Genomic DNA, 57,312 nt, shown 5'->3' with positions numbered 1-57,312 from the left:
GAGAAGGTCGACAACCCCGAGTCCGACGCTGTCGAGTCGCCCGAAGCATCCTTCGAGGTCCCCGCTGAGGTCCTGATGGGCGGCGCTGAACCCGTCCCCACCGTCCAGATCAGCTAGACAGTCCAGACCTTAGGAACATGCACACCCGGGCCTGACCTAGGGCAAGGAGCAAAGCCGCTTTGGTGCCCGGCAGGTCCGGAAGATGTGCTCCCTCAATCGCGGCCGCAGCGAACGGAGACTCGATCCTCGATGGTCGTCGCCTTGTCCGAGCCGGATCTACATGACGCCCTACCTAGCGGCGCCGGCACCGCGAACCTTCACAGCTATCTGAGAGAACGTTTCGCAAACAGCACAGCAGCTCTGGTGACAAGCGCTGGAGCGGGTCTGGGAACCGACCTTGGGCCACTGGTCGAGCAATGCTCTCAGCTCGACCGGTCACGCCCCTTCTCCCCAGCCGTGTTCGTCGCTCACTATGCGCTCTTGGACGCGATCAGCCGTAGCGACGTCGAGGAGGTACGTGCCGCTGTCGCCTCCCTGGAAGCTTTAGACGCCCACGGCTGGTATGCCCAGGGGCGTACCGTCGATACGGTTGGCGCCACCAGTTGGGAAGAGCCCGTGCTGGCCAGACTGCGGGCACACCCCGTCCCAGACCGGTTCGGCCGGATGACCGTCATCGAACCGTTGCCAGAGGAGGAGTTGGCCAGCTACCAAGCCGAGGTCGAGCAGGCTCTCGCGCTCATCGAGGAAGCTGATCCGCAGATGCGGGCCGAAGTCGAAGAGCTCGTCCGTCATGTGTGTATCTCGCGTGGCTCGGGTGTGACAGGCGCGACCAGCCTTCAGTTCTTCGGCGCTGTGTTCCTGCGCGAGCCCTATCCGGAGTACCACCGGGTGATGTACTTCTTCGAACACCTGGTCCACGAGACGTCGCACCTGAAGCTCAACGTCATTCACACAGCGGATCCGCTCGTGTTGAACCCTGCCGACGAACTGCACCAGTCACCGTTGCGCCGCGACCCAAGGCCGGTGATGGGCATCTTTCACGCCCAGTTCGTGCTCTCCCGGCTCGTGCACATGTACCGCCGAGCCCTCCCGCTGGTCGAGGCCCCGATTTTCGCCGAGCACGCCAAAACCATCGAAGACAAATACCGGCGGGGGATCGGCACGCTCAACGAGGTTGGACGCTTCACCGAAACGGGCCGCGCCCTGTTGGACAGCATGACCAGCATGGCGGAATGACCAATGGGCCGTATCGTCTCTGACACCTCCCGGGTTACCAGCCCCAGCGCGTTTCGCGAGCACTTCACCACTAACGGCTTCAGTGTCGTCGAACAGCTCTTTGACGAGGAACTGTTCTCGGCCATGCGCGCCAGACTCGATGACATCCTCGCTCGACGCACGGACTTCCCCGAAGAAGCGTTCAACACCGAACGCCACCTGAGCAGCGACAGCACCGAGCCTGTGGTGCGCAAGCTCAAGGACGTGGCCCACAACGACGCTCTCTTCGCCGAAGCGGCCCGCCACGAGCGGATACTCGATCTGGTGCAGGAGATCACCGGACCGGACATCAAGCTGCACGCCTCCATCGGATGGATGAAACCCCCGCACATCGGCTCCCCGAAATCACCTCACCAGGACGCTGCTTACTGGACCCACATCGAACCACCCGAATTCGTGGTCTGCTGGATCGCGATCGATCCCGCCACACCCGACAACGGCTGTCTCAACTTCGTCCCGGGAAGCCACCAGCGAGGGATCTTCCCCCACGCGATGCTCGAAGAGTGGCGCGTGCCTGAGGAGGAGGTCCCCTACGACCAAGCCGTTACGGTGCCCGTACCTGCCGGCGGAGCCTCGTTCCACTCCGGGAAGACGGTCCACTGGTCCGGCCCCAACCACTCGCCGTACCCACGACGCGCGCTCTCGTTCGCCTACATGAGTGCTCAATGCGTCCTCACCGAGCAGTGGCAGGGCAAGATGAGATTCGACCTGGTGCGGGGACGCTCCTATGAGGGATGCGTATGAGCGCCGGCACGGCACCACTCCAACACTTCTTCTGGCTTCTGCAACGCTTGGAGCCGGAGTCGGTTCTGGACATCGGGTGCGGCGGTGGAGATCTCTTGGCCCTCTGTCGAGACGCCGGTATCCACGCTCATGGCATCGACCGAGGCCCACACAACGTCCGCCGGGCCTCAGCCAGAGGATTGCACGCCTACGAAGGCTATGCCGAGAAGCCGGACTTCGCCGACAAAGCCGTCGAATGGGCAGTACTACGCCACGTTCTGCACCACACACCCAACACCGAGACCGTCTTGAGCGAAGCTCTGCGCATCGCCAAGCGCGGCGTCGTCATCGCTGAACCGTGGGCTGACCTCAGCGTGCCCTCGCAACGCCTCGCCCACGAAATCGACCGTTGGTCCAAAAGCGTCCACCAAGCCCTTGGCTACTACCACCGTCCAGGACTGGACCTCCCCGAGATACTGGCCACGTTTCCCGGATATCCGCCTATCCAAACCACGGTCGACTACTTCACGAATCTGGCCCCCGTCTCACCCAAGACCATGTTCGACCGGATGGCCGACTTCATTTCCCGTCTGCCTCGGAACCATCCTTTGAAAGACCAAGGCGAAAACCTGAGACAACGTGCAGCGGAGAGAGACGTCAGTGCAATGGGTTCGATGCTGCTAACAGTAACCATCAAAGGCCCTTCGCTGGCAGAATCGGTTGTCCCCGGCCGCTGATTTCCGTCAAGGACACCCCCCGAAAAAGCATCGTGGCGTGTACCTGTATCTACGAGAAAGCCGGGGTTCGGTTGCAGGAGAAGGGAAAAGGGAGGGTGTACAGCATTCCAGTCTGGTCTCACCAAGCACCAAGACCTACAACATGGTCCACGACCCCAAGAACCGCGATACCGACATCGTCGAGCTGCGGGAGATCCACCGGGCGATCGATGAGGCGGTGGTGCGGGCCTACGGTTGGGATGACCTGCTGGCTCAAGGGCTTGGCCACGACTTCCACGAGACACGGCAGGGCACCCGCTACACGATCGGTCCAGCGGTACGTATTGAGATCCTGGACCGGCTGCTGGAGTTGAACCACGAGCGCTACGACGCCGAGGTCGAGCAAGGGTTACACGAAAAGTCCAACAAGAAGGGCACTGCCCCGGATGCGCTCTTCTAAGCTTTTCCGGGGCATTCCCGCTGCACCTAAAAACGCTCGATCTCCACGAGAAAAGCGCGCCACTCCTGAGGGGGAACCGAAAGATGGCCTAGTTGGCGATTTTGAGTGTCGCGAACCTGTACGAGACTTCCATCGGTTCTGCACTCGACACAGTTAACATTCTCCGCGGTGGTGTAGCTTGACTTGTGCCAGTTATTGTCCATTGATTTCGTTTCCTATTTCGCTAAGAAGTTCGATGGTTTGGCTGGTCGGTAGAGCCTCTGCTTGCAGAGAGCCAAAAATAGAAGACATACGGTTGGCTTCCGGGCCGGTCACAACATGCATCCCTGAGCGATGCTCCTCGTGCCCGATCATTCTACCGTCCTGAAGGGATATCACTCGAAACGGGCCGGTGGGGTTTGGGTGAGAGGGAGTGTACAGTGGAATGATGCCCAGCCTTATCTTCTGTTTCTCGACCAGGGTGTGAAGATGGCTGAGCTGATCCCGGTGGATCGCACGAGAACCGACAACCCTGCGGATGGCCTGCTCATCGAGTACGAAGGATAAATCTGCGCCCTCGACAGAGGGAAGTCGAGAAACTCGGGAGTTGACAAGCTTTTTCAGTTCCGCGTCTTCCCATTTTCCAAACTTGGTGTTTCTTAGGATCGACTCGGCATAGCCAGGGGTCTGCAAGAGCCCCGGGATCACCGCGTTATGAAACTCCTTGATCTCGGTAGCATCCTGCTCCACGGCTTCAAATTTTCGCCACCGCTCGGGGATGTCCCGCCGGTTGGTTATCTCTGACCAAAGTTGGAGCAGCTCTCCACCAGCATTGAGGATCTTATCCATATCCTCAGCGTGCTTATGGCGCGGTGAACGTGTGCCGTTCTCGAAGCTGCTGATCGTTGCGGGCGAAAGAAAGGTCTCGGAAGCGAGTTTCCGCTGGGTGAGTGCTGCGGCCTCACGGTGTCGTCGCAGCTCGTGTCCCCAGCGCTGCCAAGCTGAGCCATTCATGTTCACATTGTTCACGAGAGCTCGACGTATGTCTACAGGAAGCTGTGAACACGACAAGACGCTGAACCTTATAGCTATTAAGCAGGGTGTGTTGGAGTGTGTACTCCGGAAGCACGAGAGCCCCCGCGGCCGATGGCGGCCCGGGGGCGTGGTCCCAACCTGAAAGAGGCAGGTGGAACATGTTCAAGCTTATCCGGAACCACTACCGAGCGCAGCGGGTGCGTTGCCTGCTGTGGATGGGGCGGTGATGGCCGTGACCGCGACCGAGGACGTGCCGCCCCGATCGCTGCCGGAGACCCGGCTGTCGGACCTGCCCGTCAAGCTGCGGCCGACCGCGCGCCGGTACGGCTACCTGTGGCAGATCCGCCACCATCCCGAGCGCCGCATGGCGCCCTACAGCGCCCGCCCCCGCTGCGGCGAGGGACGGACCATCCACACCGACACCGTCAGCATGCTGGAGCGTGTCCTGGCCATGGTCGAGCGCCGGCTCGACGAGATGGACGCCGACGACTGCGACTGCCCCGACGAGTGCGCGTGCCCCGAGGCCCCGGAAGACTCAGAACCCCCGGAAGCGACCGACTCCACCGGGGAGAGCCCCGAGCGTCCCGACTCTCCGCCCGCGGCACCCGCCGAGCCGGCCGAAACGCCCCAGCCGACCCCCTAGAGCCCGCCCACCCACCCGGCCCACCCCCCACTCCCCTCCTCCGGGGTGGGCCGGGAGGCTACCGCTCATTGATGCCTGGAGCGAGGGTGGCGTGAGGGTTCTTCCGTCGCTCGTGCTTCGATCGCTGCGCGATCTCAGCAGCCTGGGTGGGCTGTGGTTGGGGTGGCGTGGGAGGGTTTTTCCGTCGCTCGTGCTTCGATCGCTGCGCGATCTCAGCAGCCTGGGTGGGCTGTTCTCCTGGAGTCTGCCTGTGCGCCCGGTCCATTCCACTGGCACCCGCCCGTGCGCCCGGCCCGCCCTGCTGGGATTTGTCCCTTTCCCGGCCCATCCCCTTAGCATCTGTCCCTCCACCCGGCCCACCCCCACCAACTCTCCAGGGTGGGCTGTGGCTGGGGCAGGTGCTGTGGCCCCACGCCCTCTGGGGCGCCCATAGATCGGCTGCGCCTTGGAGGGGCGCCGCCCACCGCTGTATCCGCTGTATCCCGCGTTACAGTGACGCACCGCGCTCGAGCACCCTTCCGGGGTAGAGCGAGCTTCTAAGTCAGAGCAAGGTCCCGTGCTACAGCGGCGTTCCGTTGCCCCGGTGGCCGCCCGTGTCGTTTCCGGCAGCCTCAGCCACGGCGCCTCCTCAGGCTGCTGAGATCGCGCAGCGATCGAGGCACGAGTGAACGCCAAACTTCCGAGCATGGCCTGCGCTGGGGGCAATGAGCGGCAGCCTTCTGGCCTACCTTAGCCATGGCGCCTCCTCAGGCTGCTGAGATCGCGCAGCGATCGAGGCACGAGCGAACGCCGGGTCCCCAAGCACGGCCCACCCCAACCCCTCCGGGGAGCAGCTCTCTGCGGCGAGCCACGAGCCCGCGGCGGATCTATTCCGCGTTTTCAGTCGAAACGCGGGCTGTTCTCCACGATCGGCGATGATAGAAGGCTTGCGAAGTCGGACCTACGTGTCACCGGTTCGGGGGCGGACAGCGGTGTCCTCGGCGCGGAGAGCGGCTGAGATGCGTAGCAGCAACTTTTTGAACTCGTGGCCGGTGAGGGCTGCGTCTTTGAGTTGCTGGAAGTAGTTCGCGTAGGCGTTGATCTCGTCTGCCGCGTCGAGTCGTTGTTGGGCGGTGAGGGACTCGATGAGTACGTGGTCGTCGTAGAGGATGAAGTTGGTTAGCGGGAAGACCGGCATCGCTGCCGTGAAAGGGATGACCCCGATCTCGACATGGGCATAGTCGGTGAGGGCGAGCAGCCGGTCCAATTGGCCAATGAGTGTTTCGGTCGTTCCGAAGCGGGTGTGCAGTGCCGCTTCGCCCATGATGATCTGAATGTTCTGATGTGGCTGATAGAGGGCCTGCTGGCGTTCCATGCGTTTGCCGACGAGGGCGTCGATCTCGTCGGGGGTGACTCCGGCCGATGCGGGGCCGCATGGGCGGGTGAGCACGTCGCGGGCGTAGGCGGCGGTTTGCAGCAGCCCGGGAACCAACGCGGGTTGGAACTCCGCGATCCGGGTGGATGCCGCGTCTTCGCGCGTGGTGGTTTCCTGCTCGGCGACGGCTCCGCCGTGCCTGCGGTACCGCTGCCCGAAGGTGGCGTATTCGATGCGGGCCGCACTGGCGAGTTCGCGCAGTTCCTCCAGTTGTTCCTGGGATGCGCCGACAGCCTCGGCCCACTGGTCAAGGTCGTCGTCGGTGGGGCGTTGGTTGCCCTGTTCCAGTTTGGAGACGCGGGTCTGGTGCCAGCCCAGGTGGCGCGCCAGAGCGCTGCCGGAGGGGAACGCAGCAGCGCGTAGCTCGCGAAGCCGACGGGCGAGCATCGCTCGTTGCGGCGTGATCGGGGCCGGCACTCTGCTGCGTCCTCCTGGTTCTGCCTTAACGCGGGTGGTAGTCCCGCCATGGTCGTGACTGCGCCAGCGCGGCGTCGCGGATGGCGCAGGCGTCGACGATGCGCTGCACATCGGTAACTGGTTCGGCTTCGAGCCATGCGCCGTCCGGCGCATACCGCATCGACCATAGCTGCCGTGCGTCGATGAGCCAGAAGTCGCTCCCGGAGGGTACGTCAGCGGGCCATTCTCCGTTAGGGGGTACGGGAATGACTCGCACCTCCTCTCCGGCCTCGACATTGGGGGCATAGGAGGCGAGCTCGAAGCGCATGTAATCGGTCAGCGGCTCGGTCACGACGTGCACCCGCTGGGCGCGGCAACCGTCCCTGACCCGCCGTTGGATGTGTGCGCACCACTGGCGTAGCTCTTCGGTCGGCGTGACCGTGCCGCTGCGCCGCCATTCGGCCAGGGCCTCGTCTTCGCTGCTGCCGGAGTAGCGTTGCAGCGTTTCCAGGCGAAACAGCGAGTAGCGGAAACCGGATAGGGCTTTTACCAGCTCGTCGATACCGGGCCGGGAGTCCTGCCGCGTCGTCATTGTGAGCCTGCCTGGTAGAGCCGGGCCGCCTCCAGGATGATCTCGGGCTTGATCAGCACTCCGTTCTCGCCGGGCAGCACGTTCTCCATGTTGGCGAAGGTATCGGTGTCCATCGCCAGTCCTTGCACGGCCAGCATGCCGTTCTCGGCGAGGTAGACGCTCTGGCAGCCAGTGGGGTTCGACTCCGGGTCTTTGCAGAGCTTCTGAAGGTGCACGACAGCCTCCCGAGCTGGTCGAAACAGTAACCCCACTATATTCGCTTATTTCTCGGTTGACTGCCTACTGGCCTTGATATCAATCTCCATTTAACCTTGAATCAACCTTGATTACTGCTAGCGTGTGACTGATCCGCACGGCTCTCCCTGCTGCGCACCGTCAAGGCAGACGCTCTAGATCCTGTTTTTGAACGGTCGGGGCACGGGACTATGGGGGTGTTCGTCGTCCGCTCGTGCCTCGACCACTGCGCGACCTCGCCAGCCTGCGGGGCGACAGCGCAGGTAGCTTCCCCGCTTGCGCCCACCCGTCGGCCCTTCCGAGGGCGGGTACCGGGACGGTGCCGCTCATCGACGCCTGAAGCGGGGTTTCGCGTAGGTGTTGCTCTCGTCGGTCGAGTCGAGTCGTCGCCGGTACGCCGTGTGCGACCCCACCCACCACACGCACGGCCACCTCGCCTTCCCCGCATGAGTTCTCAAAAATCAGCAACTTAGAGCAACTCTGTAGTTTGAATTCCTCGGCGAGGTTAGCTTGGGACCTGATGTCCCCTTGTAGTGATTTTGGGGACGCATTTCCAGGGCCTGTCCAAGGAGGTAGAAATGAATGGTGACGGCGGCAACTAGGTAGCGTATGCGAAGGGCCGGGAGCGCATTTCACTCCTGGCCCTTCGCTTGATCTAGTCCGGCTGAATCTTGCTCAGCCTCAGCGGTGCAGTGATCTGATGTGTTCGGCGGTTTTGGTGAGTTGCTGGTCGTCGGCGCGCCGGTGGTCGTGGGAGGAGATGTAGCCCTGGTAGCGGTCGAAGTAGACATCCACGGATGACTTGACTGGTTGCCAGGCGTCGCCTTGGTTGCCGGCCGTTCCGTGCATGGGGAAGAGTTTGGCGTGGGCGTGGTCCACTCCGTAGCCCTCGTACATGATCGCGGTGCGCGCCACGTCCGGATAGGCCGTGTCCAGGAGTCGGGCGACCTCGCCGGCGGCCAGGTGCAGACTGACGAAATCGTCCTGGGCCATGTCGATCACGTAGCTCGGCCGGTGCGCTTTCGGCGCCACGACTGAGAAACCCTCGGTGTTGGGAAAGATCGACAGGAAAGCCAGGTGCCGGTCATCCTCCCAGATCCGGTGACATGGCGCCTCTCCTGCGACGATCCGGCAGAAGACGCAGTCGGCCGTACGTTGGTCACTACTCAACGGACTCTCCTCGGCTTGCATATTCTGATCGTGAAGTTTGCCCGGAGTAGGCTCCACAGGTATTGCACGCGGGGTTGAGTTCCGCTTCCTGCCAGTCCAAGAGAAGTTCGTGGGTCCATACTCCGACCCGCCTGTTCAGCGACCGGGCAGTGCCGAAACGCCCCAGGTGTCTGAGGGCGTCGAGACTCGCCAGGCTGGAGGCGAGCATGTTGACCGGCCCATTGGACGGCGCCTGATACCGATGGTTGATTCGTGAGATCACGGCGGAGAGTTGCGGATCATCAGCGGGCTCACGTGCGATGATCCGCCGGCAGTCCCAGCAGCCACTCACGCCGGGAACCACGAGGGGACCCCAAACCGCTATGTCGTTCACGTAACAGACGTTCATCCAGGTCTGCCCGGCTCGCACACAGTGGGTGTTGACGAGGTCGGTAAGGCCGGGGGTATCAGCCGAAACCACCACGAGATCCACGGCAGGCAGCGATTCCAGGTCGTCCAGGGAAGCGATTGCCTTCTCGAGGTGTGTCACCTCTACTGTGCTGTTCCTGCGTGCGAGCTCCCGAGCCAGCACAGTGCTTTTGAGTTCGCCGACATCGGACTCGGTGAACATGTACTGCCGTGTCAGGTTGCTCAGTTCGATCCGGTCGTCGTCGACGAGGGTCAGGTGCCCGATCCCGCTCGTCACCAGGGTGATCGCCATGAGATTGCCGATTCCACCGCATCCAAGGAAGAGGACATGGCTGCGGGACAGCCGATCCTGGACCTCGCGAGCGCGGGTACCGGAGAGTTCGTAGAGCAGAGCGGGGCGACTGTAGCGTTCGTCGTAACCGAGAGTGTCGTATGGGATCAGGTAATTGCCCTGAGATAGTATCCGCATCGCTTCAGTGGCTCGTGTTTCCGGAAGACCGCACACCTGCCTGAGGAACACCCTCGCTTCGTTCACGGTCCGGGGAACGGAATAGTAGTCGGCGAGGCGGGCTAGTGGCTCCCACAGTTCCTTGTCGGTGATGACCTGCTGAATCGAGCCGAAGCCAAGGTACATTCGCTCATTTTGAACACCAATCCGGACGTATGGAGCAAGAGTATGGCGTGGATCACTCTTCTTGACCATGGCCTCACCCATAGGAGTCCCTTTTCCGGTGAAGGTGGAGAGATATCTTTAGTCGCAGCCTAAGCATCCGGTGGGCTGAGAGAAGAGGATTGCTCAGAATTGCTCATGCAATGGCTGCTGCACTCTGGCGAACCGTGTCGAGCATCGAGAGACTAGAACCATCCCAAGAAGAGGAGGAACATGAGGCTGCACAATATCGGGACGACATCGCAGAATGGTGGATGCCCTACGCTGTACGAGACGGACAACGGTGACATCGTGGTCCAGGGATACCGGTTGACCGACGCCGAGGCTGTGGCACAACTGTCCAATGTCCTGCCTGGCGAGGAGTTCGTCGTGGTCCCCCGTGAGTTGCTCACCCGCTTTGCCCCCAAGGAATGACATGTCTGATCTCGTCAGTGGTGAGGAGTTCGAGGACCTGTTCCGCGCGTATCGCTATACCGCTTGGCGGCTGGAGGTGCGGACCCACTACGGCAAACTCGACGAGGATCAGCCGTTCCAGGAGTGGCTGGCCGGTAAAGATCCGGGGATCGAGTGGTTCAAGCCCTGGCTGCGTATGGTGCGCGAGGAGTTAGCCACCGGCAAGCGGATGGAGCGGGTACGCATCATCGACGACCCGCCGTCGGAGTACCTGCGGTGGGAGTTGTGGGGAACCCCATACAACCTGGGCGTGGGCGAGGACATCAGGTATCTGCCTCGGGAACACCCGGTTGTGGCGCACCTGCCGGACTACGACTTCTGGGTGTTCGACAGTCGTACGGTGGCCCGGCTGCGTTTTGACGGGGACCGTTTCCTCGGAGCCACGCTGACGGAAGAGCCGCATACCGTACTGGCGGCATTGCAGGCGCGCGACGCGGCGTGGCATCATGCGCTCACCTACCAGGAGTATCTGGCGACAAGGGTGGAATGACCGATTACCAGACAGCTCGCGTGTCGCTGGGCGTGCGGTTGCGTGAGCTTCGAGCCGACACAGGGCTGTCTGGGCGCACCCTTGCGCAGCGCTTGGGATGGCATCCGTCGAAGATCTCCAAACTGGAAAACGGTAAGCAGACCGCCACCGTGGATGATCTGCGCGCCTGGAGTGAGGCGTGTGGACAGCCCGGCGCAGTCGATGGGCTCCTCGCCCAGCGGCGTTCGCTGGAGACCCACTATGCGAGTTGGCGCCGTCAGCTCGCCGGCGGTACCGGGGCACGTCAGGCCGCGTTCGGTGACCTAGAACGCGGTGCCCGGCGAATCCGCGTTTTCGAGGCGGCGTGTGTGCCTGGATTACTCCAAACGGCCGAGTACGCGCGGTATATAATCCGTCACGGCATCCGGCTGCATAGCACGCCTGATGACCTCGACAATGCCGTCCGGGCGCGAATGCGGCGCCAGAGTATTCTCAACGAGCCGCACCCCATATGCCACATTCTCATCTGGGAGCCGGTACTGCGGATGCGTCTGTGCCCCGCGGATGTGATGGTCGAGCAGGTGGACCGCATCGCGGAGTCGATCAAACGGTCGCGGCTCGATATCGGAATCCTGCCCACAGATGCCGAGTTGGACGTCGTCCCTTCACACGGTTTCTGGATCTTCGACGAGGACCGGGTACTGGTCGAGACGGTCAGCGCCGAGTTGTGCCTTACCGACCGCGACGCGATCGCTCCCTACCGTCAGGTATTCACAAAGCTGTCTCGGGTGGCTCTTCGGGGCGTGGCCGCCCAGCGACTCGTGGTGCGTGCACGCCATGCCCTGACCAACGATCCGGAAGACGGATAGAGCCGCCCGGAGAGAAGCGGTGACCGTTGGTCGTAAGCCGAACTTCCCGTGAGCGCTGTCCCCGCCGACGGTTCCCCGTCCCTTCACAATGCCGGGGCCACCGGCCACGGCTGACAGCGCGCGACGGGCGCGAAGAGGAAAAATCTCGGATCTGCCGCAGTACGGCCGAATACGCGCGGTACGTAATCGTCACGAGTCGGGCGCGGCCTCCCGTATCGGTTCGCTGGACCAGACGGTGTCGAGAGGAAAAACGAACAGCCGTTCGTCGTACTGGTAGCGGTAGCGCCCCATGTTGATGACCGCGCCGCCGATGAAGTCCTCGCCGAGGCGGTCACGCAGCATCCGCAGCCCCCGGAAGTCGGCGTCGGAGACCTTCTCCGCGGCCTTGACCTCGATTCCCGCGACCAGACCCTCGTCGGTCTCGATGACGAGGTCCACCTCATGCTGGTCGCGGGTACGCAAGTGGGAGAACCGCACGCTCTCCTGCGCCCAGCCGCCCTGCTTGAGGATCTCGTCGACGACGAAGGTCTTCACGGCGTGGCCGAACTCGGTCAGGGTGGCGGGGCGGCGGCGGGCGAGCTTGCGTTCGGTGATGCCCATCAGGTGGCAGGCGAGCCCGCTGTCCACCAGATGCACCTTGGGAGAGCGGCCGACCCGAGTCGACAGCGTCCGGCTGAACGCCTCCAGCCGGTGGACCAGGAACACCGACTCCAGGAGGGTGATGAAGTCGCCAACCGTTCTCGCCTCCATCCCCAAGTCCGAGGCTATGGCGCTGGCGTTGAGCACGCCTCCGGTACGCGAGGCCAAAGCGCGAAGTACCGTGGGCAGCGCACCACGTTGCCGGACCCGGCGGATCTCCATGACGTCGCGTTCGATGACCCGCTCGACGAAGTCGCTGAACCATCGACGTCGGTCGGCGGGTGCCGACCGGTTGACCGCGATGGGGAACCCGCCGGCGAGGATCACCTGTTCGTAGTCGGCGCGGGTGAACGTCGACCTCGTCGGCCCGAGAAGGTTCTCGGGGGCGGTGAGAAGCTGGTCGAGGAAGGTTTCCCGTTCGCCGCGCAGTTCACCTTGGGACAGCGGCCACAGGGTCATGACGTGGACCCGTCCCGTCAGAGACTGGCTGGCTCGGGGAAGCATGTCGTAACGGGTGGAGCCGGTGAGCAGGTAGCGCCCCGGCCTGAGGTCTCGGTTGAGTTCGGCCTTGATCGCCGACAGCAACTCCGGCGCGTGCTGGAACTCGTCGATGCACACCGGTTCGGCGTTGCCCGAGACGAAGGTCGCCGGATTGTCTGAGACCACCTGGAAGGTCTCCACATCGTCGAGATCGGTGACCTCGACGCCGTGTGTTTTGGCGTAGTTGGCGAGCAGGGTGCTCTTGCCGACCGTGCGGGCTCCGGTGACGACCACGACGGGCTCCTGTTCGAGACGTCGTGAGACGACGGATTCCAGATTCCGCTTGAGAGCTGCTCCGTGTTGGTCAGTCAACCGCGTGTCCAGGGAAATATCAGATCTGTCGGGCAAGAAATCTCGGATCTGCCGCGGTGATCATATCCAGATTGCCGCGGCGGAAATCTCAGATCTGTCGCTCGGCCGCCCTTATCGACCGCGCTCGGGCCATCGGGCAGCCCTCCAGGTGGACGCGGCGCGGCCCGCACCGTGTGACCGTTGCGGCTTTCCGTGTCACCGCGGGCCTCTAGGCTGAGGCGCTGAACGCGGGAGCCGTTGGGGGAACTGGAGGAGAGGCCGATGACCGATCGGGACACCGGCGGGGCGCACGACGGCGGGCACCCGGTGCTGGACGTGCCGCTGAACCTGCGCGAGGCGCCCTCCCGACAGGTGCGCGAGGAGCTGGAAGACCTCGTCCGCCGCGACCTGCTCGGGCCGTGGGGCGGCGAGACCGAGGAGTTCGCCCCCAAAGCCAAAGGGCCGCTGGAGCGCTACCTGGTCGGGCGCCTCGGCCCCAAACAGGAGCCCACCTCCAGCCTCGACCCGCCCGAGGAAGGGCTCGACGCCGAGATCTCGGCCGGCGGCGACGGCGAGGAAAGCGAACTCACCGACGTGCTCACCCCGCAAAACGCGGGGCGGCTGTGGGCCTCCTCGATGGGGCTGTCCTTCGCCGTGGCCGCCGGCACCGACGCGGTCCACGTCACCGCCACCTGGGGCCGCTACGACAAGACCACGACCCTCGACGAAGACGGCACCCCGCGCAGCGTGTGGTCGCGCGAGCCACTGCACCACACCCGCGAACTACGCCTGGACGGCCCGGCCACCCAGCGCCTCCCGCTCACCGTCGACACCCCCGACCAGCCCGGCGTGCACCTGCGCGCCGAGGTCCGCCCCGGCGGGCGCGGCACCGAAGACGGCGCGCGCGTGGTCGAGCTGACCTTGGTCAACACCCAGCACGAGCCCTCCACCAACCGCGACGTCGCCTGGCTGTTCCAACCCCGCCTCACCGTCACCGCCCTCGACGGCGCCGACGCCGTCTTCGTCCCCATCGACGACCCGCTGCGCGAGAGCGCCGACCCCCACCTCGACACCGAAGAGCGCCACCTGCGGCTGCTCTACCAGGATGAGCTACGCTACGCCGCCGGCCGCAACGTCGCCGTCCACGCCGACGTCGCCGCCGACCGGCGCCGCGCCCACCGGCTGCACACCACCTGGGTGCCCACCTACGAGGTGCCCGCCACCATCGCCCCCACCGTCGACGACTCCCCCTACCTAGCCGGGCTCGAACTGTCGATGGACACCCTCGCCGAGGCCGCCCCCGCCGACCTGGCGACCGGACTGGCGCCACTGGCCGACGGCTACGCCGCCTGGCTCGACGACCGCGACGCCGACCTCGCCGACCTGCCCGACCACCTGCGCCCCACCGGCGAGGCCGCCGTCTTCACCGCGCGCCAAGCCGCCGAACGCATCCGCGCCGGAGTGGCGCTGCTGGCCGACCCCGCCGCCGCCCACCACGAGGAGGCGCTGGCGGCGTTCCGCTTCGCCAACCGCGCCATGGCGTTGCAGCGGCGCCACACCCAACTCGCCCAACTGCGCGAGACCGAAGGCATCGACTACGCCGAGGCCCAGCGGCGCGTCCTCGCCCGGGGCGCCGCAGCCGCCTCGTGGCGCCCCTTCCAGCTCGCGTTCGTGCTGCTCAACCTCCCCTCGCTGACCGATCCCGCCCACCCCGACCGCGCCACCACCGTCGACCTGCTGTTCTTTCCCACCGGCGGCGGTAAGACCGAGGCGTACCTCGGCCTGGCCGCCTACACCTTCGCCATCCGGCGGCTACAGGGCGTCGTCGGCACCGGCGAGGACGCCCGCAGCGGCGAGGCGGGGGTCGCGGTCCTCATGCGCTACACGCTGCGGCTGCTGACCGCCCAACAGTTCCAGCGCGCCGCCGCACTCGTGTGCGCCGCCGAGGTGCTGCGCCGCGACGCCGTGGCCGCCGGCGACCACCGCTGGGGCGACACCCCGTTTCGGATCGGACTGTGGGTGGGCGGCAAGGTTTCACCCAACCGCTACGACGACGCCGCCCAGCAGGTCAGCGACGCCCGCGACTCCGGATCGGGCAGCCACGACACCGTGCTACAGACCCTGGCCTGCCCCTGGTGCGGCACCGCGCTGGCCGCCTGGCGCGACCTGCGCACCGACGACGACCTGCGGCGGGTGCTGCTGTACTGCCCCAACGCCGAAGGCCAGCACGCCTGCCCCTTCTCCGAGCTGCGCTCGCCCCGCGAGGGGCTGCCCATCCTCACCGTCGACGAGGAGATCTACCGGCTCGCCCCCAGCCTGCTCGTGGCCACCGTCGACAAGCTCGCCCAACTGCCCTGGCGCGGCTACGCCGGCATCCTCTTCGGCCGGGTCAGCCGGCGCTGCCCCCGCCACGGCTACCGCCACGACGACCTCGACACCAACTGCGGCTCCCGCCACAACGCCAAGGGCACGCTGCCCGCCGCGACCAGCGAGCCCGTCACCCGGCTACGCCCACCCGACCTGATCATCCAAGACGAGCTGCACCTGATCTCGGGCGCGCTGGGCACCGTGGTGGGCCAGTTCGAGGCGGCCGTGGCCGAACTGTGCCGCTGGCACGCCGGCGGCGTCGAGACCGGCCCCAAGATCGTGGCCTCCACCGCCACCACCAAACGCGCCCGCGAGCAGGTGGCGGGGATCTTCGCCCACGACCTCGCCGTGTTCCCACCGCCGGTGCTCAACGTGCGCGACACCTTCTTCTCCCGCCAGGTGCCCGTCAGCGAACACACCCCCGGGCGGCGCTACCTGGGGCTGTGCGCCCACGGCGTCCGCCTCAAACAGGCCGAGATCCGCCTCGCCGAGAGCCTGCTGTTGGCCGCCCAGACCCTGTTCGACACCTACGGCGCCGCCGCCGACCCCTACATGACCCTGGTGGGCTACTTCAACTCCACCCGCGAGCTGGCGGGCATGCGCCGCTACCTCGACGACGACGTCACCATCCGGGTGCGCCGCCACGGCACCCCCAAAGGGCTGTCGAACCGGCTCGTCTCCAGTGCCCACATGCTCAGCATCCAGGAGCTGACCTCCCGAGTGTCCTCCGGCGAGATCAGCAGTGTGCTCAACCACCTGGAGACCGGCTTCGACCCGCGCTTCGACACCTCCGTGCGGCGCAAGGCGGTCAACGACGAGATCCGCGCCGCCAGCGCCGAGAAACGCACCCCCCGCCTGCCCGACCGCCCCGGCGGCCGGCCCCCGGTGGACGTGCTGCTGGCCACCTCGATGCTGCAAGTCGGCGTGGACGTCTCCCGGTTCGGCCTGATGACGGTCACCGGACAGCCCAAAAACACCGCCGAGTACATTCAGGCATCCTCGCGCGTAGGCCGCGACCCCGCCCGCCCCGGTCTCGTGGTGACGCTGTACAACTGGTCGCGCCCGCGCGACCTCGCCCACTTCGAGGACTTCGAGCACTACCACGCCACCTTCTACCGCCAGGTCGAGGCGCTGTCGGTGACGCCCTACACCCGCCGCTCCCTCGACCGGGGCGCCGCCGCCACCTTCGTCGCCGCCGTCCGCAACGCCGAGGAGCGTTTCTCCCGCAACACCGACGCCCACGACGTGCCGCTGGACTCCGCCGAAGTCGAGGAAGTCACCCGCCGGCTGTTGGAGCGCGCCGAGGCCGTGGCCGGGCCGCGCGGGCGCGAGTACCTCGCCGAACGCATCGAAGCGGTCAAAGACACGTGGGACAAGGCCAGACAGGGCTCCAGCCGCCTGGGTTACCGGCGGGGCAGTTTCCGAAAGCAGCGGTTGCGCGGCCTGCTCACCTCCGCTGGGGGCGCCGACTGGTCGGAGTTGACCGTTCCGCAGTCGATGCGCGAGACCGAGAACGAGATCAACCTGCTGGTGCCCGGCACCGGACTGTTCACCCCCGTACGCGGCGCCCCTGAGTGGTCCTTCGCCCCACCGAGCCAGGACGGCGCCGACAGCGACGCCGCCGCCGACGACGATTCCGCGCTCACCGACGAGATGGGCGACTCGATCCTCGAAGCTGCCAAGAACACCAAGAAGAGGAAGCGCTGATGGCCTCCACCACCCAGCACCGCCGCCGTGTCGGCAGCGCGCGGCCCAGCCACCTGATGTTCACCAGCGGTATCGGCGCCCTCGTCGACCTGCCCAACTTCGCCGTGCTCGTGCGCGGCACCGACGACTGGCGCTATGACACGCTGCCCGACTGGAACCCCCTATCCGAACCGCGACTGCTGCAAGCTGTCAGCAATCGCCTGAGTTCCGAGGTGACCCAACTGCGGCCCGCGCCGTGGCTGGACGGCCTCGACCAGGACCCCCGCGGCCCAGCCGCACGGGTGGGCGTGCCCACCATCCCGTTCCCGCAGTGGCTGCGCTGCACCGCCTGCCACCAGTTGGCCCCGCTCGACTTCGGTATCTGGGGCTTCGAGAACGACCTGCCCCGCAAACCCGACAAGGCGCGGTTCTTCCACGACACCTGCCGCTACAAGAAGTCCAAGAAGCCCCTCGCCGTGGCGGCCCGGTTCGTGCTGGCCTGCACCAACGGTCACCTGGACGACTTCCCCTACCTGCCCTTCGTCCACAAGGGCGGCGCCTGCCCGGAGGTCGACCACCCCCTGTTGCAGATGGCCGACTACGGCGGCAACCAGGGACCGGCCGTCACCCTGCGGTGCCTCGCCTGCAAGACCGAGCGGCCCATCAGCGACGCGATGGGCTGGCGCGGCAAACAGAACCTGCCCCTCTGCCGGGGCCGCCACCCCCATCTGGAAACCTTCGACCCCAACGGGTGCGATGCCGAGCCCAAGGTCCTCATCCTGGGCGCCTCCAACCAGTGGTTCCCCGAAGTGCTCTCGGCACTGGCCGTGCCGCCCACCGGGGCCAGCGCGCTACGGGCCAAGGTCGAGCAGGTGTGGGAGGACGGCTTGGCCGAGGTCAAAACGTTCGAGGTGTTGCAGTTCGCCGTCACCCAGCCCAAGTTCGCGCCGCTCAAAGAGTGGCCGCTGGAGGAGGTGTGGCAGGCCATCGAAGCCCACCGCGCGAGCCTGGCCGAGGCGCAGCCGGCCGCCACCGCGCCCGTGGACCTGCGCACCCCCGAGTGGGAGATCTTCTCCGCCACACCCGCACCCGAACCCACCGAGGACTTCGCGCTGCGCCGCGACCCCGACGGCGTGCCGCCCGCGCTGTCGGACATGTTCGCCGACGTCGTGCAGGCCGAACGGCTGCGCGAGGTGCGCGCCCTGGTGGGCTTCACCCGGCTGGAGGCCCCCGACCCCGACGACCCCGACACGGGCAAAAGCGCGCCACTGGCGCGCGACCAGCCCGCCTGGGTGCCCGCCAGCGAGGTCCGCGGCGAGGGCATCTTCCTGCGTGTGCCCGAAGACCTCATCACCGAGTGGGAAGAGAAGATCGCCACCTCCGCCGTGGTGAGCGAGCACCGGGAAGCGTTCAAACGGTTCCGCTACAACCGCTACTCCGGCCGGATTCAAAACTTCGACGAATTCGACCCGCTGCGCGGCTGGCCCGGCCCGCGCTACATCGCACTACACACCCTCTCCCACCTGCTGATCCGCACCGTCGCGCTGGAGTGCGGCTACAACTCCGCCAGCCTGTCGGAGCAGATCTACTCCGGCGAGGGCCGCGCCGGCATCCTCATCTACACCGCCGTGCCCGACGCCGAGGGCACGCTGGGCGGACTCGTCTCGCTGGCCGAACCCGACTCCCTGGAGCGGCTGGTGCGCCGCGCCATGGCCGACGCGCGCCGCTGCTCCTCCGACCCGCTGTGCGCCGAACGGCTGCCGCGCAGCCCCAGCGACCTGCTGCACGGCGCCGCCTGCCACGTGTGCCTGTTCGTCTCCGAAACCACCTGCGAGCGCGGCAACCGCTTCCTCGACCGCCGCTTCGTCGTCCCCGTCGACGACACATTCCCGCCCCTGTTCACGGACCGGCCATGAGCCGGGCGGACTTCGAGGACCACGCCCAGCGGGCGGTGGGCGCCCTCGGCCCCGCCCGCGTGCGAGCGTTCGTCGAGCGGGTGGGGCAAGGCTGGCCCGACGAGGCGGTGCTGCGCGACGTCCCCGAGGCCGCTAAGGTACTGGCCGCGCTGCGCGCCCTGCCCGAGGGCGAGCAGGCGGCCGCGCTGACCTACCTGCGGGGCCTGGCCGACGGCTACCGGCGCCGCGCCGAGGAGACCAGCGTCGAGGCGGTGTGGAGCGGCCCGCGATCGCACCGGGTGCCGGTGCGCTCCACTGCGCGGGTGCTCACCTCACTCGTGGCCGAGGCCACCCGCGAGCTGGCGCTGACGACCTACTCCGCCACGCCCTACCCGCCGCTGACCGAGGCGCTGACCGCGGCCCGCGAGCGTGGCGTCGCCGTCAGCGTCGTCGTCGAGACCCTCCAGGGCGCGGGCAGCGCCCTGGAGGGCACGCAACCCTACGCCGCGTTCCTCGACATCCCCGGCGTCGAGCTGTGGCACTGGCCGGTCGAACACCGCGAGGAGCCGGGATCGCGCATGCACGCCAAGCTCGCCGTGGCCGACCGCCGCGTGCTGCTCGTCTCCAGCGCCAACCTCACCCAGTCCGGCGTGGCCAACAACATCGAAGCCGGCCTCCTCATCCGCGGCGGCACCGCCCCCACCCGCACCGCCGAACACCTCGAAGCCCTCCGTGCCAACGGCACCCTCACCCGGTTGTCCTAGATTGTTGTTTTTTGAACGGCTGGGGTGCGGGGGCTGCGGGAGTGTTCCCCGTTCGCTCGTGCCTCGATCGCTTCGCGATCTCGGCAGCTTTGACGGGGGTGCTGTGTTTTTGACGCCTCGCTGTTGTGTCGGGTGCTGCTGGTGTGGGGGTGTGCCGGTGGGGTGGTGTCTCGGTGGGGTGGTGGCTGAGAATACGCCGGAAGCCGCCGAGCCGCCCCGCTCTCGTCTGTCTTGTCCTGGTGCCCGCCCCGCTCTCGTCTGCCCGGTCGTGGTGGTGGCTCCGTTCATGTTTGTTCTGTTGCGGTGGTGATCCCGCTCTCGTCTGTCCTGTTGCGGTGGTGGCTCCGCGGCGGCCTCAAGTCTTGTCGTGGTATTCGTGCCCCCTCAAGCACAGCCCGCCCCGGGCTGCTGAGATCGCGTAGCGGTCGAGGCACGAGCGGCGAGAAACCCCGCATGTTCTCTGTAGGCCAAGACCGCCCCCACCACACCCCCAGGGGTGGGGGCGTTTCTATGGGTTTGTCCCGTTGGGGTGGGGTGGGGGTTGGTGGTGTGTGTCGGGGGTGGGTGGGGGTGTTCGTCGTTCGCTCGTGCTTCGATCGCTTCGCGATCTCGGCAGCTTTGACGGGGGTGCTGTGTTTTTGACGCCTCGCTGTTGTGTCGGGTGCTGCTGGTGTGGGGGTGTGCCGGTGGGGTGGTGTCTCGGTGGGGTGGTGGCTGAGAATACGCCGGAAGCCGCCGAGCCGCCCCGCTCTCGTCTGTCTTGTCCTGGTGCCCGCCCCGCTCTCGTCTGCCCGGTCGTGGTGGTGGCTCCGTTCATGTTTGTTCTGTTGCGGTGGTGATCCCGCTCTCGTCTGTCCTGTTGTGGTGGTGGCTCCGTTCATGTTTGTTCTGTTGCGGTGGTGATCCCATTCCCGTCTGTCCTGTTGCGGTGGTGGCTCCGCGGCGGCCTCAAGTCTTGTCGTGGTATTCGTGCCCCCTCAAGCACAGCCCGCCCCGGGCTGCTGAGATCGCGTAGCGGTCGAGGCACGAGCGGTGAGAAACCCCGCACGCTCTCCCCAGGCCAAGGCCACACTCCGCCGCACGCCTTCAGAAGTGGGGTATTGCAACGACCACTAGAACTCAAGAAGGCAGAGGGTTGGCCGACCGGTTTAACTCGGCGAGCGATCGTAGAATTGGCCGGCCGTCAGCGTGCGCCGAAACGAGGAAACCGGTGGTCTTCGTGTCGGAAGGTATACGCGAAGCGGCGCGTCGGCGCGACGGGCGCGAGGTAAGGGCATCCTTGTGATCGTCAGCCCGCCGTCGCCGAAATCTCTCTCGTGCGGCGATTCAGCCGCCGTCAGTGAGAGCGTCCACTATCCGAGGTAGTTGCGTACCGCGCCCCGGATCGCCTCGGCGTGTAGATAGATGTCGTCGAGGGAGCTGAGCAGGTGACGGGTTTCTTTCTTGTCGGCATCGAAGACGCCGAGGTGCTTCTTCGACTTGCTGTTGAAGTGCAGCCGCGCGATCGGTTTGCGGTTGTTGTCGTCGAGCAGGATCGCGAAGTACGACTTGGAGTCACGCTGCACGATCCGCTGCGGTTTCACCTCGCTGCACGCGATCGCCTTGACGATCTGGTGCCCCTCCAGCTCCTCAAGCGTGGTCACGATCCCCGTGTCGTCGTCCTGTTCCTCCTGAACGGCCTCCTCGGCGCTTTCGCTCCCGGCTTCTTCTGTCTCGGGCTCTTGGGAGCCAGAGCCAAGAGCCGTCTTCAGTCGCTCGTTCACCTGGTCGTTGAGGTACTGCGACGCGGCTTTCATCACCAGCGGGGTGAACTGTTCCTGCATCCTGTTGGTGAACTGCTTGTTGTTGTGGACCCGGTTGAAGAAGAACCTGACCCACTCTTTTTCGGGGTCCTTGAACTGCGCCGCGAGCGTGCGCTTGATCCCGCCGATGTATTTGAGTTCCTCTGCCGCGGTGATGACGGAGTCGACGTCGAAGCTCTCCTTGGTTAGCTTGCGCAGCTCAGGCAGCAGAGTCTCGTCGATGTCGTTGAGGTCCAAAACGAGGAAGGGCTTCTCGTCCATCCTGTTCGGCGAGTCGAGGTCGGTGTAGAACTGGTAGGTCTCACCGTTGGTGAGGATGGCGATCCGGGCGTTGGTGACCGAGAAGTAGCGGTAAAGCTGGGAGGCGTGCTCCATCGTCAGCGGTCCGCTCGACTTCTTACACTCGATGAGCATCTGCACCGCGCCGTCACGCATGATCGCGTAATCGACCTTCTCGCCTTTCTTCACTCCCACGTCGGCGACGAACTCGGGAACGACCTCAGTCGGATCGAAGACGTCGTAGCCGAGGATCGCCGATATGAACGGCATGACGAAGGCGTTTTTCGTGGCTTCCTCGGTTTGGATCGAGTCACGTTGGCTCCGGACCTTCGCAGCCAGTTCGGCAAGCCTGTCGTTGAAATCCATGTCTCGCTCCTCCGCGACCACCTGACGCACCGTTCACAGCGACCGGGTGAGCCCTGTGTGCACAACGAAACGAAGTGATATCAACACGAAGTGCACAAGGGCTGTTTGTTCGACACCTTCCCCCGTCGGCGAACGGCTCATAACCCCATATCCGCCAAACGTGCCTTCACACCGAGTCGGCTTGCATTGGTCATAGTGTTCCATAAGAGAACGAAACGCGTGCCTTAATCGAGATATCGTCGTTCGAACGGCATACGCTCCAGGAACGTGTAGAGATGGTGGTCGCACCTGTCCTCCGCGACGGCAGGCTCAGCGTCCCGGCATCGTCGGCTTCGGCGCGGAGGGTTAACGGCCCGCTCCCACCGAGCGCACGGTTCCTGGCCGCCGTACCGGAAGCGGCCGGCTTCGATGAACGGTCGAGAGGACGTTATTGCTTTTCAGTGGCTTTGTTTTCCGCAAAATCTCGGATCTGCCGCGGTGGTTGTATCCAGATTGCCGCAGTGGGAATCTCGGATCTGTCGCTCAGCCATCCCCACGAGACCGCGCTCGGGCCGTCAGAGAGCCATGTGGACTCCGTGTCGCTCGCATCGCGTCCTCGTTCGCCGCTTTCGGTGTCACCGCGGGCCTCTCGACTGTTGCCGAGGCCCGGCCCGCCGGCGTTCCTCCGCGTAGTGTTGCAAAGGACGTTGTTCATCGGCAGTGTCGTCTCGTCGGTTAGGGCCTTCGGAGAAGGAGTTTTATGGTGACCGGCAGTACCTCCCGGCGGATGCTGACGCTCCCGCTTCTGACTCTCCTCGGTGTTGCGCTAGGCGCAATGGCCTTTCTGTTGGGCGGTGTACTGACTTTCTTCACGATGAAGAGTTCCCATGTAGCCTGCGTTCGCTGGCCTGACACCAACCCTCCCGAGTACAACTGCGACAACATGGCATACGTTTTTCCGTTTTTTCTCGGTGGGTTCTTGCTCGCAGTGCTCGTGGTCCTTTTTTATGTTTTTCTGGTTCTGCGGTCGCGTGTGGTGGGACCACGGAAATCCGGTTGAGGGCTGTCCGATGGGTGATCGTGAGCGCGAGGATCGTGAGCTGTGGCTGGCGTTGTGGCGGTGCCGGGGGTCTCGTGGGCGTCCCGTGCACCGTGCTGCGCCCACCCCCACTTTCGGCACGTTGGCGACTCGCTGCGCCGTGAGGGGCTCCACGCCGAGATCCCGGCCGGCCCTGGAGGGTCACGCGCGAGCCGTGCCGCCGCTTTCGCGTGGACACCGCGCTGATCACCGGGCGGGGCTTTCTCGGCCGCGGAGTGCCGGCAGCGGGAGCAACAGGTCGCGTCCTTCGGTGTCACAGCGTGTCGGGCTATCCCGTCTTAGGGGGTGGAGCCAGTGACGACCGCAAAGGAGCACACCATGGCCGCGCGACTGAACTATTTCGCCAGCCCGACCGCCGGCGCAGCCCTCAAGGACTTCATGTCGGCGGGCAAGGCGCTCAAGAGCTCGCCACTGCCGAGTACGACACAGGAGATCGTGGCTCTTCGCGCGAGTCAGGTCAACGGCTGTGCGGTCTGCGTCGACATGCACACCAAGGAGGCCGCCGCGGCCGGGGAGACCCCGGTGCGGCTGAACCTGGTCGCCGCGTGGCGGGAGGCCACGGTCTTCACCGACGCCGAGCGGGCCGCGTTGGCGCTGGCCGAGGAGGGGACCCGGATCGCCGACGGGGCCGGCGGGGTCAGCGACCAGGTGTGGACCCGTGCCGCCGAGCACTACGACGAGGAGCAGCTCACCGCCCTGGTGCTTCTGGTCGCCTTTATGAACACGGTGAACCGGCTCAACGTCATCACCCAGCGGCCGGCCGGCGACTACGAGCCCGGGCAGTTCCACTGAACGGCGGCGACAACTGGTCCGGGGGCCGGCTGCGGCCCGCCGGGCCCCGGCCCCCGGGCCCCGGCGGGCTGCTCTGGCCCGCCCCGTGGTCTGAGGGGATTGTCAGAGGAGCCCGCGCCGGCGTGTACGGCCGGATGGGAGGGCGTCACGGAAGGGGAGGCGGCCATGAGCAAGGTCGAGGAGTTCGAGGAGCTACGGCCGCTACTGTTTTCGATCGCCTATCGGATTCTGGGCAGTGTGGGGGAGGCCGAAGACGCGGTGCAGGAAACGTGGCTGCGTTTCGCCGACTCCTCCACCCGGCCCACGTCCACGAAGGCTTTCCTGTCGGCCGCGGTGACGCGGATCTCCATCGATGTGCTGCGTTCCGCGCGGGTGCGGCGAGAGGCGTACCCGGGGCCGTGGTTGCCCGAGCCGTTGCTCAACGATCCCTACCAAGACCCGGCCCGGTCGGCGGAGCTGGCCGATTCGGTGTCGATGGCGGCGCTGTTGCTGTTGGAACGGCTCAGCCCGCTGGAGCGGGCGGTGTTCGTGCTGCGGGAGGTGTTCGCCTTCGACTTCGACGAGGTCGCCTCGTTCGCCGGAAACTCACGCCAACGGCCACACAAGTGACCGGTCCCTCTGTCCGGCGAGGCCGAGGGGGTGTACCGCGTGGCCCACCCCCTCGACGTGGAAGCGGCATCGGGTCTGCCCCCTCGCCTTTGTTGTACGCACGGCGTACTCCTCACCGCCCGCGCCTCGGGGGTCGAAATGTTCCGGAAAAACCTCTTTTCATGCTGGTATTTTTCTGAAACTTTTCGCTAACATGGGGGTGCTTCCAAAAGTCGGCTCCGGTCCGCGCTCATCCACCCCGTCCGTACACGTCTACCCAGCCACCGCCCTCGCGGCGGCGACTCCGCTGGGCCGGTCCGGCACACATCCCCCATCTGGCGCGCGCCCGACAGATATACGGTCCGAGCCTTCCGGCGGCGGGTCGTTCCCCTGGGGATGCGCGCCTACCCCCGGAGGTCAGGATGCGCTTCCAACGACATCAGGCGCGGGCGCTCGCAGCCGCCGTGGTTCACGGCTGGGCCTCTCGCCTTTCCCGCAGCCGCCGCACAGGTCACGTCCGCTCGCGTGGACGGGACTACGGCATCGAAACCAGCAGCAGGACAGCTCTCCCACGTTTTCACGATCCGCTTTCCGGCCGAACGCCAAAGGAAACGAACATGCGTTCCCGAATCCGCGCGGCCGTGGCCACCGGTGTGACAACGGCCCTCCTCGCCATGGCCGGTGTGGTGTTCCACTGGCTCCCCGCATCAGCCGCCCCCGCAGAAACGATCACCGACGTCGCCTATGCGCCGGCGCAACCCGCCGGTAGCCAGGGGCACCTGCTGGACCTGTACCTGCCCGGTGGCGACGATGAACGGCCACTGGTGATCTGGAGCAGTGGTTCGGCGTGGATGAGCGATAACGGCAAGTCGGGCGCCGGCGCGATCGCCGACGCCCTCAACCCCAGGGGATACGCCGTGGCCGGCGTAAGCGTCCGCTCCAGCTCCCAGGCGACATTCCCAGCGCAGGTGCACGACATCAAGGCCGCGATCCGTTTCCTGCGGGCGAACGCCGAGCAGTACCAACTGGACCCCGACCGCTTCGCGATCATGGGGACCTCCTCCGGCGGCTGGGTAGCCAGCATGGCCGGCGTAAGCGGAGGCGTGGCAGAGCTTGAGGGCAACCTGGGAACGACCGGTGTCTCCAGTGACGTTCAGGCGTCGATTCCGTTCTTCGGACCGAGCGATTTCCTGCTGATGAACTCTCAGAGCCTGCCCGGCAGCGGATGGGACCACGACGCCGCCGACTCTCCCGGTTCCCTCCTGATGGGATGCCCGATCCAGACCTGCCCAGACGAGGTCGCCAAGGCCAACCCGATCACCTACGTCGACCAGAACGATCCGCCGATGCTGCTCCTGCACGGCCAGGGTGACACCGTGGTGCCACATGGGCAGAGCACCGTGCTCTACGAGGCGATCCGCGACCAATGCGGCGACGCCCGCTTCATCTCGGTTCCCAACGCTGGCCACAGCAGGACCGACGTCATGAGTTCGTCACATTTCGGAGCTCAGACTGTCTACACCGCCGGGGACTGCCAGGAGACAGTCACCAATGGTTCGCCCGACCCAAGCTGGGACACCATCGACGCTTTCCTTGAGGACGCCCTCGACCTGGACGGCGGTACGGCCAGCCCCAGCCCCAGCCCAAGCACGAGCCCGTCGCCGTCCACTCCGCCCGACGGTGACCTGACGTGTCAGGTCGCCTATAGCGCCAATAGCTGGAATACCGGGTTCACCGCTGAGGTGACCATCACCAACACCGGGGACACCACCGTCGACGGGTGGTCTCTGGCGTGGACCTGGCCAGATGACCAGCAGGTCACCAACGCCTGGAATGCCGCGGTGAACCAGTCCGGCGCCCAGGTCACCGCCGACAACGTCGGTTACAACGGCACTATCGCACCTGATAGCAGCGCCAACTTCGGGTTCCAGGGCACCTACAGCGGCACCAACAACCCGCCGACCCAGTTCACGCTCAACGGCGATGCCTGCACGGCTAGCTGAGCCCAACCGGCGGCTTAGCGCGTAGTGGGGTGGGCCGGCTCACCCGGCCCACCCCACACCCACCCGCCCAGGTCTGGTCGAGAACGGTCGAAGCGGTCTTAGCGGTCACATATGCGGCATTTCTTACCTGCCGGCCTGCGCCGGCCCTTGCGCTTCGCCTCGCCAACACACACTGCGCCAGTACGGCCTCACGGCGCGCTCGTTCGGACTACCCAGCCAGCTCAGGCCGAACCGGAGCTGACCATGTGGTCCCTAGCCAGCGAGCTTTCCTCGTTTACCCGGAAACTTCCGAATAAGGAACACTCACAGACATGGGCCCAGCAACGCGGACGCTCCATATTCCCCAACCTGACGGCTCGCGGGGCCCGGGCAGGGGTTTCTATGGGGCTGTCTGGCGGTCACGTGTGGCGTCACCGGTTCCGATCAGGTCGACAGTGCCTTCACCCACGTCGAGGCACGCAATGGTCCGGTGGAGGTGCTGGTAGCCAACGCCGGTGCCACTAGAAACAGCCTGCTGGTCCAGATGAGCGAGCAGGATTTCCCTCAGTGAGAAACAGCGGGCGGACTTCCTGGCGCGGGTACCGCTGGGCCGCTACGCCCGCCCCGAAGAAGGAGCGGAGACGGTCCGTTTCCTGGCCTTGGACAGCGCCTCCTCCATAACCGGGGCCGTCATCCTCGTGGACGGCGGCCTCGGAATGGGGCACTGAGTTCTCGGCCTTTCGGGTATGCGCCCGCCGCGCTTCCCGTGCCGCGGCGGGACGTCCGAAGCCGAAGGCCGGTCCGACACGGTGCCGACCGCCCCCGCGTGGACGTCTTGTCTGTCAGTTGTGCTCGGAGATCAGGACCGCTCGGGTCCGCGGAGCCAGTGCCTCGAAGATGTGCGGCAGGTCTGCCGGGTAGGCGATGTAGTCGCCAGGGTGCAGCTCTACCGGTTCCAGCGCTGTGCCCACCCTGGCTTTGCCTTCGGCGAGGAGTACGTGCTCCACCACGCCGGGCATATGCGGGTCCGAGGCGTGAACCGTACCCGGTTCGGCGTCGACGCGGTAGATGTCGCGCCGGGCGCCAGGGGGGCTGGAAGCCAGCAAAGTGGCGCGGTACTCGGCTTGGGCCGCGGGCACCGCGGCTCCCTCACCGCTCCTGATCACCTGCGTTTGGGGGCGTGGCGGGTCGAGTAGTTGCGAGAACGGCACGTTCAGCGCGACACACAGGGCCCACAGCGTCTCCAGGCTCGGGTTCCCGTTGCCCGTCTCCAATTGAGAGAGGGTGGATTTGGAGATTCCCGCCTGCTCGGCAACCTGGCTGAGGGACAGGCCGGCGCGACCGCGTTCCCGGCGCAGGCTGGTCGCGATGGACTTGAGCGGGGGACGTGAGGGAAGTGGTGCCGACTGCGCCATCCGTTCGCTCCAATGAACGTCCGTTCGTCTTGACAAACAATCATACGAAATTCCAGCATAATGAACATGCCTTCGCTATGGAGAACGATGGAAGGTGCGATGGTACGTGACATCGCACTGGTGTGCCTGGCAGTGGGGGTGATCGGCATCTCCTACGGTGCGATCGCCGTGACCTCAGGCTTTCCACTGTGGTTCCCTGTGCTTTTGGGCACGATGGTTCTCGCGGCGTCCTCCGAGTTCCTGTTCATCGGGATCGTCGCCGCCGGAGGAAGTCCGGTCGCGGCGGTGCTGGCCGGGTTGTTGGTCAACTCCCGCCACCTGCCGTTCGGATTGGCCGTACCCGATGTGTTCGGCAGGGGGTGGCGGCGACTCGTCGGCATCCACTTCATGAACGACGAGACCGTCGCCTTCGCCGTCAATCAGGAGGACCACGACCGTAGGCGCGCCGCCTACTGGGCTTGTGGCCTAGGTATTTTGCTCTGCTGGCCGGTGGGGGCGGCGCTGGGCGGCCTGATCGGCACAGCGGTCAGCGATCCTGACGTATTCGGACTTGACACGGTGTTCCCGGCCGCCCTGCTGGCTTTGATCCTGCCGGCCTTCAACGACCCCAAGACGCGCCGCGCGGCGTTGACCGGCGCCGCGGTCGCCCTGGTCACCACACCTTTCCTCCCCGCTGGGCTGCCCGTGCTGCTTGGCCTGCTCGGCCTGCTGACCATCGTGCGAGACAAGGAAACCTGATGGACATCACGCCAGCCCTGCTCATCTCGATGGTGGTGCTCGCTGTCGGCACCTTCGCTTTGCGAATGAGCGGTCCACTGTTGCGGAGTCGGATCAGTTTCCCGCCGAAGGTGGACAAAATGATGGAGGTTTCCGCGGTCGTTCTGCTCGCCTCGCTCGTGCTCACCACGGCACTGACGGAGGGAGGCGTGTCGGCCGGTATAGCCCGCCCCGCCGGTGTGGTGGTCGCCGGCGTGATGGCGTGGCGGAAACTGCCTTTCATCGTCGTTGTTCTCTCCGCGGCAGCGGTCACTTCGCTTCTCAGGCTGTTTGGAGTCCCATAGTCAGCCGAGTCTTCGATTTTCTCGAATTCTCGGCGTCGGCGGCTATGCGAGGCGACGGCGATCGCGCGTGCCGGTGTCTGGTTTTTCCGGGGAGACGACCGGAAACGTTGGCCGGGTCGAGGCCGTGAGGCGGCGGTTGGCAGCGCGTCCTCCCGGCCACAGCTTTTCGTTGGATTCGAAAGCGGTCAACGCCCGCCGTGTCCTTATGTCATCGATGTCGTATCGCCATGTGAACCGCTGTTCCTGGCGGCGCACTCCGGCTGTTCCCTCACCGCGGTAGCCGCGCTTCTATCCTCCTCGCGCAACGACCATAACGTCGAGAAATTCTCTGGTCAGCGGAACGGGAGAAGGTTGATCTCGCAAGGAGGGGCGTCTGCATCGAACAAGGTGAACGAGTGTTCCAGGGTGAGCGACTCTTCGGATAGCCGGTAGGCCCCTTGTTTCGGGAGCGATGGTTTTCCTTTTCCTCCCGTTCGGCAACGGGGGAGCGGCCAAGCGGCAGGGTCCACCGCCGGCTGCTTCCGCCCTGTCCGGGCCGGCCGTGGGTACCCGGCCGGCCCCTGTGCCCGGTGAACGCCTACGACGTCTCGGGGCGAAAGCGGCGCAGCCACCGCGGGTCGATGTCGTCGGGCGCCCGGCTGCCCAGCTCGGAGATCTCGTGGCCGTGGGGCCAGTGGGGATAGGTGCGGGTCTTGGCCTCAGCGGCCAGCAGGGAGCGGCGGCGCGGCGGCAGTTGGGTCTCCACCGCCGCCCGCACCCGCAGGGCCGACTCGACGGCGCGCACCACCCACGGAGCGGGGCAGCGAACCCGAACGCCTCCCGGGTGCGCTCGTCCAACAGGGCGCGCACGACGGCGTCGGCCACCGGCCGTACCGGGCGCGGCACCCAGGAGCGCACCAGGTCGAGGGTGGAGCGGCCCACCCGCGCGTTGGTGTCGGCGTAGCGGAAGTGCTCACGCTCGTAGTCGGCCTTGAACCGGCGGAAGGACTCGTAGTCGGGCGGGATCTCCTTGATCCCCATCCGGGTGCCCACCTCCCGGTAGTAGTGGTAGGCCGCCTGCCGCTCCTGCTCGCACAGTCGGCGCCAGCCGAACCGGTCGATCCAGTCGACGGGCTCGTAGACGAACGTCGACAACACGTAGCGCATGTCGTCGTTGGAAATGTTGTACTGGCCGTGCATCCGGTTGATCGAGCGCAGGCTCTCCTTGCCGCGCGGCGCGTCGTAGCCGTGCTTGACGATCTCGGCCATCAGCAGCGCCGTGTCGTCGTAGCGTTTCTGCGGACGCTGCGCGAACTCGCCGGTGGCCTCCAGCAGCCCCGAGATCGAGGGCACACAGTAGGTCCGAAACAGCGCCAGCTCCAGGGCGCGGTTGTAGTCCCACGGGAATTCGTGGCCGGCCGAGATCCGGTAGATCTCCTCGTGCTGGGTTTGCGGGTCGAGGGCTTTGATGCGGCGCAGCCAGTACAGCCGGTCGCCCCGGCGCGGGGGCGCATCGGGTGCAGGCTCCGGGAGCGCGATGCTCACGGTGGTCCTCCTCGGTTCGCGGTTGCCGGTGCTCGCCACGGTGCGCGGCGTCATGTGTGCCTGCGCTTGAGCAGCGAACGGGTCAGGGCGATGTCTTTTCGGGTGCGTGAGAACGACGTCACGTCGATGGGCAGGGTGAAGCGGCGGCGGGTGATCGACTTGGCGCGCGAGAACTCGCGCAGCCCGTCGGCGCCGTGGATACGTCCAAAGCCCGACAGCCCGATCCCGCCGAAAGGCAGCGCCGGGATCGCGGCGAAGGCGACGACCGCGCCGATCGACACGGCGCCGGCGCGCATCCGGCGCGCCAGTCCCATGGCCCGTGTGCGGCTGCCGGAGAACACCGAGCCGCCCAGCCCGTAGCCTGAAGCGTTGGCCCGCCGCAGCGCCTCCTCGGCGTCGGCGACCCGGTTGATGACAATGGTCGGCCCGAAGGTCTCGTCGGTGACCGCGAGCGCGTCCTCGGGCACATCGGTGAGCACCACCGGCCCCACCATGGTGCCGGCCACCGAGTCGACGCCGCCGAGCACCGCCGTGCCGCCGCGCGTGACCGCATCGGCGATGTGCTCGCGCACGGTCTCAGCCTGGCTCGGCAGCGTCATGGGGCCGTAGTCGGCCTCGGGCGTGTTTCCGGGGCTGAGGCCGGCGGCCAGATCGGTCACCTTTTGCACGAACGCGGCGTGCAGCTCCTCGACGACGTAGACCCGTTCGACGCCCACGCAGGTCTGTCCGGCGTTACCCATGGCGCCGAACACCGCGGCCGAAGCGGCTCGGGTCAGGTCGGCGCCGGAGTCGACGATCATGGCGTCTTTGCCGCCGCACTCGGCCACGATCGGGGTCAGTGTCTCGGCGCAGGTCGCCATGACTTTGCGGGCGGTGCCCGCCGAGCCGGTGAAGGCCACCTTGTCAACGCCGGCCGCGCACAGGGCCGCGCCCACGTCGCCGCCGCCGGTGACGGTGCGCAGCACGTCGCCGTGGCCGGTGGCCGTGGCGAAGGTGTCGGCTAGCCACACGCCGACGCCCGGCGTGAGTTCACTGGGTTTGAACACCACGGCGTTGCCGGCGGCGAGCGCGTAGCAGATGGAGCCCATCGGCGTGAACAGCGGATAGTTCCACGGGCCGATGACGCCGACGACGCCCAGGGGCTCGTAGCCGACGGTGGCGACCTGGTCGATGCCCAACAGTCCGGAGCCGACACGGCGGGGAGCCAGCACGCGCTGGGCGTTTTTGGCCGCCCAGTGCACGTGTTCAGCGCTCAGCGACACTTCCAGCAGGGCGTCGGCGTGGGGTTTGCCGGTATCGGAGCTGATCACGTCGATCAGCTCGTCGGCGCGGGACACCATCAGCCGCTTCCAGCGCAGGAGCAGGTCGCGCCGGTCCTTGAAGGACAGCCGTGCCCAGTCCGGTGCCGCCTGGCGAGCGGCCCGAACCGCCGGGTGCGGGTCGTCGCCGGCGTCGGTGCCGGGCGAGGTGGTCGGCTCCTCGGTTGGGGGAGTCGTGGCCTTCGTCATGGGCTTCCTCCTGTGGCGCCGCCATAGCGGCTTGATACAAAAAAACTAAAGTCGTTTCGTTATTTCGTTCGTGGGGGAGAGGTTTTCCCTACCGGGGTCGGGCGGGAGCGCCGAGGTCAGCATGGGCGGGGCGCGGCAACGCCCGGGGCTAGGCCATGCGCAGTACCGGTTTGACGACCTGCCCAGCGGTGGCGGCTTGGGCGGCTGCCTCGATCCGGTCGAAGGCGAACTCCGTCACGATGCGCTCCACGGGCAGTCGTCCCGCGCGGTACAGCTCCACCATGCGCGGGATGAAGTCGGCGGGGGTGGCGTCGCCTTCGACGGTGCCGCGCACGCTGATGCCGCGCGTGACGATCCTGGACACGTCCAGCTCCGCGGTGCCTCCCAAACCGGCCAGCACCAGCGATCCCATGGGCCGCAGCGCCGCGACGGCGTTGCCGATGGCGTCTTGGCGGCCGGTGGTGTCGATGGCGTAGCCGAGTGTGCCGCCGGCGGCGCGGCGCACCGCGGCGGGCACCTCCTCGCCCGAGCCCGGGTCGATCGCCGCCCGAGCTCCCAGTGCGACCGCCAGCTCCCGCCGCGTGCGCAGCGGATCGACAGCGACGATGGTGTCGCAGCCGATGGCCTGGGCCGCCATGAGCGCGCTGAGCCCCACCCCGCCGGCGCCGAAGATCGCTAGCGGCTCTCCGGGGTGGGGCCGCAGGACGTTGCACACCGCGCCGGCTCCGGTCTGCACGCTGCACCCCAGCGGCGCCGCGACGCGCGCGGGCAGGGTCGCGGGCACCGGCACCGTGTTGTTCTCGTGCGCCAGGGCGTGGGTGGCGAAGCTGGACTGGCCGAAGAAGGAGCCGTAGACCGGGGCGCCCCCGGCGGAGAGGGGGGACGTGCCGTCGGCCCGCCCCCCGGAGAGGTTCAGCGGCCCCGCCGAGTCGCAGTAGGCGGGGTGTCCGGCGCGGCAGGTGTCGCACGCGCCGCAGTTGCGGTAGCTCATGCAGACGGTCTCACCCGGTCTGACCCGGGTGACCTGCGCGCCGACGGCCTCCACCGTGCCGGTGCCCTCGTGGCCGAGCACGACGGGGGTGCGCGCCCGCGGCCACATCCGGCGGTAGAGCAGATCGGTGTGGCAGATGCCGACCGCCGTGACGCGCACGAGCACCTCGTGCTCGCCGGGAGCGGCGAGGTCGACGTCGCGGATCGTGAAGGGGTCGCCGGGGGCCGCCACGAGGGCCGCTCGCACACGCATGGGCAATCCTCCTTGTCGTGGTGGCGGCTAGTCCCGGATGAGCAGGAAGTAGCAGTGCTTCCCCTCGTGCAGCGTGTCGCGGCCGTTCATGACGCCCAGCAGCGTGTCCCGGTCCACTTTCTTGAAATGGTCGACGATGGGGCGCCCGTCGTAGACCATCGAGGCCGTACACTCCCCGCGGAACTCGACCATCCACAGCGTGGCCTCCCCGCCGCCCAGTTCGACGTTGGAGTAGAGCTCGCCGGCGCCGTCGCGGCAGATCAGGGGTTTGGCGTCCATAGGCGAGTTGAACGTCTTGCCGTACCAGCCGCTGCCGTCGAGCAGCCGCTCCACGGGATGGCCGGTGCGGATCACGCGGCCTTGCCACACGCCGAGGACCTCCTCCAGGCCCGCCGGCTCCAGGTTGGCCCACAGCCGTTCGAGGTCGGCGTAGTCGACGCGGGCGGCTTCCTGCCGGTCGTCGCGCAGTGCCGTGAGTAGAGCCTGGGTCGAGGGGGGAGTCATCAGCCCACCTTCCCTTCGGTTCGTTGTGACTCGGTCGGTGTCGGCGATTCGCCGCGCCGTACGGCCCGCCGCGCCTGCCGCGCCACCGGCAGGTACCGCAGGCGCTCGGGCAGCCGCGGGACCACCGCCGCGATGACCCGGCCCAGCAGTCGCATGCGGCGCTCGTCGCGGTCGGTCCACGCCAGGCCTAGCTTCTCGCGAACCTTGGGCGGGAGGAGGCCGATTGTCGTAAAGACCCGCAGTCGGGCCAGGGGCGGCATGATGTAGGGCCATAGCAGCCGCAGCAGGCGGGAAGCGCCCTCGGGCACCGGGAGGGGGCGGTCGGGGTCCAGTAGTTCCTTGACGACGAGGGTGGGCTCCAGCTCCTCGGCGACCATCCGGGGCCGCCACGGGCCACCTATCCGATCTCGCCGGGCTACCCCCGGTCGGGGCCGACATCGTCCCCGCCAACCTGCCCATCGCCGTGAACCTGTCCGAGTTGGAGGTCACCACGGTGGAGGCCGGACAGGTGCTGGTCGACGCCGAGTCGGTGGGTATAGCCGACCTCAGTTTCGACAGCCTGCTGCTCTAGGTTCTGTCTTTTGAAAAGGGCGGCTGGGGCCGGCGGTGGGCGCACGCGGTGAGCGCGTCCGCTGTCGCCCCCCTGGGCTGCCGAGGTCGCGAAGCGATCGAGGCACGAGCGGACGACGAAGCCCCCACGCGCCCCCACCCCAGCCGTTCGAAAAACAGGACCTAGCACCCGATCAGCGGAGCCAGGTACCGGCGGGCGAACACACGGCACTGCTCGGCGTCGTCGAGTTCGACGCAGCTTTGCGGAGTCAACAGGAAGGAGACGGCGATGCGCACCATGAGCTCGGCCACCGGTTCCGGCTGCGCTTCGGCCCTGCCTCGCGCACCCTGCCCCTTGCGCAGGTGTTCGGCGATGTAGGCGCGTAGCGCCGCCAGCACGGGGCCGCCGTTGACGGTGAAGAAGGGCAGCACAACCTCGGGTTCGAGGGTGAGCAGCTCACCGATCAGAGGATGGTGCCGGGCATAGCGCATCGACACGACGAAGCCCTCGACCACACGGTCCTCCATCGTGGGCAGCTCGCCGAGGGCCTCGTCCAGATCGTGCAGTAGCGCCCGGCACTCCCGCGCCAGGCACGCTTCGATGAGGTTGTTCTTGGTGCTGAAGCGGCGGTAGACGGTGATGCGCGACAGCCCGGCGCGCTTGGCGACGTCGTCGATGGTGGAGCGGCGCAGCCCGAACGTGGCGAACTGCTGCTTTGCCGCGTCGAGGATCTGCTGCGCCACGGTGTCGCCCGCGTAGTGGTCGGCGACCACACGGGTGAGCAGGGACTCACCGCCACCCGTGTCCGCACTGCCAGCCAAGACGACCTCCCTCATCTCATGTCCGAACTCTTTGAAACTATTTTATCCAAAAGATATCTTTGTACCACGCGGTCCGTTCTTGGGAGAACGCACATGGGCACTCGACTCACAGTGGAGCAGCAGGATTTCGTCGCCGCGTTGCGCGACTTCGCCACGCGGGAGTGTGGCACCCGCGAACAGCGCGACCAATGGGCCAAGGAGGGCGGCACCGCCCACAATCCAGAGATCTACCGCAAGCTGGCCGAGCTCGGCTGGCTGGGGGTGTGCTTCCCGGAAGCCTATGGCGGCGCCGGCGGCGGCCTCACCGAAGCCTGCCTGTTCTTGGAGGAGACCTCCTACGGCATGGTGCCCAGCGGCGGCTTCGTTACCACCGCGATCGCCGCCAAAGCCTACGAGAGGTTCGGCACTCACGACCAGAAGGAGCGGGTCCTGCGCGCCACCGTCGAGGGCGCCGTGGCCTCGATCGCCATGTCGGAGCCAGAGGCCGGCTCCGACGTGGGCGCGTTGCAGTGCGCCGCCGAGCGCCATCCCGAGGGGGGTTGGCTGGTCAACGGGCACAAGACGTGGATCTCCAACGCCCACCTGGCTGAGACGATCCTGCTGGTGGCCAGGACCGGGCCGGACAAGCACCACGGCCTCACCATGTTCGACGTCCCCGCCGACACCCCCGGCATCGAGATCCGGCCCATCGAAACCATGGGCGGCCGAGAGGTCAACGACGTCTACTTCACCGACGTTCGCCTGCCCGACAGCGCCGTCGTGGGCGAGGTCGACCAGGGGTGGGGCCAGCTCATGGCCGGCCTCGACTGCGAGCGCCTCTTCCTCGCGTCGAGCATGCTGGGGGTGGCCCGCCGCGCCTTCAACGATGCCGTGTCCTACATCAAGGTCCGCGAGCAGTTCGGGCGCCCCGTGGGCACCTTCCAGGCCCTACGCCACCGGGTCGCCGATCTGGCCACCGAGATCGAGTGCGTGCGGCTGCTGATCCGCGACGTCGCCGCCGACTACGACACCGATCCGCAACAGCGCCTCTCCCGTGAGGCGGCCATGGCCAAGCTCAAGGCGACCGAGACCGCCAAGCGCGCGGCGCTGGAGGGCATGCAGATGATGGGCGGCTACGGCTACGCCACCGAGTACGACATGGAGCGCCACCTGCGTTCGGCCGTGGTCTCCACCGTCTACGGCGGCACCAGCGAGATCCAGCGCGACATCATTGGCCGTAGCTACGGACTTTGAACCACCCCCGGCAATGCGCACCGACGCAAGGGGCGCCTCGATGTTTTTCGTCAAGCGTGGCGGGGAGGTGGTGGCGTTCGCTCGTACCTCGATCGCTTCGCGATCTCGGCAGCCTGAGGAGACGCGGTGGCCGGGGTGATCTCAACCGGTGCGGGTGGTTATGGGGTGAGGAGGCGTTGCTGTAGCCCAAGGTATGACAGGGGATGGCGGCCTGCTGAAGGCGAGGTCGGGGGGTGGAAAGCTCCTGAAGCCTGGCCTGTCTCTCGGGGAGGGGGTCTCTTCGAGGGGGCTCGCCTGTCATGCGTAGGGACATCTTCGTGCTAGAGCTCGAGGGAGGGGTTCTCTTCGAGGGGGCTCATCTTGGTGGTGAGAAGGGGGCGGCTGGTTTTTTTGGGTGAGGAATTCCTCTTAGGTGTGATGGTGGGTTGTGGCACCCTCGGGCTGCTGAGATCGCGTAGCGATCGAGGCACGAGTGGCGGGGAACCCCACGGACATTCCTCAGCCCCGGCGCGCACCGTGCCCCAGGCCCATACGCGGGGGAGTCGCCGTGCAGAACCGCCCTCAAAGGTAATAGGGAAGGCCCAGCGGCGGCCTCCCCTCGTTCGTCGCTCCTCGCCTTAGTCGTGGTAGAGCGCGTTCAGTTCAGCGGCGTACTTCTCCTGGACGACCCGCCGCTTGAGCTTGAGCGAGGGGGTCAGCTCGCCGCTGTCGGGCCCCCACTCGGTGGTGAGCAGGTGATAGCGCTTGACCTGTTCGGCGCGGTTCAACCGCTGGTTGGCGGCCTCGACGGCCTGACCGACCGCGGCTCGCACCTTCGGGTGGGCGACCAGCAACTCCCAGTCGTCACCGACCTCGATCCCGTTGGCCGCGGCCCACCCCGGAGCGATCTCCCCGTCCAGCACCAGCAGGGCCACGAGATAGGAGCGGCCGTCGCCGTAGGCGAAGGCTTGACCGATGAGCGGGTGCTCCTTGAGGGCGTTTTCCACCAGCGCGGGAGAGACGTTCTTACCGCTGGAGGTGATGATCAACTCCTTCTTGCGGTCGGTGATCCACAGGTAGCCGTCCTGGTCTTGGTGGCCGACGTCGCCGGTGGCGAACCAGCCGTCCTCGTCGCTGGCCGACCGAATGGAGCCGTCGGCTTGGAGGTAGCCGTCGAACACCGAATCCCCGCGGACGTAGATCTCACCGTCGTCGGCGAGCGCGATCTCCACGGACTCGATCGGACGCCCCACCGAGCCCAGCCGGAAACCCGTCTCGGGGCTGTTGGCCGTGGCCACCCCCACCGATTCGGTCAGCCCCCAGGCGTCCATGATCGCGATGCCCAGCCCGGCCCAAAAGCGCACGATATCCAGGGGCATGGGGGCCGAGGCGCTGGAGGCCCACACGATCCGCTCGAGGCCGGCCTTGGCCAACAGGGGCGAGAGCACCTGGGAACGCGCACGCTCGTAGCGCTCCTGTAGGGCGGAGGGGATCTTCTCGCCGCGCTCGCGGTAGCCCACATGTTCGGTGGCCACCGCCATGGCCTGGTCGACCGCGGCGCGCTGCTCCGGGGGCAGCGCCTCCAGTGCCGACCGGAGGGCTGAGGTCAGCTTCTCCCACACCCGCGGGACCCCGAAGAACTGCGGCGGCCGTACCTCTTGCAGCACCCCCGCCACCGCTTGCGGGTCGTCGCACATCCACACGTGGGAGGCCCGAAATACGGGCAGGTAGAGGCCGAGCATGCGCTCGGCGATGTGGGCCAAGGGCAGGTAGCAGATGTGGTCGGCGTGGGGCGGCAGCGTCACCACCTTGTCGAGCGACACCGCGTTGCTCAGCACATTGTGGTGGGTGACGACCACCCCTTTGGGATCGCCGGTGGTGCCCGACGTGTAGACCACGGTCAGGCGACTGTGGGGTGTGAGGGAGCGCCAGCGCTCGAACGCGCCGGAGGTCGGCGCCTCGTCCAGCCGCGCGAACGTCTCGTAGCCGCCGCTGGGGTCGAGGCCCTCGGTGTCGACCACCACCAGTCGTTGCAGCGGGAGGTTCGGATCGCGTAGCAGCGGTTCCCACACCCCCGCCCCGGCGGCGTTCTCCACCACCGCCACCCGCGCGCCGCTGTGGCCGGCGATGAAGGCGATCTGCTCGGCCGAGGCGGTGCTGTACACCGTGGTGGGGACCGCGCCGATGTGGACCAGGGCCAGGTCCGACAGCCAGTGCTCGGGACGGTTGCCCATCATGAGCAGCACCTGCTCGCCAGGCTCCACGCCCAGGTCGGCATAGCCATCGGCCAGTTCGGCGACGCGCTCGTGGACTTGGGACCAGGTCAGGGTCGACCAGTCGGCCTTGTCGGGATCACGCCACGAAAGCGCCGGCAGGTCGGCGTACTCGTCGGCGTTGCGCAGCAGCAGGCTCGGGATGGTGTCACCTGGGGATTCACCGGCGGTGTGGACAATGGGGGACATGGCGTTCTCCTGGCAAGTTGCCCGAACCGGTGTGACCAATAGCACATCGGAGTTTATCACTCCTGGTGTCACACATACCTTGTCTTAAGCGGGATTTTTGGAGGGTGAGCCGAACAGCGATGACCGATACCTCGACAACGCCCGACCCGGCCTCGTCTCGGGCTGACCTACAGCTCACGATCGATGAACTGGCTGCCCGGGCCGGGGTTTCTGTGCGGACGTTGCGCTTCTACAGCGCTAAGGGGCTGCTGCCGCCGCCGGTGATCGGTCCGCGTCGGGTAGGCCGCTACGGCACAGAGCACCTCGCGCGCCTCTCACTGATCGAGGAGTTGCAGCGCCAGGGGCTCACACTGGCGGCCGTCGACCGCTACCTCGCCCAGCTTCCCGCCGACATCACCGTCGACGACCTGGTTTTGCACCGGGCGCTGGTGGCGAGCTGGATGCCCGAGAGCGCCGAACCGTTCTCGCTTGAGCAGATGCGCAAGCAGGCAGGACGCGCGCTCTCCGAGCACGATCTGGACCGGCTGGCCGCTATGGGGATTCTCAGCCGTACCAAGGACGAGGAGACGGTCCTGGTCAACCCCTCTATGCTGCATTTGGGGTTGCGACTGCTGGAGGTTCCCGTCTCGTTGGAGACGGCTTTGGCCTCGCGGGAGATCGTCCTCAAGCACACGCGGGCGTTAGCCCACGAGTTGCAGCAATTGTTTCGGGAGCGGGTGTGGGAGCCCTACGTGGACTCCTCGCCCGATCCCGCCGAACTCGCGCGGGTGCGTTCCCTGACCGATCACATACTGCCCGCCCTGTTGCAGGCGTTGGTGACGGCCTTCCAGGAGTCGCTGAAGAACGAGCTGCGTTCGGCCGCGCGCGATTGGACCGACTCGCCCGCGGGTCAGGACAGGTAGGCGCGTCCGATGATCTCTTTCATGATCTCGATGGTTCCGCCGTAGATCGTCTGGATACGGACGTCGACGAAGGCTTGGGACACGGGGTACTCCGTCATGTATCCGTAGCCCCCGTGCAGTTGCAGGCACCGGTCCGCGACCCACAGTTGCAGTTCGCGGTCGAAGGCGTTGTAGGACACCGGGTTCGACGCGCCGGAGCGCACCTGGGCGTGCGAGCGGTTGACCGCGCGTTGAACAGCTTGCGTTCCTCGTCGGTGCCGAGCATGGCCACCACCAGGTAGGTCAGCGTCGTCCGGGTCCGCTTGACCGGGTGGCGGAACAGTTGGCCGCTCTCCACTGTGCTCTCGACGACGCCGTAGCCGACCGCGGGGTGGCTGAGCTGCATGATCACGTTGGCCGCCCCCGCCAGCAGGCTGGCACCGATCACCATCTCGTCGGCGTGGGCCGGGGCCTGTACCTCCACTGCGCACCTCCCGCATATCTGAAAACATCTGTTTTCAGATATGGAATCGGGTGCGGGAACATCTGTCAAGATGGGGTCATGGCGGAGGAAACCTCACTGCGCGTCTACGGCGGCGTGGAGGGCGACGAGCGGCAGGCCGAGCGCCGGATGCAGCTCATCGAAGCCGGACTCGACATCCTCGGTTCGGACAGCGGTGACGCCTCGTTGACGGTGCGGGGGGTGTGCAAGCAGGCGGGACTGGCCACGCGCTACTTCTACGAGAGCTTCGCCGGCCGCGACGCCCTCGCGATCGCGGTCTACGACCACGTCATCGAGGAGATGGCCACCACGACCCTGGCGGCTGTCACCGCGGCCCCCGCCGAGGCACGCGCCAAGATCCGCGCGGGCCTGGAGAACATCGCCCGCACCATCGCCGCCGATCCGCGCCGGGGGCGCCTGCTGTTCTCTGTCGCGCTGACCAACTCACTCCTGCTGCACCGGCGGGTGCACTCCTCGCGCCTGTTCGCCGGCCTGCTGGGAGATCAGGCCAAAGCCTTCTACGGCATCTCCGAGGAAACCGACATCGAACCCACCACCCAGTTCATCGTCGGTGGCCTGTCCCAAACCTTCACCGCCTGGCTGGACGGCACTCTCGAACTCGACCAGCGTCGGCTCGTGGACCGCTGCACCGAGATCTTTCTGGCCATCTCCGAGCTCCGCCCCGCTCCCTCCGGCCGGAGCCATTGAAAACCGGCGCCTAAGGGCTGTGCACCCCTTCCCCACCCCGGCCACCTGGGCCGCTTCCGATCTGGAAAGAGTCGGGGGCAGCGAATTCTTTTCAAACTTATCCCCAGCTCAACCGGGAAATCAGCTCAACAGCCCGAGGTGCGGTGCAACCGGGAAACCGTTGACAGTAGAGGGTGCCGCGTCTAGTCTCCCTTGCGGTCGAAACTTTCACTACCGATTCGCAGGAGTCTATGTGCGGGTAAGGAAAAATCTTTCTCCTGCGGCAGCACCCTCGAAGAGAAAAATAATTTCCCCCTCGCACATATCGGTGTCCACCTCCCCGAGTGTCGATTCCACAGCGGTTAACGCCGCTGCCCGTTGTCGCTCGGAGCGCCGTTTCACAACAGATTCCTTTTGTGCTGCGAAAGTATTGACAACACCGGCCACATGTTTATTGAAAACCACCGAGACCAATCAGGATCTGCTCGGGTCACCGCGGTGATCCGCGTTGCCCAAGCGCCGTAAGGCGCATGAGGAGGCCGATCGTGACACATCCCCCAACCCGGTTCGGGCGGCCGGGACGATTCCGCCCGTTGGCGCTGGCGTGCTCCCTGGCCGCCGGCGCACTCGCGCTGCCACTGCTGACGCCGGCGTCCACCGCCATGGCCGCTCCCAGTTGCACCTCCACGCAGGACTGCCTGGAGCAGATGACGTTGGAAGAAAAGGCCGGTCAGATGACCCAGGTCAACCACACCAACGTCATGGACAACCCGGGCGACATCGCCGAGTACGGGATCGGCTCGCTGCTTTCGGGCGGTGGGGCCGGCCCTGGAGGCCAGGCCGGTGGCACCGCCACCGAATGGGCCGACATGTACGACGACTACCAGCACCACGCCCTACAGAGCCGGCTGGGCATCCCGCTGATCTACGGCGTCGACGCGGTCCACGGCCACAACAACGTCGAGGGCGCCACCATCTTCCCGCACAACATCGGCCTGGGCGCCTCGCAGGACATGCGGCTGGTGCAGCGGGTCCAAGACATCACCCGCCAAGAGGTACTGGGCACCGGCATCGACTGGAACTTCGCTCCCGCCGTCAGTGTGCCCCGTGACGACCGCTGGGGCCGCACCTACGAGGGTTTCGGCGAAGTGTCCTGGATTCCCTCGATCCTGGGCGAGTACGCGGTGCGCGGCCTCCAAGGCGAGGAGCTCGGCGCCGACAGTGTCGCGGCCACCGCCAAGCACTACGTCGCCGACGGCGGTACCGCCTGGGGAACCGGCGACAGCGACTACCGCATCGACCAGGGCGACGCCCAAATGAGCGAAGCCGAGCTGCGCCGCGTCCACCTGCCGCCCTACCGTAGCGCCATCCGCGCCGACGTGGCCTCGATCATGGTCTCGTTCAGCAGTTGGAACGGCCTGAAGATGCACCAGCACGACTACCTCGTCACCGAGGTCCTCAAAGGCGAGCTCGGCTTTGAGGGTGTGGTGCTTTCCGATTGGGCCGGCGTGCGCCAAGTCGAGGGCAACAGCTACGCCGAGAAGGTGCGCAAGGCTGTCAACGCCGGGGTCGACATGATCATGGTCCCCGACGACTACGAGCAAAACATCTCGGCGATCGTCGACGAGGTCCGCGCCGGGCGCATCAGCCAGGAGCGCATCGACGACGCGGTCCGCCGCATCCTGGACCTCAAGTTCGAGCAGGAGCTGTTCGGCCACCCCTTGACCGACCGCTCCTACACCGACGATGTCGGCTCGCCCGAGCACCGCCAGGTAGCGCGCGAGGCGGTGCGCAAGTCGCAGGTGCTGCTCAAGAACGACGGCGTGCTGCCGCTGTCGCCCACATCGGGCACGGAGATCGTGGTGGGCGGCAAGACCGCCGACAACCTCGGCTACCAGCTCGGCGGCTGGTCGATCTCCTGGCAGGGCCAAGGCGGCGACGTCACCGAGGGCACCACCTTCTGGGAGGCTATCCAAGACGAGACTGCGGGCACCGGCACCGACGTGCGTTTCGTGGGCACCGACACCGGTAGCGACTACTCCGGCGACATCGGCATCTGGGTCGGCGGCGAGACTCCCTACGCCGAGGGACAGGGCGACGACGCCGACCTGGCGCTGAGCCAGGCCGACCAGCGCCACCTCACCGACATCTGCGCCAGGACCGAGGTGTGCGTCGCAATGCTGGTCTCGGGTCGCCCGTTGATCATCAACGACGCGCTCGACACCGCCGACGCCTTCGTCGCCTCGTGGCTGCCGGGCACCGAGGGCGCGGGCATGACCGACGTCGTCTTCGGCCACCACGACTTCACCGGTCGACTCCCGGTGACCTGGCCGGCCTCGGTCGACCAGGAGCCCATCACCATCGGCGACGGCCAGGAGCCGCTGTTCCAGATGGGCTACGGCCTCACCCCCTGAGTATCCGCCGCGGGTGCGTTTCCCGCCCGCCGACGGTGGCCCAGTGCCGTGGGGCCGGTCGTGGTCCCACGGCACACGGGGCGGCCTCGCCGACGCGCAGTCGGAGCCTGGCGGGCGCGGGCGCGCTAGGTTCTGTTTTTTGGAGGGGCGGCGGTGGGCACACGCGGGTGGGCGCGCCCACCGCCGGCCCCGGCCGCCCTTTTCAAAAAACAACAACCTAGGGTCAGGCCGGCGGTGGCGGTGAGACCGCGGCGCCCCCCGGGGGGTGCTTCTATGGGTTTGTCAAGCCGGGGGGTGGGCTGTGCCTGGAGGGTTTGCCGTTGGCTCGTGCCTCGATCGCTTCGCGATCTCAGCAGCCCGGGGCGGGCTGTGCCTGAGGTGGCACGGGTACCACGACAGGGGCTGGGGCCGACGTGGAGCCACCACCCCGACAAGGCAGGCGGAGGCCGGGGTCGACGCCGTAACCGGGCAGACGGGAACGAGACCACCACCACAACCGGGCAGACGGGGGCGGGGTCGACGCCGTGACGAGGCAACCAGGGGGCGAGCACCGTGACCGGGCAGACGGGGCGGCTCGGCGGGTTCCGGCGTGTTCTCAGCCACCACCCCACCGGCATACCCCCCACACCAGCAGCACCCGGCACAACAGCGGTGCGTCAAAGACACAGCGCCCTCGTCAAAGCTGCCGAGATCGCGAAGCGATCGAGGCACGAGCGACGAAAAACCCCGCACGCTCTCCCCAGACCGAAGCCACACCCCGCCACATTGCCCCGGGGGCGCCGGTGGAGAGGCGTTGCATGTCGGGGGATACCTCCTTGGGACGCCGCGTCGATGGGGTGTCTCCTTGTTGGCACACCAGGGGGAATCGACCACGGCGGGGGTTCGGCGGTCGGCGCGGCAGCCGCCTACGGCTGCCGCATGGTGATCGGCGCCCACCCCTGCCCCGACAGGAGCATGGTTGAAGCCGCCGCCGCGCCGATCGCCGGGCCTCAGGAAAGAGCCTCCTTCCGAGGGCACGTGCCGTATCTGCGCCTTCGGCCGTCGCAGGTGGAAGAGGAGAACACGGAAACGGTTTTGCTGGTCGGCGCTTCCAAAGATCGCGGCGTGGCGATTTTTTGCTTCCCTCGGAGCCGCACGCCGGAGTCGGTGTGACGACTGCCGCATTGCCGCGGCGGACGCCTACGGCCTCGACCGACGACGCTGCCCTTCCGCCCTGTCCAGCGGTCACCGAAGGTGCCCGAGTCTCGCGGTGTCATACATGCCGTCGCGCTGCTTAAGGGGAGCCCATCGCCGGGCCCGGCATGAGGAGACCGGCTCGCTCTCCGTTGTCCCCCGAGTGTCGTCCGGGCCGCCGCGCTGCTGGGGGTGGTCTTGGGCGCCGTCCCCCGGTTGGGCTCCTGGTGACCGCCTCACGTGCCATCCATTGCATGAATACCGCTTATAAGCGAGCGGGTCTTCCCTTCTCCGGTTGGGGCGGCGGATAGTTGGACCCATCACTTATGTCTAAAATGGACAGAAGTTTGTGTGTCTCGTTCAGTCTTCAGCTCGACGGAGGGAGATCGCGTGGGGAAGTCGGACACACCCGAAGACGTGGGGCCACGGTGATCGGAACTCATCGGTGGCGACCCCATGAGAAGAGCGCGCCCGCGCGCCCCGGGCGGTTTCGACCGTCTCCTGCCGGACGAGCACGAGGCCCCGGTGGGAAGCGATACCGAGGACGAGGCCCACACCTGCTGGAGGACACATGAGCACCACCCTGTTCCGCAAGCCACGACCGCGGCCGGGCGAGCCGGCGCCCGCTCTCGCCCTGCCCGCCACCGACGGCACCACCGTGACGGCGGCGAAGGGAGAGATCACCGTCGTGGTCTTCACCTGCAACCACTGTCCCTTCGCCCTGGCATGGCACGACCGCCTCTGCGCCGTGGCCCGCGACTACGCACCTCATGGCGTGCGTCTCATCCACGTCAACGCCAACGACTCCGATCGCCACCCCGACGATTCGTTCGAGGCGATGGCCGCGCGGGTGGAACGCGGCGAGTTTCCCGGCCCCTACCTGTGGGACGAGCACCAGCGGGCAGCCCGCGCATGGGGAGTCATGGCCACTCCCGAGGTGTTCGTCGTCGACGCCGAGGGGGTGCTGCGCTACCACGGAGCGCCCGACGCCGACCACGACGACCCGGCGCAAGAGGCGGCCTACCTGCGAGGTGCGCTCGACGACCTGCTCGCCGGGAACCCCGTGAGCACAGCCGAGACCGAGGTGCGCGGCTGCTCGCTGAAATGGCGCGTCGAGCTGCTGTACTGGTCGGGTTGCCCCTCCCACCCCGATGCGCTCGCGCTGGCCGAGGACGTCCTCACCGAGATCGGCAAGGCCGGGGTCGGGGTCCGGTCCCGCGAGATCCGCACCCTCGAGGAGGCCGAGGCCGAGGGCTTCGTGGGATCGCCCACGCTGCGCGTGGGTGGTGCGGAGCTGATCGAGCCCGAACCGGGCACCCCCGCCGCGCTGGCCTGCCGCCTCTACCGCCGCCGCGACGGGCGCAGCTCCCCACTGCCCGACCGCGACGACCTGGCCGAGGCGTTGCGCGCCGCGCTGGTGTACCCGTGGGAACTGCCCGGCTGGCAGGGCAGGCCATGAGCGAGGCCGAGCCGCCGGTAGCCCGCCGCGGCTGCGCGCCTACCGGCAGGTCGCCGCACCACCGGGAGACCCCGCGCAGGAGCACCGTCGGCGGCTGCGACAGCTACAGCGAGCTCTACCGCGGCGGCAACGCGGTCATCCCGGCCTCGACCGCCCGCAATCCCATCCTGACCAGCCTCGGGGGTTCAGGCACCCCGCTCACCGCACCGCGCGGCAACTCCAGGAGGATTCGATGAGCCACCACCAGATCAAGCGGGGCGTCAGCCTCTACAGCTACCAGGAGGAGTACTTCCTGCGGACGATGTCCCTCGAGGACTGCATCCGCGAGGCGGCCGGTATCGGCGCCTACGGCATCGAGACCATCGGTGAGCAGATGATGCCGGGGTTTCCCGATCTTTCCGAGGATTTCTACAAGCAGTGGCACGAGTGGATGGCCCAGTACGGCACCACCCCCACCGCCCACGACCTGTTCCTGGATACGCAGCTCTACCCGGGCCGCTACCTGACCGAGTCGGAATGTCTGGCCTCGATCCGGCGCGACATCGACCACGCCGCCAAGCTCGGTGCCACGGTCATCCGCGTCATCGTGAGCACCCCGCCCGAGATCCTCGCGGCCAGCGCCTCCTACGCCCGTGATCACGACGTCAAACTCCTGGTCGAGGTGCACGCCCCCTTCCATATGGACCACCCTTGGATTCAGCGTCACCTCGACCAGATCCGCCGCGTCGACTCCGAGTACCTCGGGCTGATGCCCGACATGGGCATGTACGTCCAGCGGATTCCGCGTGTCATGCGCGACCGCGCGGTGCGCAACGGGGCCTCGGAGTTCTTCGCCGACTGGGTGTGCCGACAGTACGAGCAGCGGCCCGGCCGTGAGGCGCTGACCCTGCCCACCGAAGTCAAGTACATGGGCGGCGGGCCCGCCGATATCGCCTTCGCCTCCGCGGCGCCGCACATGGTTTTCACCGAACCGCGACGGCTGCTCGAGGTCATGGACTACTGCCACCACATCCAGGCCAAGTTCTACGAGATGACCACCGACGACGACGGCAACGACGTCGAGTACTCGATCCCCTACGCCGACATCGTCGACGTGCTGATCGAGGGAGGTTACCGCGGCTACCTGTCCAGCGAGTACGAGGGCAACCGCCACATCCAGGACGCCTTCGAGGTCGACAGTGTCGACCAGGTTCGCCGCCAGCACCGCATGTTCACCCGCCTGCTCGGCGAATCGGCCTGAGGAGACACCGATGTATGAGCGCTACATGATCTGCACCGACGCTTACCGGGCCACGTCCGAGGGCTTCCAGGTCGAGATCCGCGCCCCCTACTACCGGGGCATCCGGCTCTGCCTCGTAGAGTCGATCGAGGTGCGGCTGGACGGCGAGCCCGTTCCCGCCGCCGACATCACCTTCCGGTTGCGGGGACGCGACTATTCCCTGCACGAGTTGGCTGCCGAACACGTCCAGCGCTGGGAGTTCGGCGAGCGCGCCACGCTGGAGGTCCACCGCCCCGCCCTGGCCCCCGGCGAACACCGCCTGTCCCTTACAGAGGAGCTCCGGATCTCCTACATGCCGGTCCCGCTGCGCAGTACGGCCGAAGCCGTGCTGCACCTCTAGGAGAGGCCGCGGAGCAACCGACGGCCACAGGCCATCGCCCCTCACGATCGTCACGGCCGCTCGCCGGTTTGCTTAGCTGCGACGGCTACGGCGCCCTGGGCATGTGGGGCCTGAGGGGCCCGCCGTGAGGCCCCACCGGGATGGACGAGACCTGGGGGGCGATGACCATAGCCGACACGCCCCGGCCACACCCGGTCGCTGCGCACCGGCGCAACGATCGGGCGCTCGACGAGGGGGGAACAAACGGCGGCAACGCCGCTGTTGCTCTCAAGGTGACCACGGGGTCACCGCTCCTGAGAGCCCACGCGGGGGTTCTGCGTCTCGTGACGAAAGGCCGTTCTTCGTGTCCGTCCCCATCTCGATCCTCGACTTGGCCCACATCGCCGAAGGCATGACCGCGCGGGACAGTTTCGACGCCAGCGTGGCCATCGCCCGCAAAGCCGAGGAGCTGGGCTACCGGCGGATCTGGTACGCCGAGCACCACAACATGGCCACCATCGCCTCGTCGGCGACCAGTGTCCTCATCGCCCACATCGCCTCCCAGACCAGCGACATCCGGCTCGGCGCCGGCGGTGTCATGCTGCCCAACCACGCGCCGCTGACCATCGCCGAACAGTTCGGTACGCTCGCCACCCTGCACCCCGGCCGTATCGACCTCGGGTTGGGCCGCGCTCCGGGCAGCGACCAGAACACGATGCGCGCGCTGCGCCGCGACCCTTCGGCGGCCGACACCTTCCCCCAGGACGTCCTCGAACTCCAGGGCTACCTACAGGGCCGGTCACGGATCGAGGGCGTGGACGCCATTCCGGGCAGGGGCACCAACGTGCCGCTCTACATCCTGGGCTCGTCGTTGTTCGGCGCCAAGCTCGCCGCCGGTCTCGGCTTGCCGTATGCGTTCGCCTCCCACTTCGCGCCCAACGCGCTCCAGGACGCCGTAGCCGCCTACCGGCGCGAGTTCACCCCCTCCGAGCACCTGCGCGAGCCCCACGTCATCGCCGGGGTCAACGTCACCGCCGCCGACACCTCCGCCGCGGCACGCGAGCAGTTCCACCTGGCCAAGCGCCGCATGGTGGCCCAACTGCTCGGCCAGGGCCGCCCTCTCTCCGCCGAGGAGGCCGAGGCCGCTATGGAGTCGTTGGCCGGGCGGCGGGTGTTGCAGATGGCCACCTACTCCGCGGTGGGCGAGCCCGGCGAGGTCAAGGACTATCTCGACTGGTTCACCGGGCACGCCGACGCCGACGAGTTGATCATCACCGCGCAGGCCCCCACCGTCGAGGCGCGGCTGCGCTGCGTGGAACTCGTGGCCAAGGCCACCGGCATGCCCGCCCACTGAGGTGGCCACGGACCCCTGACCGCTGCGGTCCCCTCAGCATCTGGTGGCTATCTGCGCTGCCGGTGGAGAGGACCGCTACGGCCGCAGCGCCGAATGCCGGCCGGACTGTCGATAGGGCCGGCTGTAGCGTCACGGTCACCTGCCATCGGAGGCGGGGTATAGCCCGCTCTACCTGAAAGGTGTAGCCGGACGGATCGTGCGGGCCGGGGGTGGCTTTCTAGAGTCATGGTGTGGCCGGGCTCGTTGGCAGGAGAAGCGCGGCCACGGCTGTCGCGTCGCCCCCCGGAACACAGGAGTCACCAATGACAGCTCCCCACCGCTTCACCGGCAGAGACCCGCAGCGAGGTGAGCGCCGCGTTCGGCGCGCCCCGGCGGGTGAGGGCTCTGGCCGCGCAGCGCGTGCCCTGTTGTGGACAGGAGTGGGCATAGGGGGTGCGGGCAACGCGGTTACCTCCCTGGGCGGCTATCCGCTGATCAGCCCGGTCTTTGGCGTGGTGACCGTCCTGTGCGCCGTCATGCTCGTCGTCCACCACCTGAAGCGGCGCCGCTAGCGTTCTCGCGGGACGGGGGCGTCCCCCCGAACGTCGTCATCGCCTCGTTTCCGAGGACAAGAGTCTCGCGGGCGAAGGACCGTAGGTGCAATTGCATCGTCGGATTTTCGCTATGTCGTCCCCATTACGCGAATTTCCGTCCGGGGTTTGTCACATATTTTTGATGTTGATTTGGCCGAATGTGGACAGTTGGTCCGGTTTATTACTCTACTGTTCAGTAACGTTGCACTATGTGACAAAGACGGAAAATACCGACTGATTGGGAATCTTCGGGGGTGTGGTGTGGCGCTGTGAGCTGCGCAAACGATGCTTGCTTTGGGGGGTGGACTCTGACTTCCCGTCGGAATGTGTCTCCCTGTGCATCTGATTTTTCGTAGCGTAATTGGCAGATGTATTTTCGGCGGTTGATGCCGCTCCGGTCGCCGGGCTTCGAGGGCGATGATCATGTGAATTTTAGGGGTTTTGGTGGATGGTCCGATGGGCGGAGATCGTCGGACCGCATCCGCGGGCGTGCGGCTGAAGGAAAGTGAAAACGTCTGGCACCTGCTCTGAAGTACTCTGCTTCTTTGCAGGTGAAGCAGGGTGCTTGCGGTGGTTTGCCAGTGCGGTTCGGGGGCCGGTCCGCCCGCGAGGAGTTTACTTAGATCGCTTTTTTAGAAGCCTCTCAAATTTTTCTCTCCTGGGTTGAATATTTCTCAGTGGATTTTGTTGGAATTTTTTAGAATATTAAAATTCCATTGTCTTGTTTTTCGGCTTCTCCTGTGGGGAGTGGGGAGATCAACTCTCCGTTGTCGGACTCGCCTATCTCGTTTGCATCAACCGCGAGGTATAGGTGAGTATCTGTTGCTGGTGTAGCTGGCTACCTTGTGCGGGGCCGTCAGGAGCGACTTTCAAGGGGTGGCTTTAGTCGATGCTGCTTTCCCGGGGGGGAGTAAGGAGAGGAAAATGATCATGAGGGAAGAGATTTCCGTCCTGCTCGACCGGCTGATGAAAAAGTTTCGCGTTCCCGGTGCCCAACTGTCGCTCTACCACGACGGCGAGCTCCATGAGCTGGCCCTCGGTGTCGAGGAGTCGGCCGCGGGCCGCCCCGTCACCCCCCGCTCGCGCTTCGCTTTCGGGTCGGTCTCCAAAATCTTCACCGCCGCCCTTCTCATGCAGTTGGTCGAGGACGGTGACATCGATCTCGACGCGCCCATCGCGGAGCACCTCCCGCCGCACGACTCGTCTCGCCACTCGGTGGCCTCGGCCACCCCGCGCCAATTGCTCAGTCACACAGCCGGCCTGCGCTCCGACCACGAAGGCGGCCCCCTCAGATCCCCCTCCCTCCGCCGCTACGCGGCCTCACTGCTGAGCCTTGAGCACATCAACCCACCCGGAACCGCGTTCTCCTACGCCAACACCGGCTATGCGCTCGCGGCCTACCTCGTCGAGGCGGTCACCGCACAGGACTGGTGGCAGACGCTGGAGAGCTACCTCCTCCTGCCCAACGAACTGGACCTCGCCTTCGTCTACGACGCCCGCGACCCTGACGCCCGGCCCGATCTCGTCAGCGGCCACACCGTCGACGTGCGCTCCGGCGCCGTCGAGCCGGTGGAGTTCTACGTCGAACCGCCCCTCGTCCCCGCCGGGGGCCTCGCCGGGAGCGCGACCGACCTGGTGCGTTTCGCGTGCGCGTCCATGAACCGCGCCGACGCCGCCGCAGAGATCGACATCGCAGACATCGACGTGCTCCGGGAGATGGGGCGGGCCGTTCCGGTGGCCGACCCCTTCGGGCTGGCCGACGGCTGGGGCGCGGGCTGGGCCCTGCATCTGGCGGGAGACCGGTTCTGGTACGGCCATGACGGCACTCTCGACGGCGGCACCTGCAACCTGCGGATCGACCCCGAGGGGGCGACCGCGCTCGCGCTGACCACGAACGCCACCACCGGGGTCCAACTCTGGGAGGAGCTGGTCGCGGGCCTGCGCGACCTGGAGATCGACGTCGGACACTACAGCCAGCCGACCCTTCGGGGAGAAGTGGCACAGCCCAGCGCCGACATCACCGGACGCTACGTCAACGGCGACCTCAGCGTCGACATCACCCCCCAGGACCAAGACAGCTTCCGCTTCACCGTCGCCAACGGCCTCTCCGGACAGATGCGAGTGACACCGGAGCTGTCCTTCTCGGTCACGGTCGGCGACCTCGGCGGCATGTCCTTCGCCGGCCGTTTCCTCGTCGACCCCGTCGACAACAAGACCGTCACGGCGATGCAGTACAACGGCCGAGCCCTGCGCAGAACCGGACTCGCGGTCCGCTCCACGGCCTGAGTCCACAAGACACGTCCGTCCCCAGCGCCCTCCCGGGCCGCTCGCGCGCCACCCCACCCGCTCCCCTCGGAGCGTGCCACCCCTGCCCACCCCGCTCCCGCATCCAGGAGTTGTGTTCGTGCAGCCTTCGCAGCAGTCGGAGACCTCCCTGCCTCCCCGCCCCGGCACCGAGACCTGCACCGCCCACTCGTTTCCCGAGCTCTTCGCCGCCAGCGTCGCCCGCACCCCCGACGGCGTGGCCCTTGTCTCCGACACCGAAACCCTGACCTACGCGGAGCTGGCCGAACGGGTCGAACGGTGGGCGCAAGGGCTGGCCGCGCGCGGCGTCGGACCGGGCAGCCGCGTCGGCGTCCACCTTGAGCGCGGCACCGAGCTCGTGGTCGCGATGCTGGCGGTGATGCGCGTCGGCGCCGCCTACCTCCCCCTGGACCCCGCCTACCCGCGGCAGCGGCTGGCCTACATGCTCGCCGACTCCCAGGCTGCCCTGCTCATCACCTCTGCTGCCGCGGAGCCGATCTCGGCGGAGTGTGACACCGTGATCCCCGCCGAGATCACCGGCTTCGCTCCCCTGCCCACGACTCGCCCGATGCCCGATGACCTCGCTTATGTCATCTACACCTCGGGCTCCACGGGGCGGCCCAAGGGCGTCCTGGTGCCCCACCGGGGTATCCGCCCCCTGGCCCGCACGCAGCAGGTCCGTATGGAGGTGGCTCCAAACTCCCGGGTGCTACAGTTCGCCTCCCCCAGCTTCGACGCCTCGATCTTCGAGGTGTGCATGGCGCTGCTCAACGGCGCCGCCCTGGTCGTACTGCCCCGTCACCGCCTGCTCGGCGACGCGCTCGTTGAGACGATGCGCGAGTACCGCATCAGCCACGTCACCCTCCCCCCGGCGGTGCTGCCCGGGCTACAGCCCACCGACCTGCCCGACCTACGGGCCATGATGGTGGCCGGCGAGGCGTGCCCCGGCGACATCGTGGACCTCTGGTCGCGCGGACGCCGGATGTACAACGGCTACGGACCTACGGAGACGACCGTCTGCGCGACCATGAGCGCGCCGCTGTCGGGCAACGCCGTCCCCCCGATCGGCCGTTCGGTCGATGGCGCGGCCGTGTACGTCCTGGACGCCGAGCTGCGCCCGGTCGACGACGGCCAGACCGGGGAGCTCTACATCCGAGGCGAGGGGCTGGCCCGCGGTTACCACGGCCGCCCCGCGCTGACCGCCGAGCGCTTCGTCGCCGACCCCTTCGGCCCTGCCGGCTCCCGCATGTACCGTTCCGGTGACCTGGTGCGGGTACGTGACGACGGTGAACTGGAGTTTCGTGGCCGCTCCGACGAGCAGGTGAAGCTGCGCGGTGTCCGGATCGAGCCGGGCGAGGTCGAGGCCGCGGTCTCCGGGATCGACGGTGTCGCCAACGCCGCTGTCCTCGTGCGCGAGGATCGTCCCGGCATCCGCCGCCTAGTGGCCTACGTGGTCGGGGAACGCCAAGCTCCCGAGCCCGACGGGGCGGCGGTGCGCGCCGAGCTGGCTACCACGCTGCCCGACCACATGGTTCCCGCGGCCGTGGTCGTGCTGTCGACCATGCCCACCACCGCTAACGGCAAGATCGACCGGGCCGCGCTGCCCGCACCCGACGACGATCGCGCGCGCGAGTACGTAGCGCCGCGCGACGCCACCGAGCGGGTGGTCGCCGAGGAGCTCGCCCGCGTCTTGGGTCTGGACCGCCTCAGTGTCCACGACGACTTCTTCGAACTGGGAGGCGACTCCATCCTCGCCGCGCGCGCGATGTCGCGCATCGAGGCGCGCACCGCCACGGCACTCGACCGGCGGGCCGTGTTCACCCACCGCACCCCGGCGCGGTTGGCGGCCGAGAGCGCGCGCAGCGGCGCGCGGCTGGCCACGATCGAACCGGCCGACCGCAGCCGCCCCCTGCCGTTGTCCAGCGCGCAGCGCCGCCTATGGTTCCTCTACCAGCACAACCCCAGCAGCACCGAGTACTACACCGGCAGCGCCTACCGCCTGACGGGTGAGCTGTCGGTGCCCGCCCTCCGTGCCGCGCTTCGTGACTTGCAGCAGCGCCACGAGCCGCTGCGCACCACCTTCGGCATGGACGGCGATACCCCCGTCCAGGTGATCGGCGCCCCGAGTCCCGACAGCGAGCTGCTGCGCGAGGCCGACCTGTCCACCGTCGAGGAGCGGCACCACCGGCTGGCGCACCTGCTCACCGCCGAGGTCGACACACCCTTCGACCTGGTTAACGGCACCCCGTTCCGGGCGCTGCTGGTCCGCCTCACCGAGGATGAGCACGTCCTGGTCCTCAGCGCCCACCACATCGCCTGCGACGGTTGGTCCGTCGACGTCATGGTCGGCGACCTGGGCCGGCTCTACCGTGCGCGGACCGGCGCCGGCGACGACGCCCTCTCGGTGGAACCGAGGGTGTGCTACGCCGACTTCGCGGTGTGGGAACAGAACCGGTGGGATAGCCAAACCGTCCAGCACCGTCTGGATTTCTGGCAGCGCCACCTCGACGGGGCACGCCCGCTGGAGCTTCCCACCGACTGGCCCCGCCCCGCCGCGCGCACCACTGCCGGGGCGGTGCACCGCTTCGAGCTGGCGCCGGAGTCGGTGCACGCCCTGCGGGAACTAGGGCGCACCCAGGGCGCGACCCTGTTCATGACGCTCACCGCAGCCACCCAACTGCTCCTGTCCGCCGCTTCCGGCACCGAGGACGTCACGCTCGGGATGGCCGCTGCGGGCCGGGATCACCCCCAGCTCGACGACATGGTCGGGTTCTTCGTCAACCCCGTCGTCCTCAGGTCCCGGATCGACCCGTCGGCCACGCTCGCCTCGTTCCTCGACGATGTCCGCCGTGCCGCCCTGGAGGCATTCGACAACGAACTGCCCTTCGAATGGGTCGTGGACCGGGTGGTCTCCGAACGTGACCCCAGTCGCACCCCGATCTTCCAAGCACTGGCCGTGTTGCAAAACGCCCACTCCGGGGAGCTGGACCTGCCCGGTGTGCAGGCCCGCCAGCTCGACCTGCCCCGCAACTCGGCCCTGTTCGACCTCGTCTTCGAGTTCACCGAGCGCGACGGCGGGCTGCGCGTGGCCATCGAATACAACACCGATCTGTACGCCCCTTCCCGGATCGCCGATCTCGAAGAGGGGCTTAAGCGCATCCTCACCGCGGCCGTGGCCTCCCCGCAGCTTCCCGTGACCCGGCTCGACATTCGCACCCAGTCCGAAAAGCGGGCCATCGCCACCTGGGAGGGCGAACGCGCTGACGGCCCCGCCACCACGGTTCCCGAGATGTTCGCCGCCCAGGTGGCCGCGAACCCCGACGCCCTCGCCGTGACGGGCCCATCCGGTGAGTTGACCTACGCTCAGCTCGACGAGCGTTCCGCGGAGCTGGCTCGCCGGCTGCGCGGCCACGGGGCCGGCTCGGAGTCGCTCGTCCTGCTGGTCCTGCGCAGCCGCACCCACATCGTGACGGCGATGCTGGCCGTGCTGCGCGCCGGCGCCGCCTACGTTCCGGTCCATCCCGATGACCCCGGCGAGCGCATCCGCCGGCTCGCCGAGGAGACCGGCGCCGGCTGCGTGCTCACCGACGACGCTTCGGCACAGCGCGTCCCGGCTGCCCAGGAACGCCTCACCCTCAACCTGGACGACGCCGACCTCCTCGACGCAGCCCCGGAACCAGAGCCCAGCCAGGCGCAGACCCGGATTCTCCCGCAACAGCTCGCCTACGCCATGTTCACCTCCGGCTCCACCGGTACGCCTAAGGGGGTGGCGGTCACCCATGACGACATCGTCCGGTTGAGCCAAGACCGGCGCTGGGGCGAGGGGCGCCACCAGCGGGTGCTCTTCCACTCCTCCCACGCCTTCGACGCCGCTACCTACGAGATCTGGGTGCCGCTGCTGCGCGGCGGCACGGTCGTCCTCGCCCCGCCCGAGCGCATGGACGCCGAGGAGTTCGCCGCCCTCGTCGACCGCTACGACGTCAGGGGTGCCTTCCTCACCGCGGCCCTGTTCAACCTGTTCGCCTCCCAAGACCCCACCTGTTTCGCCGGGATGCGCGAGGTGCTCACCGGCGGCGAGGCCGCGAACCCGCAGGCGCTGCAACAGGTCGCCGACGCCTGCCCCGGCACCAGCGTGGCCAACGCCTACGGCCCCACCGAGACCACGACGTTCGCAACCTACTTCCCCCTGCCCGCCGGGCAGCCGGCCCCCGAATCCGTGCCCATCGGCACCGCCCTCGACGGGATGCGGGTGCACGTGCTGGATGGGTTGTTGCGTCGGGTTCCGGTGGGGGTTGTTGGGGAGTTGTATGTGGGTGGTGCTGGGGTGGCGCGTGGTTATGTGGGGCGTGCGGGGTTGACGGCGCAGCGGTTTGTGGCTGATCCGTTTGGTTCGGGTGGGCGGTTGTATCGCACGGGGGATGTGGTGCGGTGGAATCGCGAGGGGCAGTTGGAGTATGTGGGTCGGGCCGATGACCAGGTCAAGATCCGCGGGCTGCGCATCGAACCCGGCGAGGTCGAGACGGCGCTGCTGCGGCTGCCCGAGGTCGCTGAGGCCACCGTGAACGTCTACCGCTCCGCTGCCGGCGGGCCGAGGCTGGTTGCCCACGTCGTGGGGGGCCACGGCGAGCTCTCGGCCGAGGAGGCCCGCGACCTCGGCTCACGGCTGTCGTCGACCCTTCCCGCCTACATGGTGCCCCAGGTGATCATGCCGATCGCCGCCATGCCGATGACCCGCAACGGCAAGGTCGACCGTGCGGCGCTGCCCGCGCCCGAGGCCGACACCCCGTCCGAGAGGACCTTCACCGCCCCGCGTTCGTGGGTGGAGCGGGTGTTGGCGGAGGTGTTCGCGTCGGTGTTGGGGGTGGAGCGTGTGGGGGTCGATGATGATTTCTTTGCGTTGGGTGGGGATTCGATTCTGAGTATTCAGGTGGTGTCGCGGGCGCGGCGTGGGGGTGTGGTGGTGTCGTCGCGGGATGTGTTTGCGCATCCGACGGTGGCGGGGTTGGCTGCGGTGGCCGGTGCGGAGTCGGGGGCGCCGGTGGTGTCGGGTCCGGTGTCGGGTCCGGTGCGGGCGACGCCGATTATGCGGTGGTTCTTCGAGACGCATCCGGTGGCGCCGCACCGTTTCAACATGTCGGTGGTGTTGGATCTGGTGGAGGATTTCGACGCCTCGGCGCTGCCGCGGGTGGTGGCGGCCCTGCTGGAGCACCACGACATGCTCCGACTGCGGGTGGGAAGCGACGGGCACCTCCGGATCGCGCCGGCCACCGCTGAGACCCCCGCCGTGGACACGGTCGACCTGTCCGGGATCGCGCCCGAGGAGGCCGAGCGGGCGATCCAGGACCACGTGCTTTGGGCGCAGCGCTCGCTCGATCTGGTCGATGGGCCGGTGGTGCGGGTGGTGGTGTTCGATGGTGGTGTTGGTGGTGGGGTGCGGTTGGTGGTGGTGGCCCACCATTTGGTGGTGGATGGGGTGTCGTGGCGGGTGTTGGT

At 67.1% G+C, this 57,312-nt stretch carries 50 protein-coding genes and 1 pseudogene (1 of these 51 only partly in view); 32 read left to right on the top strand and 19 right to left on the bottom strand.

Features of this window, described 5'->3' with window-relative positions; all coding sequences use genetic code 11:
- The 5 genes from ABD848_RS18370 to ABD848_RS18350 form a co-directional block, all read left to right on the top strand.
- A protein-coding gene (locus tag ABD848_RS18370; RefSeq protein WP_344973873.1) for a hypothetical protein crosses the window boundary here: on the top strand, positions 1-117 show its 3' portion. 21 nt of this gene lie to the left of the window's left edge; only the last 117 of its 138 coding nucleotides appear in the window; the start codon falls outside the window, past its left edge; its stop codon occupies positions 115-117.
- A gap of 246 nt (positions 118-363) precedes the next feature.
- Entirely contained in the window at positions 364-1,236 is an 873-nt protein-coding gene (locus ABD848_RS18365) for an aKG-HExxH-type peptide beta-hydroxylase (protein ID WP_344973836.1), read from the top strand.
- A gap of 3 nt (positions 1,237-1,239) precedes the next feature.
- Positions 1,240-2,019 (top strand): phytanoyl-CoA dioxygenase family protein, encoded by a 780-nt coding sequence (locus tag ABD848_RS18360; protein ID WP_344973833.1) that lies wholly within the window; start codon positions 1,240-1,242, stop codon positions 2,017-2,019.
- Entirely contained in the window at positions 2,016-2,735 is a 720-nt protein-coding gene (locus tag ABD848_RS18355) for a class I SAM-dependent methyltransferase (RefSeq protein ID WP_344973830.1), read from the top strand. The genes ABD848_RS18360 and ABD848_RS18355 overlap by 4 nt, the downstream gene beginning before the upstream one ends.
- Before the next feature lie 142 nt (positions 2,736-2,877).
- Positions 2,878-3,174, top strand: a complete 297-nt coding sequence (locus ABD848_RS18350; RefSeq protein ID WP_344973824.1) for a hypothetical protein — start codon at positions 2,878-2,880, stop codon at positions 3,172-3,174.
- 26 nt (positions 3,175-3,200) lie between these two features.
- On the opposite strand, the gene ABD848_RS18345 is transcribed toward ABD848_RS18350, so the two are convergent.
- Positions 3,201-3,377 carry a DUF397 domain-containing protein gene (locus ABD848_RS18345; RefSeq protein ID WP_344973818.1) on the bottom strand — a complete coding sequence of 59 codons (177 nt, stop codon included), beginning with the start codon at positions 3,375-3,377 and terminating at the stop codon, positions 3,201-3,203.
- Positions 3,367-4,182 carry a helix-turn-helix domain-containing protein gene (locus ABD848_RS18340; protein ID WP_344973814.1) on the bottom strand — a complete coding sequence of 272 codons (816 nt, stop codon included), beginning with the start codon at positions 4,180-4,182 and terminating at the stop codon, positions 3,367-3,369. The genes ABD848_RS18345 and ABD848_RS18340 overlap by 11 nt, the downstream gene beginning before the upstream one ends.
- 238 nt (positions 4,183-4,420) lie before the next feature.
- Between ABD848_RS18340 and ABD848_RS18335 the strand changes: the two genes are divergently transcribed.
- Complete coding sequence (locus ABD848_RS18335; RefSeq protein WP_344973812.1) at positions 4,421-4,831, top strand: hypothetical protein; 411 nt, start codon at positions 4,421-4,423, stop codon at positions 4,829-4,831.
- A gap of 940 nt (positions 4,832-5,771) precedes the next feature.
- Here the strand turns inward: ABD848_RS18335 and ABD848_RS18330 are convergent.
- The 5 genes from ABD848_RS18330 to ABD848_RS18310 all read right to left on the bottom strand — a co-directional run bounded on the left by ABD848_RS18330 (position 5,772) and on the right by ABD848_RS18310 (position 9,760).
- Complete coding sequence (locus ABD848_RS18330; protein WP_344973809.1) at positions 5,772-6,662, bottom strand: helix-turn-helix domain-containing protein; 891 nt, start codon at positions 6,660-6,662, stop codon at positions 5,772-5,774.
- 25 nt (positions 6,663-6,687) lie between these two features.
- Positions 6,688-7,233 (bottom strand): DUF6879 family protein, encoded by a 546-nt coding sequence (locus tag ABD848_RS18325; RefSeq protein WP_344973805.1) that lies wholly within the window; start codon positions 7,231-7,233, stop codon positions 6,688-6,690.
- Positions 7,230-7,448, bottom strand: a complete 219-nt coding sequence (locus ABD848_RS18320; protein WP_344973802.1) for a hypothetical protein — start codon at positions 7,446-7,448, stop codon at positions 7,230-7,232. Before ABD848_RS18320 ends, ABD848_RS18325 begins: the two co-directional genes overlap by 4 nt.
- Positions 7,449-8,148: 700 nt before the next feature.
- Positions 8,149-8,637: an HIT family protein gene (locus tag ABD848_RS18315; RefSeq protein ID WP_344973799.1), complete on the bottom strand. Its 489-nt coding sequence runs from the start codon at positions 8,635-8,637 to the stop codon at positions 8,149-8,151.
- Entirely contained in the window at positions 8,630-9,760 is a 1,131-nt protein-coding gene (locus ABD848_RS18310; protein ID WP_344973796.1) for a HesA/MoeB/ThiF family protein, read from the bottom strand. The genes ABD848_RS18315 and ABD848_RS18310 overlap by 8 nt, the downstream gene beginning before the upstream one ends.
- Positions 9,761-9,928: 168 nt before the next feature.
- Between ABD848_RS18310 and ABD848_RS18305 the strand changes: the two genes are divergently transcribed.
- Genes ABD848_RS18305 through ABD848_RS18295 form a run of 3 tightly spaced genes read left to right on the top strand, consistent with a single transcriptional unit; the run spans position 9,929 to position 11,506 of the window.
- Positions 9,929-10,129, top strand: coding sequence for a hypothetical protein (locus ABD848_RS18305; RefSeq protein WP_344973793.1), 201 nt, complete (start codon positions 9,929-9,931; stop codon positions 10,127-10,129).
- Position 10,130: 1 nt separating this feature from the next.
- Entirely contained in the window at positions 10,131-10,658 is a 528-nt protein-coding gene (locus ABD848_RS18300; RefSeq protein ID WP_344973790.1) for a DUF6879 family protein, read from the top strand.
- Positions 10,655-11,506, top strand: coding sequence for a helix-turn-helix domain-containing protein (locus ABD848_RS18295; protein WP_344973787.1), 852 nt, complete (start codon positions 10,655-10,657; stop codon positions 11,504-11,506). Before ABD848_RS18300 ends, ABD848_RS18295 begins: the two co-directional genes overlap by 4 nt.
- 189 nt (positions 11,507-11,695) lie before the next feature.
- Here ABD848_RS18295 and ABD848_RS18290 read toward each other — a convergent pair whose 3' ends face one another.
- Entirely contained in the window at positions 11,696-12,997 is a 1,302-nt protein-coding gene (locus ABD848_RS18290) for an ATP-binding protein (RefSeq protein ID WP_344973784.1), read from the bottom strand.
- Between the two features lie 261 nt (positions 12,998-13,258).
- Here ABD848_RS18290 and drmA point away from each other — a divergent pair, with 261 nt between their 5' ends.
- Genes drmA through drmC form a run of 3 tightly spaced genes read left to right on the top strand, consistent with a single transcriptional unit; the run spans position 13,259 to position 19,688 of the window.
- Complete coding sequence (drmA, locus tag ABD848_RS18285) at positions 13,259-17,050, top strand: DISARM system helicase DrmA (RefSeq protein ID WP_344973781.1); 3,792 nt, start codon at positions 13,259-13,261, stop codon at positions 17,048-17,050.
- Positions 17,050-18,945, top strand: a complete 1,896-nt coding sequence (locus ABD848_RS18280; RefSeq protein WP_344973778.1) for a DUF1998 domain-containing protein — start codon at positions 17,050-17,052, stop codon at positions 18,943-18,945. Before drmA ends, ABD848_RS18280 begins: the two co-directional genes overlap by 1 nt.
- Positions 18,942-19,688, top strand: a complete 747-nt coding sequence (drmC, locus tag ABD848_RS18275; protein WP_344973775.1) for a DISARM system phospholipase D-like protein DrmC — start codon at positions 18,942-18,944, stop codon at positions 19,686-19,688. Before ABD848_RS18280 ends, drmC begins: the two co-directional genes overlap by 4 nt.
- Before the next feature lie 1,352 nt (positions 19,689-21,040).
- On the opposite strand, the gene ABD848_RS18270 is transcribed toward drmC, so the two are convergent.
- Positions 21,041-22,135 carry a type I restriction endonuclease gene (locus tag ABD848_RS18270; RefSeq protein WP_344973772.1) on the bottom strand — a complete coding sequence of 365 codons (1,095 nt, stop codon included), beginning with the start codon at positions 22,133-22,135 and terminating at the stop codon, positions 21,041-21,043.
- A 1,396-nt stretch (positions 22,136-23,531) separates the two neighbouring features.
- On the opposite strand from ABD848_RS18270, the gene ABD848_RS18265 reads away from it, so the two are divergent.
- From ABD848_RS18265 to ABD848_RS25075, 5 genes are all read left to right on the top strand, one after another.
- Positions 23,532-24,005: a carboxymuconolactone decarboxylase family protein gene (locus tag ABD848_RS18265; protein ID WP_344973769.1), complete on the top strand. Its 474-nt coding sequence runs from the start codon at positions 23,532-23,534 to the stop codon at positions 24,003-24,005.
- 165 nt (positions 24,006-24,170) lie between these two features.
- Positions 24,171-24,614, top strand: coding sequence for a sigma factor (locus tag ABD848_RS18260; protein ID WP_344973766.1), 444 nt, complete (start codon positions 24,171-24,173; stop codon positions 24,612-24,614).
- 596 nt (positions 24,615-25,210) lie between these two features.
- On the top strand, positions 25,211-26,596 hold the full coding sequence (locus ABD848_RS18255; protein WP_344973763.1) for a cellulose binding domain-containing protein: 1,386 nt from the start codon (positions 25,211-25,213) through the stop codon (positions 26,594-26,596).
- Between the two features lie 391 nt (positions 26,597-26,987).
- The gene (locus ABD848_RS25080; protein ID WP_425567604.1) at positions 26,988-27,146 is read left to right on the top strand and encodes an SDR family NAD(P)-dependent oxidoreductase; all 159 of its coding nucleotides are present in this window, start codon (positions 26,988-26,990) and stop codon (positions 27,144-27,146) included.
- Complete coding sequence (locus ABD848_RS25075; protein ID WP_425567603.1) at positions 27,133-27,303, top strand: SDR family oxidoreductase; 171 nt, start codon at positions 27,133-27,135, stop codon at positions 27,301-27,303. The genes ABD848_RS25080 and ABD848_RS25075 overlap by 14 nt, the downstream gene beginning before the upstream one ends.
- A gap of 114 nt (positions 27,304-27,417) precedes the next feature.
- On the opposite strand, the gene ABD848_RS18245 is transcribed toward ABD848_RS25075, so the two are convergent.
- On the bottom strand, positions 27,418-27,990 hold the full coding sequence (locus ABD848_RS18245) for a helix-turn-helix domain-containing protein (RefSeq protein ID WP_344973760.1): 573 nt from the start codon (positions 27,988-27,990) through the stop codon (positions 27,418-27,420).
- Positions 27,991-28,089: 99 nt separating this feature from the next.
- Between ABD848_RS18245 and ABD848_RS18240 the strand changes: the two genes are divergently transcribed.
- Together ABD848_RS18240 and ABD848_RS18235 are read left to right on the top strand one after the other, a co-directional pair.
- Complete coding sequence (locus ABD848_RS18240) at positions 28,090-28,728, top strand: AzlC family ABC transporter permease (protein ID WP_344973757.1); 639 nt, start codon at positions 28,090-28,092, stop codon at positions 28,726-28,728.
- Positions 28,728-29,051, top strand: a complete 324-nt coding sequence (locus ABD848_RS18235; protein WP_344973753.1) for an AzlD domain-containing protein — start codon at positions 28,728-28,730, stop codon at positions 29,049-29,051. The genes ABD848_RS18240 and ABD848_RS18235 overlap by 1 nt, the downstream gene beginning before the upstream one ends.
- A 288-nt stretch (positions 29,052-29,339) precedes the next feature.
- Here ABD848_RS18235 and ABD848_RS18230 read toward each other — a convergent pair whose 3' ends face one another.
- From ABD848_RS18230 to ABD848_RS18205, 6 genes are all read right to left on the bottom strand, one after another.
- Positions 29,340-30,575, bottom strand: coding sequence for an oxygenase MpaB family protein (locus tag ABD848_RS18230; RefSeq protein ID WP_344973750.1), 1,236 nt, complete (start codon positions 30,573-30,575; stop codon positions 29,340-29,342).
- Between the two features lie 50 nt (positions 30,576-30,625).
- Complete coding sequence (locus tag ABD848_RS18225; protein ID WP_344973747.1) at positions 30,626-32,083, bottom strand: aldehyde dehydrogenase family protein; 1,458 nt, start codon at positions 32,081-32,083, stop codon at positions 30,626-30,628.
- A 148-nt stretch (positions 32,084-32,231) separates the two neighbouring features.
- Complete coding sequence (locus ABD848_RS18220) at positions 32,232-33,326, bottom strand: NAD(P)-dependent alcohol dehydrogenase (RefSeq protein ID WP_344973744.1); 1,095 nt, start codon at positions 33,324-33,326, stop codon at positions 32,232-32,234.
- Between the two features lie 27 nt (positions 33,327-33,353).
- A complete protein-coding gene (locus ABD848_RS18215) occupies positions 33,354-33,830 on the bottom strand; it encodes a DUF4334 domain-containing protein (RefSeq protein ID WP_344973741.1) in 477 nt (158 codons plus the stop codon).
- On the bottom strand, positions 33,830-34,207 hold the full coding sequence (locus ABD848_RS18210; RefSeq protein ID WP_344973738.1) for an oxygenase MpaB family protein: 378 nt from the start codon (positions 34,205-34,207) through the stop codon (positions 33,830-33,832). The genes ABD848_RS18215 and ABD848_RS18210 overlap by 1 nt, the downstream gene beginning before the upstream one ends.
- A gap of 355 nt (positions 34,208-34,562) precedes the next feature.
- Positions 34,563-35,201, bottom strand: a complete 639-nt coding sequence (locus ABD848_RS18205; RefSeq protein ID WP_344973733.1) for a TetR/AcrR family transcriptional regulator — start codon at positions 35,199-35,201, stop codon at positions 34,563-34,565.
- Between the two features lie 93 nt (positions 35,202-35,294).
- Between ABD848_RS18205 and ABD848_RS18200 the strand changes: the two genes are divergently transcribed.
- Positions 35,295-36,434: an acyl-CoA dehydrogenase family protein gene (locus tag ABD848_RS18200; RefSeq protein WP_344973728.1), complete on the top strand. Its 1,140-nt coding sequence runs from the start codon at positions 35,295-35,297 to the stop codon at positions 36,432-36,434.
- A 617-nt stretch (positions 36,435-37,051) separates the two neighbouring features.
- On the opposite strand, the gene ABD848_RS18195 is transcribed toward ABD848_RS18200, so the two are convergent.
- Positions 37,052-38,875 carry an AMP-dependent synthetase/ligase gene (locus ABD848_RS18195; protein WP_344973725.1) on the bottom strand — a complete coding sequence of 608 codons (1,824 nt, stop codon included), beginning with the start codon at positions 38,873-38,875 and terminating at the stop codon, positions 37,052-37,054.
- A 119-nt stretch (positions 38,876-38,994) separates the two neighbouring features.
- Here ABD848_RS18195 and ABD848_RS18190 point away from each other — a divergent pair, with 119 nt between their 5' ends.
- Positions 38,995-39,777, top strand: a complete 783-nt coding sequence (locus tag ABD848_RS18190; RefSeq protein ID WP_344973722.1) for a MerR family transcriptional regulator — start codon at positions 38,995-38,997, stop codon at positions 39,775-39,777.
- Here the strand turns inward: ABD848_RS18190 and ABD848_RS18185 are convergent.
- Both ABD848_RS18185 and ABD848_RS18180 read right to left on the bottom strand, forming a co-directional pair.
- Entirely contained in the window at positions 39,765-39,956 is a 192-nt protein-coding gene (locus ABD848_RS18185; RefSeq protein ID WP_344973970.1) for an acyl-CoA dehydrogenase family protein, read from the bottom strand. The genes ABD848_RS18190 and ABD848_RS18185 overlap by 13 nt on opposite strands.
- A 15-nt stretch (positions 39,957-39,971) precedes the next feature.
- Positions 39,972-40,162, bottom strand: a pseudogene (locus ABD848_RS18180) (oxygenase MpaB family protein); the annotation flags it as partial.
- Positions 40,163-40,318: 156 nt separating this feature from the next.
- Here ABD848_RS18180 and ABD848_RS18175 point away from each other — a divergent pair.
- From ABD848_RS18175 to ABD848_RS18125, 11 genes are all read left to right on the top strand, one after another.
- Positions 40,319-40,966, top strand: coding sequence for a TetR/AcrR family transcriptional regulator (locus tag ABD848_RS18175; RefSeq protein WP_344973719.1), 648 nt, complete (start codon positions 40,319-40,321; stop codon positions 40,964-40,966).
- A 524-nt stretch (positions 40,967-41,490) separates the two neighbouring features.
- Positions 41,491-43,359, top strand: coding sequence for a glycoside hydrolase family 3 protein (locus ABD848_RS18170; protein WP_344973714.1), 1,869 nt, complete (start codon positions 41,491-41,493; stop codon positions 43,357-43,359).
- A 954-nt stretch (positions 43,360-44,313) separates the two neighbouring features.
- A complete protein-coding gene (locus tag ABD848_RS18165) occupies positions 44,314-44,511 on the top strand; it encodes a hypothetical protein (protein ID WP_344973711.1) in 198 nt (65 codons plus the stop codon).
- Between the two features lie 592 nt (positions 44,512-45,103).
- Positions 45,104-45,991 (top strand): thioredoxin family protein, encoded by an 888-nt coding sequence (locus ABD848_RS18160; protein ID WP_344973706.1) that lies wholly within the window; start codon positions 45,104-45,106, stop codon positions 45,989-45,991.
- On the top strand, positions 45,988-46,227 hold the full coding sequence (locus ABD848_RS18155; RefSeq protein WP_344973701.1) for a hypothetical protein: 240 nt from the start codon (positions 45,988-45,990) through the stop codon (positions 46,225-46,227). Before ABD848_RS18160 ends, ABD848_RS18155 begins: the two co-directional genes overlap by 4 nt.
- Entirely contained in the window at positions 46,224-47,231 is a 1,008-nt protein-coding gene (locus tag ABD848_RS18150; protein WP_344973698.1) for a sugar phosphate isomerase/epimerase family protein, read from the top strand. Before ABD848_RS18155 ends, ABD848_RS18150 begins: the two co-directional genes overlap by 4 nt.
- 10 nt (positions 47,232-47,241) lie before the next feature.
- The gene (locus ABD848_RS18145) at positions 47,242-47,610 is read left to right on the top strand and encodes a C-glycoside deglycosidase beta subunit domain-containing protein (protein WP_344973695.1); all 369 of its coding nucleotides are present in this window, start codon (positions 47,242-47,244) and stop codon (positions 47,608-47,610) included.
- A gap of 343 nt (positions 47,611-47,953) precedes the next feature.
- A complete protein-coding gene (locus ABD848_RS18140; protein WP_344973692.1) occupies positions 47,954-48,943 on the top strand; it encodes an LLM class flavin-dependent oxidoreductase in 990 nt (329 codons plus the stop codon).
- Positions 48,944-49,245: 302 nt separating this feature from the next.
- Positions 49,246-49,494: a hypothetical protein gene (locus ABD848_RS18135; RefSeq protein ID WP_344973685.1), complete on the top strand. Its 249-nt coding sequence runs from the start codon at positions 49,246-49,248 to the stop codon at positions 49,492-49,494.
- 945 nt (positions 49,495-50,439) lie between these two features.
- Positions 50,440-51,801 carry a serine hydrolase domain-containing protein gene (locus ABD848_RS18130; RefSeq protein WP_344973682.1) on the top strand — a complete coding sequence of 454 codons (1,362 nt, stop codon included), beginning with the start codon at positions 50,440-50,442 and terminating at the stop codon, positions 51,799-51,801.
- Between the two features lie 118 nt (positions 51,802-51,919).
- Positions 51,920-57,312 (top strand): amino acid adenylation domain-containing protein (locus tag ABD848_RS18125; RefSeq protein WP_344973677.1); only part of this gene is annotated, 5,393 nt, incomplete at its 3' end.

The organism is Salinactinospora qingdaonensis (assembly GCF_039539445.1).
Lineage (GTDB): Bacteria > Actinomycetota > Actinomycetes > Streptosporangiales > Streptosporangiaceae > Salinactinospora > Salinactinospora qingdaonensis.
This window is presented reverse-complemented; position numbering and strand designations above follow the sequence as displayed.

Bases quoted from the DNA above. Each gene is read 5' to 3' on its own strand.
- ABD848_RS18265 (WP_344973769.1), top strand. From the start codon at position 23,532: ATGGCCGCGCGACTGAACTATTTCGCCAGCCCGACCGCCGGCGCAGCC.
- ABD848_RS18300 (WP_344973790.1), top strand. From the start codon at position 10,131: ATGTCTGATCTCGTCAGTGGTGAGGAGTTCGAGGACCTGTTCCGCGCG.
- drmC (WP_344973775.1), top strand. From the start codon at position 18,942: ATGAGCCGGGCGGACTTCGAGGACCACGCCCAGCGGGCGGTGGGCGCC.
- ABD848_RS18255 (WP_344973763.1), top strand. From the start codon at position 25,211: ATGCGTTCCCGAATCCGCGCGGCCGTGGCCACCGGTGTGACAACGGCC.
- ABD848_RS18305 (WP_344973793.1), top strand. From the start codon at position 9,929: ATGAGGCTGCACAATATCGGGACGACATCGCAGAATGGTGGATGCCCT.
- ABD848_RS18235 (WP_344973753.1), top strand. From the start codon at position 28,728: ATGGACATCACGCCAGCCCTGCTCATCTCGATGGTGGTGCTCGCTGTC.
- ABD848_RS18310 (WP_344973796.1), bottom strand. From the start codon at position 9,760: ATGGGTGAGGCCATGGTCAAGAAGAGTGATCCACGCCATACTCTTGCT.
- ABD848_RS18135 (WP_344973685.1), top strand. From the start codon at position 49,246: ATGACAGCTCCCCACCGCTTCACCGGCAGAGACCCGCAGCGAGGTGAG.
- ABD848_RS18345 (WP_344973818.1), bottom strand. From the start codon at position 3,377: ATGGACAATAACTGGCACAAGTCAAGCTACACCACCGCGGAGAATGTT.
- ABD848_RS18325 (WP_344973805.1), bottom strand. From the start codon at position 7,233: ATGACGACGCGGCAGGACTCCCGGCCCGGTATCGACGAGCTGGTAAAA.
- ABD848_RS18360 (WP_344973833.1), top strand. From the start codon at position 1,240: ATGGGCCGTATCGTCTCTGACACCTCCCGGGTTACCAGCCCCAGCGCG.
- ABD848_RS18195 (WP_344973725.1), bottom strand. From the start codon at position 38,875: ATGTCCCCCATTGTCCACACCGCCGGTGAATCCCCAGGTGACACCATC.
- ABD848_RS18280 (WP_344973778.1), top strand. From the start codon at position 17,050: ATGGCCTCCACCACCCAGCACCGCCGCCGTGTCGGCAGCGCGCGGCCC.
- ABD848_RS18215 (WP_344973741.1), bottom strand. From the start codon at position 33,830: ATGACTCCCCCCTCGACCCAGGCTCTACTCACGGCACTGCGCGACGAC.
- ABD848_RS18200 (WP_344973728.1), top strand. From the start codon at position 35,295: ATGGGCACTCGACTCACAGTGGAGCAGCAGGATTTCGTCGCCGCGTTG.
- ABD848_RS18190 (WP_344973722.1), top strand. From the start codon at position 38,995: ATGACCGATACCTCGACAACGCCCGACCCGGCCTCGTCTCGGGCTGAC.
- ABD848_RS18130 (WP_344973682.1), top strand. From the start codon at position 50,440: ATGATCATGAGGGAAGAGATTTCCGTCCTGCTCGACCGGCTGATGAAA.
- ABD848_RS18165 (WP_344973711.1), top strand. From the start codon at position 44,314: ATGGTTGAAGCCGCCGCCGCGCCGATCGCCGGGCCTCAGGAAAGAGCC.
- ABD848_RS18240 (WP_344973757.1), top strand. From the start codon at position 28,090: ATGGTACGTGACATCGCACTGGTGTGCCTGGCAGTGGGGGTGATCGGC.
- ABD848_RS18150 (WP_344973698.1), top strand. From the start codon at position 46,224: ATGAGCCACCACCAGATCAAGCGGGGCGTCAGCCTCTACAGCTACCAG.
- ABD848_RS18260 (WP_344973766.1), top strand. From the start codon at position 24,171: ATGAGCAAGGTCGAGGAGTTCGAGGAGCTACGGCCGCTACTGTTTTCG.
- ABD848_RS18155 (WP_344973701.1), top strand. From the start codon at position 45,988: ATGAGCGAGGCCGAGCCGCCGGTAGCCCGCCGCGGCTGCGCGCCTACC.
- ABD848_RS18245 (WP_344973760.1), bottom strand. From the start codon at position 27,990: ATGGCGCAGTCGGCACCACTTCCCTCACGTCCCCCGCTCAAGTCCATC.
- ABD848_RS18270 (WP_344973772.1), bottom strand. From the start codon at position 22,135: ATGGATTTCAACGACAGGCTTGCCGAACTGGCTGCGAAGGTCCGGAGC.
- drmA (WP_344973781.1), top strand. From the start codon at position 13,259: ATGACCGATCGGGACACCGGCGGGGCGCACGACGGCGGGCACCCGGTG.
- ABD848_RS18210 (WP_344973738.1), bottom strand. From the start codon at position 34,207: ATGGTCGCCGAGGAGCTGGAGCCCACCCTCGTCGTCAAGGAACTACTG.
- ABD848_RS18355 (WP_344973830.1), top strand. From the start codon at position 2,016: ATGAGCGCCGGCACGGCACCACTCCAACACTTCTTCTGGCTTCTGCAA.
- ABD848_RS18220 (WP_344973744.1), bottom strand. From the start codon at position 33,326: ATGCGTGTGCGAGCGGCCCTCGTGGCGGCCCCCGGCGACCCCTTCACG.
- ABD848_RS18145 (WP_344973695.1), top strand. From the start codon at position 47,242: ATGTATGAGCGCTACATGATCTGCACCGACGCTTACCGGGCCACGTCC.
- ABD848_RS18225 (WP_344973747.1), bottom strand. From the start codon at position 32,083: ATGACGAAGGCCACGACTCCCCCAACCGAGGAGCCGACCACCTCGCCC.
- ABD848_RS18295 (WP_344973787.1), top strand. From the start codon at position 10,655: ATGACCGATTACCAGACAGCTCGCGTGTCGCTGGGCGTGCGGTTGCGT.
- ABD848_RS18175 (WP_344973719.1), top strand. From the start codon at position 40,319: ATGGCGGAGGAAACCTCACTGCGCGTCTACGGCGGCGTGGAGGGCGAC.
- ABD848_RS18160 (WP_344973706.1), top strand. From the start codon at position 45,104: ATGAGCACCACCCTGTTCCGCAAGCCACGACCGCGGCCGGGCGAGCCG.
- ABD848_RS18350 (WP_344973824.1), top strand. From the start codon at position 2,878: ATGGTCCACGACCCCAAGAACCGCGATACCGACATCGTCGAGCTGCGG.